The organism is Salinisphaera sp. T5B8 (genome assembly GCF_040361255.1).
In the GTDB taxonomy this organism is placed as follows: Bacteria; Pseudomonadota; Gammaproteobacteria; order Nevskiales; family Salinisphaeraceae; genus Salinisphaera.
On the sequence record NZ_APNG01000018.1, the window covers coordinates 1 to 54948 of the forward strand.

Below are 54948 nucleotides of genomic sequence, written 5' to 3' on the forward strand. Positions count from 1 at the left end.
TCCGGTGGGTCAGATACTGACCCTGCTGAGTTTCGGGGCTAATCAAGTTCGCGTTTATTTGCGGACCGAAAAAAGCGATGTTCGTAAGACAAAAAAAAGGCCGACCCTCGGGCCGGCCCGCGTGGCACGGGGCATACCCCCGAAGCCACCCGATACTGGTTGTCGCCGCGATCAGCCGTGTTCGGCCTTGAGCGACTCGGCGGTCACCTGTTCGCGGTTTTTCCATTTCTCACGCATCGCCTCGAGCTCTTCGGGCGGCAGCGAAATCAGGCCCAGCGACTTGAGCGCGCCGCGATCGCTGGCCATCTGATCGGACAGGAACAGTTTGACGTAGTCGTCCATGCCGTCGATCCGCCCGACATGCGCGTTCTTGGCGTAGAAGAACAGCGAACGCGATACCGGATATTCGCCGGAAGAAATCAACTCGCGCTTGGGCTCGACGCCGTCGACCTTGGCGGCTTGAATCTTGCCGCGGTTCTCTTCCAGGAAGGAGTAGCCGAAGATGCCGACCGCATTGCCGTTCTGGGCGAGCTTTTGCACGATCAGATTATCGTTCTCGCCGGAGGGCACGAACTTGCCGTCCTGACGCACGGCGGGCTTGTTGCCGTCGTAGCCGTCGATGTTCTGGGCGCCGTGTTCCATCACCAACTCCTCGAAGGCATCACGCGTGCCCGAGGAGGTGGGCGGGCCGTAGATCAGAATTTCGTGGTCCGGCAGGCTCGGGTCGATATCGCTCCACTTGTTGTAGGGATTGTCGACCAGTTGGCCGTCCTGCGGCACCTTCGCGGCTACGGCCTTGGTGAGTTGTTCGCGCGACAGGTCGAGATCCGGCTCACCGGCTTTCTGGCCGATCACGATGCCGTCGTAACCGACCATGATCTGGGTGATATCGTCGACACCGTTGTCCTGGCACATCTTCAGCTCGGAGGCCTTCATCGGCCGCGAGGCATTGGTGAAGTCCGGCGTATCTTCGCTGGCGCCCTCGCAGAACAGCTTGAAACCGCCGCCCGAACCGGTGGATTCGACGACCGGCGTACGCAGGTCGGTGGTCGCACCGAGTTCCTCGGCCACATAGGACGAGAACGGATAGACCGTCGACGAGCCGACAATACGGATCTGGCTACGGTCGTATTTCTCGGCGCCCGCCTGAGCCTGCGAATCGCTGGCGCCTTGGCTGGCTTGATCGTCGTTGCTCTGCTCGCCCTGGCCGCAGGCAGTCAGCGCGAGCGCGGTAACCGCGATCGTCAAAAACGATTTGGGCGAGTTGGAAAATAGCGAGGTCCGCATTAAATGATCCTGGATTTGAGGGTCGATAGTCGACGCGTTTTGCGCAAGGCTGTCAGGCAATCATGACAGTTTTATGACGTCGCCGGCTGTGCGGCCGTGGCGCGTGCGTTCGCTGGCAGCCGGGTGACCGGAGCGAATTCCCCGACAAAGGAGATTTCCGGGGTCAGCCAGTAGCCGGTTTCGGCCTGTACGCAACGCTGCGCATGCATGATCAGCGCGCAGACATCGGCCGCGGTGGCGTGGCCGTGGTTGACAATGATGTTGGCGTGCCGCGGTGAAATCTGGGCATCGCCGCAGCGCAGCCCTTTGAGGCCGCATTCGTCGATGAGCCGGCCTGCGCCGATGCCCTCGATCTTGCGAAAGATCGAGCCGGCCGAGGGTTCGCTATCCAGCGGTGGGTGGCGCTCGGCACGCCAGCGCAAATTCTCCTGCATGATGCGGGTGAGCGTGGCCGCCGGCGCGGGCTCGAGCTCGAAGGTGGCCGAGAGCACGATATCGTCGCGCGAATGCAGCACCGACTGGTCGTAGCCGAATTCGAAGTAATCGACATCCACACGCTGGCGTCGGTTGTCGGCGGTGAGAATCTCGGCGGATTCGAGCACTTCGCCGATGAACATGGTGCGTTCACGCGCCGGCGCGGGCGAAAGAAAATGCAGGTTCTGCCAGAGCGCGCCGCCCACGGTGGAGGGAATGCCGACATAGTGTTCGAGCCCCGACAGACCCTGGGCGACGGCGGCATCGATCAGGTCGGGATAGACCAGGGCGCCACTGGCCGCGGTCACGCAGGTGCCATACACGTCGATCGCGCGGGCCTGATTGGCAATCACCAGCCCCGGATAGCCACGATCGCCGACCAGAATGTTGGCGCCGCGCCCGAGCAGGAAATAGTCGATATCGAAGCGCCGCGCCACGCGTACCGCGGTGGCCAGCGCTTGCGGGGTTTCGGCTTCCACATAGAAAGCGGCCGGTCCGCCGATACGAAAGCTCGTGCGCGGCGCGAGCGCGACATTGCGCTTGAGCGCTGCACCCAGATGCTGGGCCAGGGCGCGCTGCTGCGCGGCGGTGGGCGTACGGGGTTTACGCATGGCGGTAAACGGTCAGCATAAAACGCCAATGTTCGATGCCCGAGAGCGCGAATACAAGCACGCGCGCGTCACGGGATGTCGACGCCGGTCGTGTTTGACGTAAGCTGGCAGCAAATCAAATCGATAAAACGAGAACGCCTTGTCTGAGTCGCAGCGCATCGTCGTATTCGACCTCGATGTCACGCTTACCCGCTACGACACGTTTCTGCCCTTCGTGATCGGTTATCTGCGTTACCAGCGCAAACGGCGCAGCGTCGGTGCGAGTTGGCGCCTGCCCTGGAACCTGCTGCGGTTCTGGCGCTGGGGCGATCGCACCTGGGTGAAGACCCAGGTGCTGCGCTCGTTCGTGGGCGGGCAGCCGCGCGAGCGCGTCGAGGCCTGGGCCGATCGGTTTGTCGACGAGTTGCTCGAAGACGCCATGCGCGAGCAGGGAGTCGCCCAGCTGCGCCAGCATCAGGACGAAGGTGCGCGCGTGATTCTGGCGTCCGCGAGTTTCGATATCTATGTTGCGCGCCTGGCCGAAAAGCTGCACATCAACGAAGTCCTGGCCACCCGCGTGGCCTGGAATGCCCGCGACCGGCTGGTGGGCATGGACGGCGAGAACTGTCGCGATGACGAGAAACTGCGTCGTCTCAAGGCGCTCGACGGCATCCCGGCAGACGGCCGCGGGGTGACCGCCTATTCGGATTCGCATGCCGATCTGCCGCTGTTGTCCTGGGCTGAGAACGGCGTGGCAGTGTGTCCGTCCAAGCGCCTGTTCCATCAGGTCGGCGGCCTGGGGCTCGAAGTCGCGCGCTGGTGAGCGTTTCCCAGATCTTTCTGGTGCTCGCCGTGGGGCTGGCCAGCCTCGCCCAGATTTTGCTCAAGCACGGCATGATGCGCTGTGCAAACGCCCGCGCCGGCCATGTCTGGTTGCGCCCGCTACGCGAACCGCTGGTGCTCGCTGGCATGAGCGCCCAGGTCATCTTGACCTGCCTGTGGCTCGTGGTCCTGTCGCATATCGATGTCAGTCTGGCGTTTCCGGTACTCGCGCTGAGCTATGTCGTGGTGGTGGCTTATTCGGCAATTTCGATGGACGAAGTGGTCGGCAAGCGACGCTGGTGCGGTGTCGTGCTCATCGTGGCGGGCGTGGGCGTGCTGGCCTGGGCAGCCTGAATGCTGGGTGTCCGGCGCAAATCCTGGGTGAGTATCGGGCTGCTGCTGTTGTCGGTCTCGCTGATGGCCGCCGGGCAGCTATGCATGCGCCGCGGCATGCTCGACTTCGGGCCCATCGACTCGCCGGCCGCGTTCGCGAATCTGGTGTGGGGCGGCATCGTCGCGCCGTCGAGTATCGGCTTTGTCTGGCTGGGCATGATCGTCTATTCGATCGCGATTCTGGTCTGGCTGCAGGTGCTTTCGCGCATGGATCTGAGCATCGCTTTTCCGCTGATGAGCCTGAGCTATGTGCTGGTCTATCTGGGTGCGGCCCTGTGGCCGGCGCTCGAGGAGGCGATCACCATCGGCCGGCTGGCGGGCACGGCGTTGATCATGTGCGGCGTGGCGCTGGTGGCCGGTTCTCGTCGGCGTTAGCTGACCGGCGAAGCGCTAAAACCCGCAGTCCGTTGCCGAGGCACAGAACAGTACGGGCGTGCCCGGCTCCAGCTCGGTCAGGCTGAGCGAGGGCGCGGCCAGACTAACGCCCAGGCTATCGAGCAGCGGGTCGAGAATCGGCGCGAGGGTGGTGGCGGTGAGCACGGTCAGCGTATCGCCCAACCCGTCGATGGCCGTGGCAAGAACGGCGCGCGTCAATCCGGTGGCGATCTCGCCCAGCACGGGTGCTTCGGGGAGAATCACGTAGTCGAGCTGGATATTGTCGACCAGGGCTGCGATATCGGCACTGCGCAGGGTCGTGTCGCCGTCGTGGGTCAGCGGTAGACGCGCGAGATCGTCGATATCGTCGAACACCACGCGCTGGTTCGTACGCGCCAGTAGCGTCGAGCGCTGGTTGGCTCGATTAAAGATTTCGGCCACCGTGATGCCCGCAATGCGTATCGCCGCGCGCTCGCCGGTGGCGATATCGCCGGCCGGCGTCGGCGAGCCGATGGCGGCTTCGGCCGCAGCGCTGTCGGCGCTGACCGTTACGGTATAGAACGGCTGTTGTGCACTCGCGCAGTCGATACGCTCGAGACGCGCCTCGCCGGAGGCCACGCGCAGCGATACCGGCAAAACGACTTCCGCCAGTGCCACGCCGCCTACATCGAGCGCCAGCCGCAGATCGAGCCCGAGTGCGACCTGGGCCGATTCGACCCGCGTGTAGTAGCGCCCGCTCGCGTTGGTACCGGCCGGGCCGATGACCGTGCGCGCCGGTTCGAGCAGCGCAAGCGACACCGCGACCCCGCCGAGATTCACCGGCAGTGTGGGCAGGGCGAGATCGAGCGCGATCGGCGTGTCGCGATCGGCGGCGATCAACTGGGCCACGGTATTGATCAGGTTGCCCAGGCTGATCGAGGCATCCCGGCCCACCGGCCCAGCCAGGCTCAGCACGGCCGACAGGGGTTGGTCGCCGAGCTGATCGAGTACCGCCGCGATCACCCCGCGTCCGAGCCCGTCCAGGCGCGCCGAGACATTGCCCAGCGCCGTGGCAATACGCACGTCGAGCAGATCCTCGGGTTCGATCACCCCGAGATCGATGCCCAGCAGATCGCCGAGATTCACCCGCGTTTCGGCCAGGTCGCCGGCGCTGGCGAGCTCGATGTCGGTGCCCAGCAGATCGCCCAGCAGGGCAGGATCGATACGCGCCAGCGTGGTGCCATAGCGCAGTGCCGCGCGTGGCTGGCTGCGCGCACCCGCCGCGGCCGTGAGCGTGATATCGCCGTTGTCGAATAGGCCGAACAGCGGCTCATAGCCGCGATCGACCACCTGCAGCCGTACGCCATCGGGCCGACCGGTGCCGCGCGTGCTCAAGGTATACAGACCGAGGTCGTCGTCGACGTCGACAAAGCCTTCGTCGTAGCGCGTGACTACGGGGATGTCCTCGCCCGCGCGTTGCGCATAGTTGGCCGCCAGGCTGGCGCGCGCGGCCGCCGCGCCGTCGCTGCTGCCCAGATCGCGGCGACAGCCACTGGCCTGACGGGCGGCCTCGATCGCGGCGAGGTTGGCACTGGCGGCCAGCTTGCGCTGGGCGGCATACAGGCGCCCGGTATCGACGGCGAAGGTCAATAACGCTACCGCGGCGACGATGAATGCCGCCGTGAGAATCGCGATCGCGCCGCGCTGTCGCGAATGAAGGGCAGGCCGGCTCAAGCTGGAATGGTCTCCTGGGGGATACGCCCGCGACAATCGCTCGTCGCCCTGATCACGCTATCGGCGGCGCCCCCATCTGTGGTCTATTCATCGTACAGGCCGTCGTACAGGCCATTGTATGGGCAGCAGCCCGGCGAGGGCGTACACTTGCGCGCCTTCGAATCGAAGACCCGACGCATGCCAACGCTGGATTACATCGTAACGCCGGTCGCAGCGGGTGCCCATCGCCTGCGGGTGGTGCTGGAGACCGCGGTCGAAGCCGGCGCGCCTGTCGAGCTGGTGCTGCCCAGCTGGATTCCGGGCAGTTATGTCATTCGCGATTTCGCCCGGCATCTGTTGTCGATCGCGGCCGAAAGCGATGGCGAGCCCATCGACGTGGTATCGCTCGATCGCCAGCGCTGGGGCTGTACGCCCGGCGGCGAACGCTTGCGTGTGGTCTGCGAGTTCTATGCCCGCGACGAATCGGTACGCGCGGCCTTCCTCGACGATACCCGGGCGTTTTTCAACTTCACCTCGCTTGCGCTGCGCCCAGCGGGACGCGAGCGCGATGGTTGTCGTGTCACCCTCGAAGCGCCGGTCGGTATCGACGACTGGCAGGTGATCACCACGCTGGCCGGCGAAGACATCGACAGCCGTGGTTTCGGCGTCTATACGGCCGACGATTACTGGGCGCTGATCGATCAGCCCGTCGCCATGGGCACGGCGGTGGAATATGTGCGCTTCGCCGTACGCGGGGTGCCCCATGCCTTCGTGCTGCTGGGCAGCCATGATGCCGACACCCAGCGCCTGGCCGCCGATCTGGGCCAGGTCTGCGAGGCCCAGGCCGCGGTGTTCGATGAATTGCCGGCGCGCGAGTATCTGTTCTTCGCCCAGATCACGGCCAACGGCTTCGGCGGGCTCGAGCATCGCGAGTCCAGCGTATTGCAGGTCGCACGCAATGCCCTGCCGGCGCGTATCGAGCCGCAGCCTGGCCAGGCCACGCGCAGCAGCGCCTATGAAACGTTGCTGGGGTTGTGCAGCCACGAATATTTTCATTTGTGGAACGTCAAACGTATTCGTCCGGCGGCGGTGGCTGCCAGCGATCTGCAATCGGAAGCCTATTTTCGCGACCTATGGGCCTATGAAGGTGTGACCTCGTATTACGACGATCTGGGACTGGTGCGCGCGGGGCTCATTTCCGAGCAGGGCTATCTCGACCGGTTGGCGACACTGGCCACGCGTATCGACCGCACGCCGGGGCGTCATCGCCAGAGTCTCGCCCAGTCCAGCTTCGATGCCTGGCTGAAATTCTATCGCCCTGACGAGAACACGCCTAATGCGGTGGTCAGCTATTACGGCAAGGGCGCCCAGTTCGCGCTCGGCCTCGATCTGAAACTGCGGGTGGAAACCGACGGTGCGCTCGCGCTCGACGACGTGATGCGCGAACTCTGGCAACGCCATGGGCGCCACGACGCGCCGGTGCCCGAACACGGGCTGGCCACGCTGGCGGCCGAGCTGTCGGGGCTGGACCTGTCGGATTTTGTCGACGCCCATCTGGAAACCACGATCGATGCGCCCTGGGCCGACTGGCTGCGCTATTTCGGCATCGAGGCGCTGTTCGCGCCGGCCAGCGACGACGCCGCGCTCATCCAGGGGCGCCTGGGACTGCGTGTGGGCAGCGAAGCCCAGCCGCGGGTGGCGCATGTCTTCGACGCGGGCGTGGCCCAGGCCGCCGGTCTATCGCCGCAGGATCGGCTGGTCGCGCTCGATGGCGTGGAAGTCGTTGGCGCCACCCTGGCCGAACGTCTGCGCCGGTATCCGGCCGGGGCCGTGGTGCGTATGCATCTGCTGCGGGGCGACGAACTGTTGCTGCGCGAGGTCACCTTAGCCGCGGATGCGGCAGGAGAATGGAAGCTGCGTATCGATAGCCAAGCCGATCCGGACGCCCATGCGCGCCGTGCGAACTGGTTGCAAGGTGTCCACGCAGCGGCCTGAATCCTGGATCGGCGCCGCGGACGCAGACACGCTCTGCGATCTGTTCGCCGCCCGTGTCGCGCGTACGCCCGACGCGCTGGCCTATCGTTTCTACAGTCCCAAGCGGCATGAATGGATCAGCCTGACCTGGGCCCAGGCCTCGGCCCGGGTTCAGCGCTGGCAGGCGGTGTTGGCCGAGGCCGGCGTCAAACCGGGTGACCGGGTCGCGATCATGCTGCGCAACAGCCCCGAATGGCTGTGTGTCGATCAGGCCGTCATGGCGCTCGGCGCCGTGACCGTGGGGCTGTTCTGTGCGGATACGCCGGCCAGCAATGCGCATCTGATCGAAGACAGCGGCGCGCGTGTGCTGGTCGCGGTCAAGGCACGCTGGGTCGAGCGTATTCTCGAAGCCGATGATTGCCCGCAGCTGGAAACGGCGCTGGTATTCAACGGCGATATCCAGCCTGGCACGCGTATTCGCGGTGCGGAAACAGCGCTGGCCGAGGCCGCGGAAGCGCATCGTGCCGGCGTCGCCGTCGAGGCCGACGCGCTGGCGAGTCTGGTCTATACCTCGGGCTCGACCGGCCGTGCGCGCGGCGCGATGCTCACCCATGCCAATCTGGTGTTCAATGCCCAGGCCTGCGCGGATGCGCTGCCGGTGATCGAGCACGAGCATGCGTTGTCCTACGTGCCGTTGCCGCATTCCTACGAACGCGTGGTCAATGCCTATCGGGCAATGATCACCGGTGGCGTGATCACCTTCTGCCGGCATCCGCGTTTTCTCGGCCTGACCCTGGCACGCGCGCCGATCACCACGCTCATCGGCGTGCCGCGTGTCTACGAGCGTTTCTATATCGAGCTCAACCGCTGGCTGTCCCGGCGCCCGCAGTTCGTACGCCGCCTGGTGGCGTTCACCATCACCCTGGGCGAGTCGGTATTCGAGCGCGAACAAGGGCGCAGCCGTCGCCGGGCCCGGCATCTGCTCTGGCCATTGCTGCGCTATTTCGTGGCCCGGCGCTGTCTGCGTCTGTTCGGCGCCGACATGCAATACGCGGTCTCCGGCGCGGCGGCCCTGCCGTACCCGGTTGCACGTACGCTCGTGGGGCTGGGCGTGCCGGTGCTGCAGGGCTACGGGCTGACCGAGGCCGGGCCGGTGGTCAGCGTCAACCGGCTGCACGACAACGCCATCGACAGCGTGGGCATCGTGCTCGACGGTGTGGAAACCAAGGTCGGGCCCGACAACGAACTTTTGGTGCGCGGCGCGGGCGTGATGCGCGGCTACTGGCAGGACGACGAGGCCACGGCACGCACTATCTCGGCCGGCGGCTGGCTGCATACCGGCGACAAGGTCAGCCGGCTCGACAAGAACCGGCTGTATCTGACCGGGCGCATGAAAGAGGTGATCGTCATGACCACGGGCGAGAAAGCCTCGCCCGAGCCGCTGGAAGAAGCGCTGCGCCTGGACGAACTGGTCGAGCGGGCCGTGGTGGTCGGCGAAGCGCGTCCGGTACTCGCGGCGATCGTGAGCTGCCCGGCGGATACGTTGGTGCCGGTCATGCGTCGCCTGGGGCTGGATTCGAATATCCCGGCCAGTTTGAGCAGTGCGCGTCTGGAGAATTTCTTCATCGCACGTTTTGCCCGGCTACTGGCGGGCTATCCGGCCCATGCCCAGATCCGGCGGGTGGCGATCACCACCGATCGCTGGAGCCAGGCCAACGATCTGGTGACGGCTACCGACAAGACCCGCCGTCGGCGTGTGGCACGCTGCTATGCTCGCGATATCGCGCGTCTGTATGGCCGGCGGGCACCGGGCGAAAAAGCGGACGTGTCGCAGAACACGAACCTGGGGTAACGATGAGTTTGAGCACCGTTTTGATCGGCGTCGTGGCACTGGCGCTGGCGTATCTGATCGGCTCGCTATCGGGCAGCCTGCTGCTCGCGCGCGCCTTCGGCCGGCCCGATCCTCGCACCAGCGGCAGCGGCAATGCCGGGGCGACCAACGCCCTGCGTACCGGCGGGCGCGGCTACGGCGCCGCCGTGCTGGTGTTCGATCTGGTCAAGGGCGTGATTGCGGCGCTGGCGGTGCCGGCGATCTGTGGCCTGGGGTTCGCCATGGCGCTGGCCTGCGGTGCGGCCGCGGTGATCGGGCATGTGTATCCGGTGTTCTTCGGCTTTCGCGGCGGCAAGGGCGCGGCCACGCTTATCGGCGTACTGCTGGCGTTGCTGCCCGGCGCGTTGTTGCTGGGTCTGGCGGTCTGGATCGCCACGCTCGTGGCCAGCGGCTATGTGGGCCTGGCCACGCTGCTGGGCATGGTGGGTGTGGCGCTTGCCACGCTGTTCGCCCCCAGCGCGGGGCTGGCCGCCAAGGTGTTCGTCATCGCGATGACCGTGCTGATTTTCTATACCCACCGCGAGAACATCCAGCGTCTGCGTGAAGGGCGCGAGAACCGCTTCGAGCGGGTGATGTGGCGCCGGCGTTGAGCAGCGCCACGCTCATCGAACGGCTGGCCGACGGTGCCTGGCATCGCGGCCCGGCGCTGGCCGAGGCGCTGGGCGTATCGCGGGCCGCGATCTCGGCGCGGGTGGCCGAACTGCGCGAATTGGGTCTGGTCGTGCATTCGGTGGCCGGGCGCGGCTATCGGCTGGCGGAACCCATCGAACTGCTGGCTGAAGACGCCGTGCGTGACGCGCTCGGCGATGCGGGCGAGCGCCTGGATGGGCTGAGTATTCACGAGCGTATCGATTCCACCAATGCCGAACTCGCCCGCCGCGGCGGGCCGGGCATGCAGGCTTGTCTGGCCGAGTATCAATCGCAGGGCCGTGGCCGGGCCAGCCGGCCCTGGGCCTCGCCGTTCGGGGCCAATCTGTATGTGTCGCTGGCGGCCGATGTCGCCAGTACGCGGGCCCCGCTGGGCGCGCTGAGTCTGGCCGTTGGCGTGTGCGTGGTCGAGGCGTTACGCGATCTGGGCGCACAGGATCTGGCCTTGAAGTGGCCCAACGATATCTGGGCGGGGGGCGACAAGCTCGGCGGCATTCTCATCGAGCATCGCGGCGAGCTGGGCGCGCGGGCGCGTCTGATTGTGGGGCTGGGGCTGAATGTCGCCATGAATCGGAGCCAGGCAGAAAGCATTGATCAGCCCTGGACCCGGCTGGCCGATCACATGCCGAGCCTGCCATCGCGCAATCGTCTGGCTGCGGCCATGCTCGCGGCGCTGATTCGGGCGCTCGACGGCTTCGAAGCGCAGGGCTTCGAGATGTTTCGGGCGCGCTGGCAGGCGTTCGACGGCGTGCGCGACAAGCCGGTACGCGTGATCGAAAGCCAGGGCGAGCGTGTGGGCATCGCCCGCGGTATCGCCGCCGACGGCGCGCTGCAGGTCGAATTCGAAAACGGTATACAGCCGGTCTATTCCGGCGATGTGAGCCTGCGGCTGGCGCCATGATCCTGGTCGTGGATATCGGCAATACGCGCTGCAAGTGGGCCTTGGCGCAGGGCACCGCGCTTGCCCAGACCGGCGTGGTCGCGCGTGGCGATCACGCGGACTGGATCGAGCTGCTGCCGGCCGCCCCGGTCGAGGCCGTGCATGTATCGAGTGTCGCCCAGCCCGAGGCACTGGCTCGGCTGCGTGCCTTTGCCGACGCGCGCGGCATCGCTGTACATGTGGCCGTGAGTACGACCCAGGCGCACGATCTGACCAATGCCTACGCTGAACCGCAACGCCTGGGCGTGGATCGCTGGATGGCCTGTATCGCCGCCCGCGCCAGCGGCGACGGTTCCGTACTGATCGCCGATGCCGGCACCGCGCTCACCCTGGATTTCGTCGATGCCGAGGGCGCGCATCGTGGCGGTCTGATCGCGCCGGGCGTGGCCACGATGCGCGGCGCGCTACGTCGTCAGACCCAGCTGCGCCCGGCCAGTGAAGACGCCGCGCCGGTATGGCTGGCCCGCGATACCGATACCGCCATCGCAGCCGGCACGCTGCGCAGCGCGATCAGTCTGCTCGACAATGCGGCTGCGGAACTGGCCCCCGACCGGCTGCTGCTGACCGGCGGCGGCGCCGCGCAACTCGCCGAGCACCTGGCGCAACGATGGTCCCTGCGCCCACATCTCGTGCTCGAAGGCCTGGCGATACAGGCGCATCGTTCGCAACCCTAGCCAGCAGGCCGCGTACACGGCAGAATGAGCGCCAGCGCGGCCCGGCTGGCTGCGCTGTCTGCCCGAGGCCGGCGTAGCTCAGTTGGCAGAGCAGCTGTTTTGTAAACAGCAGGTCATCGGTTCGAACCCGGTCGCCGGCTCCATCTTCCTGTTTCGATTATTGCCCATTGCGGCTGCGCGTTACGCGCCGGCTGCCGTACGTTCGTGCGGGGCCTTGCGACTTTTGTCGTATAACGGCGATTCGCCATGCGCCGTGCTCGGCCCCTGCGCCGATTGCCGCGGTGCGCGGTTGCGGCGGTTCATCCCTTGGCTGGCTTGTGTTGCCGTGGCGCGTCCCGTGCAGGGCGTATACGTGTTGCCTTGCACCATAGTTGACATCGATTAAGCCATCGAGCGCGCCGATTTGACAGCGATTCGGGTAGGTGTATTGCTAATCGTCAAAGCGTTGCCAAGCAGCGCAAAAGAAAAGCAAAGCACCGAGAAAAGGTTGAGGCGATGACGAGGAGTAACGGCAAGGCCGACCCGGCAGTGGTCGCGATCTGTGCGCGTCACCAGGCCAGCGATGGGCCGCTGCTGCCGATTCTGCACGACGTGCAGGCGCAGTATGGATATGTCAGCGACGAGGCGATTGCCCAGATTGCCGATGTGCTGAATCTCTCCCGCGCCGAGGTGTTCGGCGTGGTCACCTTCTATCACGATTTTCATCGCGAGCCGCAGCGTCGCCATACCCTGAAAGTCTGTCGGGCCGAGGCCTGTCAGTCGGTAGGCGGACGCGATGTATGGGCCGCCGCCAGCGCGGCTGCCGAAACCGAGCCCGCGGATGTGCAGCTCGAGGCGGTGTATTGCCTGGGTAACTGTGCCTGTGCGCCGTCGGTGCAGTTCGACGGGCGCACGATCGGGCGTATGAACGCAGAGCGGGTGGGCGCGCTGTTCGCACCGGCCGACGTGCAGGTGTCGTCATGAAGCTCTTTATTCCGGCCGATAGCGCGGCGGTTTCCATCGGCGCCAACGAAACCGCGGCAGCATTCGAACACGCGCTGGCCGATGCCCAGATCATTCGCACTGGTTCACGTGGGCTGTACTGGCTGGAACCGTTGGTCGAGATCGAGCAGGCCGGCCGGCGGATCGGGTTCGGGCCCATCGAGGCGAGCGACGTGCCCGTGCTCGCCGAACAGCTGGCCCGCGGCGATTACGAATCGCATCCGGCCTATGTCGGTGATATCGACCATCTGCTGCATGAACAGGGCCAGCGGCGTTTCACCTTTGCGCGTTGCGGGGTGATCGAGCCGACCGACTGGCCGGCGTTCGTGGTCCACGGCGGCAGTGCGGGTCTGCGCGCGGCACTGGATAACAGCGGCCAGGCGATCGTCGATGCGGTCAAGCAATCCGGCCTGCGCGGGCGCGGTGGGGCTGGTTTTCCGACCGGTATCAAATGGCAGACCGTGCACGATACGGCGGCCGCGACGAAATATGTGGTCTGCAATGCCGATGAAGGCGACTCCGGTACCTATGCCGATCGCATGCTCATGGAAGGCGACCCGTTCACGCTGTTCGAAGGCATGGCGATCGCCGGCGTAGCCGTGGGCGCCGAACACGGCCTGATCTATCTGCGCTCCGAATATCCGGACGCGGCGCGCGTGCTTCGACAAGCACTCGAGGTCGCGCGTGCCCAAGGCATGCTCGGCGACGATATGCTGGGCTCGGGCAAGGCGTTCGATATCGACCTGCGGATCGGCGCAGGCGCCTATATCTGCGGCGAGGAAACCTCGCTGCTCGAAAGTCTGGAAGGCAAGCGCGGGCTGGTGCGCTTCAAGCCGCCGCTACCGGCCGTACAGGGCTTCATGGGCAAGCCCACGATCATCAACAACGTGATTACGCTGGCGAGCATACCGGCGATCATGGCCCATGGCGCGGCCAACTACCACGATCTGGGCGTGAACAAATCACGCGGCACCCTCACCATTCAGCTGTGCGGCAATGTCGCCCGTCCCGGGCTCTACGAAATGCCGTTCGGGGTAACGCTCGATCACCTGATCAACGAACTGGGCGGCGGTTCGGCCAGCGGTCGGCCCGTGCGTACGGCCCAGGTGGGTGGCCCGCTCGGCGCCTATGTGCCGGCGGCGCATTTCGCCACGCCGCTGGGCTACGAGGAAATGGCCGAAAAGAAGGCGATGATCGGCCACGGCGGCGTGGTGGTCTTCGACGACAGCGTGGACATGGCCCAGCAGGCCCGTTTCGCGATGGAGTTCTGCGATCTGGAGTCCTGCGGCAAGTGCACGCCGTGTCGCGTGGGGTCGGTGCGTGCGCAGGAGGTTATCGATCGTATTCGCGCCGATGACGAACGCGAAGCCAATATCGCGCTGCTGCGCGAACTCTGCGACACGATGATCAACGGCTCGCTATGCGCCCATGGCGGCATGGCGCCGTTTCCGGTGCTCTCGGCCCTGAATCATTTTTCCGAGGATTTCGGCGTCCGCGAGGCCGCGGCCGTCGCCCGCTAGCGCATCACGCTGGCCAAAAATATAACGAGAGGAGGTTGCCATGGCATCTCTGAACCCCGTCGACTACGGCACGCCCAAGCGCACGTCCGATACCCAGGTTACGCTCGAGATCGACGGCCAGCCGGTGACCGTGCCGCAGGGCACATCCGTGATGCGTGCGGCGATCGAGTCCGGCATCGATGTGCCCAAGCTGTGTGCGTCGGACATGCTCGAACCGTTTGGTTCCTGTCGGCTGTGCCTGGTCGAAATCGAAGGGCGCAAGGGCTATCCGGCCTCGTGTACCACGGAAGTCGCGGAGGGCATGCAGGTCTCCACCCAGACCGACAAGCTCGATCAGATCCGGCGTGGCGTGGTTGAGCTGTATCTATCCGACCACCCCGGCGAGAGCCTGACCCCGGACGGTCACGGCGACGACGAGCTGCTCGAACTCGCCGACCGGCTGGGCGTGACCGAGGTGCGCTATGCCAAGGGGCGTAACCACCAGCTCACGACGGTGGATGAGTCCAACCCCTATTTCGACTTCGATGCCTCACGCTGCATCGTGTGTTCGCGCTGCGTACGGGCCTGCAACGAAGTCCAGGGCACGTTCGCGCTCACCGTGGATGGGCGCGGCTTTGCTTCCATGATCAGCGCGGGTACGGACGACGACAATTTCCTGTCGTCGGAATGCGTGTCCTGCGGGGCCTGTATCCAGGCCTGTCCGACCGAAGCCCTGATCGAACGGGACGTCATCGAAATGGGCATGCCCGAGCGCTCGGTCACCACGACCTGTGCCTATTGCGGCGTGGGTTGTTCGTTCAATGCCGAACTCAAGGGCGATGAGGTCGTACGCATGGTCCCGGCCAAACAGGGCAAGGCCAATCAGGGCCATTCCTGTGTGAAAGGGCGCTTTGCCTGGGGCTATACCAATCACCCCGATCGCATCACCAAGCCCATGGTGCGCGACAAGATCACCGACCCCTGGCGCGAGGTCAGTTGGGACGAGGCCATTGCCTTTTCGGTGGACCGGATCAACGCCATCCGCAACGAATACGGCAGCGGCGCACTGGGCGCGATCACCTCGTCGCGCTGTACCAACGAGGAAACCTTTCTCGTGCAGAAGCTCGCACGGGCGGTGTTCAACACCAATAACGTCGATACCTGTGCGCGGGTATGCCACTCGCCGACCGGCTACGGTCTGAACTCCACCTTCGGTACATCGGCCGGCACCCAGGACTTCGTTTCCATCGAGCAATGCGATGTAATTCTGGTGATCGGCGCCAACCCCACCGATGCCCATCCGGTGTTCGGCTCGCAGATGAAGCGGCGCCTGCGCCAGGGCGCGCGCCTGATCGTATGCGATCCACGGGCGATCGATCTGGTGCGCTCGCCGCATGTACAGGCGGACTATCACCTGCAGCTCAAACCCGGCACCAACGTCGCGCTGGTCAATGCGATGGCGCATACGATCTTGAGCGAGGGGCTGGAAAACCGCGTGTTCGTCGAGCAGCGCTGCGACATGGACGAATACGACGGTTGGCGTGAATTCATCCTGCGCGCGGAAAACAGCCCGGAAAACACCGAGCAGTACACGGGCGTGCCGGCAGCGATGGTGCGCGAGGCGGCACGGCTCTATGCCACCGGCGGCAACGGCGCGATCTATTACGGGCTCGGGGTGACCGAGCACAGCCAGGGCTCGACCATGGTCATGGGCATGGCCAATCTCGCCATGGCCACCGGCAATATCGGCCGGCCGGGCATGGGCGTGAACCCGCTACGCGGCCAGAACAATGTCCAGGGCTCCTGCGATATGGGCTCGTTCCCGCACGAGTTGCCGGGCTATCGGCATGTATCCGACGCCAACGTGCGCGCGATCTTCGAACAGGAATGGGGCGTCACCCTGGGCGCGGAGCCGGGCCTGCGTATCCCCAACATGATCGACGCGGCGACAGCCGGCACCTTCAAGGGGCTGTATATCCAGGGCGAGGATATTCTCCAGTCCGACCCCAACATCAAGCACATCGCCGCCGGTCTGGCGGCCATGGAATGCGTGATCATTCAGGACATCTTCCTGAACGAAACCGCCAGCTATGCGCATGTGTTTCTGCCCGGTTCGACCTTTCTGGAGAAGGACGGCACCTTCACCAACGCCGAGCGGCGCATCAACCGCGTACGCAAGATCCAGACCGCGCCGGCCGGCTATGCCGACTGGGAAATCACCCAGATGCTGGCGCAGGCGCTGGGCTACCCGATGCATTACCGCCATCCGTCCGAGATCATGGACGAGATCGCGCGTACCACGCCCACCTTCAAGGGGGTGAGCTTCGACAAGATCGACGCGCTGGGCAGCGTGCAGTGGCCCTGCAACGACGAAAAGCCGGAAGGCACGCCGGTCATGCATGTCGACAACTTCGTGCGTGGCAAGGGCAAGTTCATGCTCACGCCCTTCGTGCCCACCGAGGAACGCGCGAACCGCCGGTTCCCGCTGCTGCTCACGACCGGCCGTATTCTGTCGCAGTACAACGTGGGCGCGCAGACGCGGCGCACCGCCAATCGACTATGGCATGCCGAGGACTGGCTGGAAGTCCATCCCTCGGATGCCGAGCTGCGCGGTATCGAGGACGGCACGCTCGTGGCCGTGGCCTCGCGCATGGGCGAAACCACCCTGCGTGCCAAGGTCAGCGAGCGCATGACCCCCGGCGTGGTCTATACCACCTTCCACTTTCCGGAAACGGCGGCGAACGTGGTGACCACCGAGTTCTCCGACTGGGCCACCGAATGCCCCGAGTACAAGGTCACGGCGGTGGAAGTGCGGCCCTGTAACACCCTGTCCGAATGGCAGCGCCGCTATATCGATATGCGCGAGCGACAGCAGCAGATCGACGGTGAGCAACCGGTACGTCATCCCGACTCCGTGGCAGCCGGCTTTGATGCGGGCGATACGGAATGGGAGCCGGCCGAGTAGCCGGCGGCACGCACAACGAGGAGACTTGCGATGAACAACGACAAGATGGTGCGCCAGGCCAATCAGATCGCCCAGTATTTCAGCGCGTATCCCCAGGCGCGGGCCGAGGAGGGCGTGCTCGGCCATATTCGCAAGTTCTGGGAGCCGCGGCTGCGCCGCCAGCTGGTCGCCTATGTCGCCGACGGCGGCAACGGCCTGCATGCGCTCGTGCACAGCGCGGTGAACGCACTGCGCGACGAAACCGTGAGCACGGCGGCCGCCGGCGAGCCGGCCGCGAGCCAGGAGATCGGGCGTCGCGCGACCTGAACACGGGGTGCCTGATGGGAGCAAGGCTCAGAAATCGTGTACGAAGCGCTGGCGTTCGTGCTTCGAACGATCTGCCTGTTCGCCTTGTTTGCGTGTCTTCGTGTTCATTCGCGCACGATAGGGCGGATTGAACGCAAGCAGGCGCTGCCGGTGTGATCAAGCCGTTGTCAGTCGCGACTGTCGGCCAGCGGAAACAACGCGCCTTCGCGGCAGGTTTCGAACAGGGCCGCCACCATCGGTGAGAGCGGGTCGCGTTCCAGCGTCACCAGTCCCACCCGGTGGGTACTGTCGATATCATCGAGCGCGATCGAGCGGATCGACGTATCCGGGGCAAGCAGCTCGCTGAAATATTCCGGCAGAATTCCGCTCAGGCCCGCGAATTTGATATGCGCCCAGACATTGACGATCGAATCGGTTTCGACCGGCGCGACCGGCGTCTTGTGCGTGCGCGCAAAGATCTCATCGATGATGCGCCGGTTCTGCATATTCGGCGTGAGCAGACACAGCGGCTCCTCTGCGGCTTCGCGCCAGGTCACGCTGCGCCGGTTCGTCCATGGATGGTCATGGGCCACGAACAACCGGTAGCGTTCGGCATAGAGGTCGAGCGTGGTCATATGCTCGACGGGTTCGTTGTCGAGATAGGTAATCCCGGCATCGAGGCGAAAGTCCTGGATATCGCGTAGCAGCTCGTCGGAGGTGCGCGAATAGATCGCGAATGCCACTTTCGGGTAGCGGCGGCGCATGGACTGCGTGAGTGCCACCACCATCGGCAACGCCGAAGGCACCACGCCCAGCGACAGCCGGCCCGCCAGGCCGCCCTTGAGTACGGTCAGCTCTTCATTCATGGCCGCACAGTCGCGCAGGATTGCCTGCGCCCACTGCAAAACGCGCCGGCCTTCCGGTGTCAGGTCGTGATAGCGCTGGCCGCGTTCGACAATCGGCACGCCCAGTTCCTGTTCGAGTTGCCGGATGCGCCCGGACAGGGTCGGCTGGGTGACATGACAGCGTTCCGCGGCGCGCGTGAAGTGGCGTTCCTCGGCCAGCGCGACCAGATATTGCAGCTGTTTTATATCCATACGCCCGCTCTCGTCGCCTGTTGTGACTGCCGACTCGCGTATGATGATCATCATACGTGCTGGAATGCGGCAAACGATTGCTTTTTTGCGGTTGACAATCAGGTTTCGATTGCGAACAATGCGCGGCTCGTTTGTGGAGGGATACCCAAGCGGTCAAAGGGAACAGACTGTAAATCTGTCGGCTCAGCCTTCGGAGGTTCGAATCCTCCTCCCTCCACCACTTGAACAATAGAGGTAAGTAGCAATAACTGGTGGTTGCGGCGAACACAAAGCCGGACCGAGGAAGGGTTCGAACCGTTAGAGGTTCGACGAGGGCGCGAAGCGACCGAGAACGGTCGCGGCACGCGACCGGCCCGTAGGGTGAGCGCCGCAGGCGCGACTAATCCTCCTCCCTCCACCATAAAATCTGAAGCTCGCAAGATTCGGTCGGCTTGATAGGCGGTTAGGAATAGGTAAGGGTCGTAGGCGGTTTTCGGGCCGATAGCGGTTCGACGAGTGGCGGCGCCGCCGAGAGCGGTCGCATAGCGCTGAATAGCCTGCCTCCTTGAAGCGTTCTCATGATCGACTATGGTTGTCCGGTTTTTGCGGGTACGTCGGCACCCCAGGCAGCGCCCTTGCAGGAAGCGCCGGGATTGGCGACAGTCGGGTGGTTGGCAGCGCGGGCGTAGTTCAATGGTAGAACCTCAGCCTTCCAAGCTGATGATGCCGGTTCGATCCCGGTCGCCCGCTCCAGTTTGAGATTCGCTTGGCGAATCGACAATTTGTGGCCCATGTAGCTCAGCGGTAGAGCACTTCCTTGGTAAGGAAGAGGTCACCGGTTCAAGTCCGGTCATGGGCTCCAGTATTGCCGGCGATGCAATGGCGTGGTCGGCGCGCGATGCGTTTTGGCGTCGCGGCTACGGCGAGTTGAACTCACGGCAACAACGACGAAAGGCGAGTAATGTCCAAATCAAAATTCGAGCGTAACAAGCCGCACGTAAACGTCGGCACGATTGGTCACGTGGACCATGGCAAGACCACGTTGACGGCGGCGCTGACGGTGGTATCGAACCGTTTGTTCGGATCGCAGCTGTCGGCGTTTGACATGATCGACAAGGCGCCGGAAGAGAAGGCGCGTGGTATCACGATCTCGACCTCGCACGTTGAATACGAAAGCGAAGCGCGTCACTACGCGCACGTGGACTGCCCGGGTCACGCCGACTACGTCAAGAACATGATCACCGGTGCCGCCCAGATGGACGGCGCGATTCTGGTGGTATCCGCTGCGGACGGCCCGATGCCGCAGACGCGTGAGCACATTCTGCTGTCGCGCCAGGTTGGCGTGCCGCACATCGTCGTGTTCCTGAACAAGGCCGACATGGTCGACGACGAAGAGCTGCTTGAGCTCGTCGAAATGGAAGTGCGCGAACTGCTCGACGCCTACGACTTCCCGGGCGACGACACCCCGGTGATCGTCGGCTCCGCGCTGAAGGCGCTGGAAGGCGACGAAGGCGAATTCGGCATCGAAGCCATCGCCAAGCTGGTTCGTGCCATGGACGACTTCATCCCCGAGCCGGAACGTGCCGTGGACGGCGCCTTCCTGATGCCGGTTGAAGACGTCTTCTCGATCTCCGGTCGCGGCACCGTCGCCACCGGTCGTGTCGAGCGCGGCATCGTCAACGTCGGCGACGATATCGAAATCGTCGGCATCAACCCCACGACCAAGACCACGGTCACGGGTGTTGAAATGTTCCGTCGTCTGCTCGACCAGGGTCAGGCTGGCGACAACATTGGCGTGCTGCTGCGTGGCACCAAGCGTGAAGACATCGAGCGCGGCCAGGTGCTGGCCAAGCCCGGTTCGATCACGCCGCACACCAAGTTCGAATGCGAAGTGTACGTGCTGAAGAAAGAAGAAGGCGGTCGTCACACGCCGTTCTTCAAGGGCTACCGCCCGCAGTTCTACTTCCGCACGACCGACGTGACGGGCGCGTGTGAACTGCCGGCCGACACCGAGATGGTGATGCCGGGCGACAACGTCACGATGAACGTCGAACTGATCCACCCGATCGCGATGGAAGAAGGCCTGCGCTTCGCCATTCGTGAAGGCGGCCGCACCGTGGGTGCCGGCGTCGTGACCAAGATTACGGAATAGTGGAATAACGCGATTGCGGCGTGCGCACGGTCGGTCTGAAACCGAATCGCGCGTAACGCCGCTTTCGTGTTTGTAGTCGCGAAAACGGCGGGGCAGTTGCCAAAGCTGGAAACTGTGCTAACATCCGCCGTCTTTTTCGCGGGCAATGAGTTTACGCGCATAGGCCAGTAGCTCAATTGGCAGAGCAGCGGTCTCCAAAACCGCAGGTTGGGGGTTCGAGTCCCTCCTGGCCTGCCACGTAGGCAGGCATTTCCACTTTTTGGTCGAGTCGTCGATGGCAACCCAAGAAAAACGTACGAGCTCCCTGCTCGACACAGCGCTGCTATGGCTAGCCATTGGCGTGCTGCTGGCGAGCATGGTCGGCTACTACTATTTCACGGCGCATACCGACCTCGTGCGCGTGCTTGGCCTGTTGGGCGGCACCGCGGTTGCAATCGCCATAGCGCTGCAGACCGCGATCGGCAAAACCGCCTGGGCTTATATCCAGGGGTCGCGCACCGAGTTGCGGCGCATGGTGTGGCCGACGCGCCGTGAAACGGTCCAGACCACGCTGATGGTTGTGGTTGTCGTTCTTATTCTGGCCGTGTTCATCTGGGCGCTGGATATCGTGCTCGCTTGGGCTGTTCAACTTCTGACCGGCCGTTAGGCGCAAGGCGAATTCTTATGGCCAAGCATTGGTACGTGGTTCATGCCTTCTCGCAGTACGAGAAGAAAGTGCGCGACTCTCTCAAGGAGTACGCGGCACGCCACGGCATGGAAGATTACTTCGGCGACATTCTTGTGCCGACCGAAGAGGTGGTCGAGATCAAGGATGGCCAGCGCCGTACGACCGAGCGCAAGTTCTTTCCGGGTTATGTGCTCGTTCATATGGAAATGAACGACGACACATGGCACTTGGTCAAGAGTGTGCCGCGGGTGCTCGGCTTTATTGGCGGAACGGCCGATCGGCCGGCGCCGATCACCGACGCGGAGGCGGATCAGATTCTTAATCGCGTCGAAGAGTCGGTTGAGAAGCCGCGTCCGAAGACGGTTTTCGAGCCGGGTCAGGAGGTTCGTGTGATCGACGGGCCGTTCGCTGATTTCAATGGCGTGGTCGAGGAAGTCAATTACGAAAAGAACCGCCTGCGTGTGGCGGTGACGATCTTCGGGCGTTCAACGCCGGTCGATCTGGAATTCGATCAGGTCGAAAAGAGCTGATCCATCATCGCGACGCACGGTGCGTCGCATTCTTTGTCACAGGGAGTCCGGGTCAGGCCCGTGACGCATGCACCTGAAGGAGTAGTTCAATGGCCAAGAAGATTAGCGGCTATATCAAGCTGCAGATCCCGGCCGGCAAGGCCAATCCGAGTCCCCCGGTGGGTCCGGCTCTGGGTCAGCACGGCGTGAACATCATGGAGTTCTGCAAAGCGTTCAACGCTGAAACGCAGGATATCGAGCCGGGTCTGCCGATTCCGGTCGTGATTACGGTGTTCTCGGATCGCAGTTTCTCATTCGTCAAGAAGACGCCGCCGGCGGCAATTCTGTTGAAGAAGGCTGCCAAGATCACCAGTGGTGCGGCCGATCCGCTGCGCAACAAGGTCGGTACGGTTACTCGTGCGCAGGTCGAAGAGATTGCGCAAACCAAATGGGCAGACCTCAACGCTGCCGATATGGATGCTGCGGTTCGCATCATTTCAGGTAGTGCCCGTTCGATGGGCATCAAGGTGGAGGGCTAAGCCATGGCTAAGATTTCCAAGCGCAAGGCCGTCATCCGCGATCAGGTCGATCCGGTCAAGGTCTATCCGGTAGACGAAGCCCTCGATCTGCTCAAGAAGCTGTCCAGTGCCAGGTTCACCGAGTCGGTTGAAGTGGCCGTGAATCTCGGCGTGAATGCGCGCAAGTCGGATCAGAACGTGCGTGGCTCTACTGTCATGCCGAACGGCACCGGCAAGAGCGTTCGCGTGGCTGTGTTCACCCAGGGTGAGAACGCCGAAAAAGCCAAGGCTGCCGGCGCCGACATCGTGGGGTTCAATGATTTGGCCGAGCAGGTTCAGGCAGGCGAAATCAATTTCGACATGGTCGTCGCGACGCCGGATGCGATGCCGGTCGTGGGTCGTCTGGGTCAGATTCTGGGCCCGAAAGGTCTGATGCCGAACCCGAAGACCGGCACGGTGACCACCGACGTCGAAACCGCGGTCAAGAACGCCAAGGCCGGTCAGGTGCAATATCGTACTGACAAGGCGGGCATTATTCACTGCGCGATTGGCAAGGTGGATTTTGAAAACACCGCGCTGAAGGAAAATCTGGCCGCGCTGATCGCAGATCTTCGCAAAGCCAAGCCGGCGAACGCGAAAGGCGTGTATTTCAAGAAAGTGTCGCTGTCGACGACGATGGGTCCCGGCCTTGCCGTGGATGCAGCGAGTTCGAGCGCGGCATAGGTAGATGTTCGGCGGCGTGGCCTTGGTGGTCGTGTCGTCGGTGAAGAAGTTCTTTGTAGCGCAGCCCGCTCTTTGGATGGCTGCGTCGTCAAAGACCGTTAGGCGAGCCGAAGGTCTCGGTTCTTAAAGGCGACGACGCCAGCCTACGCAGATGACGTGTGTCGTGTGGTGTTAGTTCGCCGGCGGCAGTCGTCGACGGTTATATCTTCGGGTATAGCCGGTCAATCATCCGGCGGCATGTGTCGTCGGTTTGCTCAAGGAGTGATGACTATGGCCATGAGTTTTGAAGCCAAGCAGGCCATGGTGGCAGAAGTCAGCGACGTGGCGAATCGCGCGCATTCCGCAGTGCTTGCGGAATACCGCGGTCTCACGGCTGGCCAGATGGACGCGCTTCGCGTGAACGCCCGAGAGGGTGGTGCGTATTTGAAAGTCGTCAAGAACAATCTGGCCAAGCTGGCCCTGAAGGGTACCGAGTACGAATGCATGAGCGATGCGTTCGTCGGTCCGGTCATTCTGGGGTTCTCCCTGGAAGATCCGGGTTCGGCGGCACGCGTCGTCAGTGATTTTCGTAAGGATCACGACGCCCTGAAGGTAACGGCGATTTCGTTCAACGGGCAGTTGCTGCCTGGCGAACAGCTCGATCGTCTGGCCAAGCTGCCGACCCGTGACGAGGCCCTGTCCCAGCTGATGCGTGTCATGACGGCACCTGTCGAGAAGCTGGCCCGGGTTACGCGCGAGCCGGTTGCTCAGCTGTCCCGCACCGTGGCTGCAGTCCGCGATCAGAAGCAGGCTGCTTGAATCAATTGAAACGGGCCGTTCGGCCCCAAACGTATTAGGAGCGAATAATGGCTGCTACGAAGGAAGAAGTACTCGAAGCGATCTCCGAAATGTCCGTCATGGACGTTGTCGAGCTCGTCGAGATGATGGAAGAGAAATTCGGCGTCTCTGCAGCTGCCCCGGTGGCAATGGCTGCAGCCGGCGGCGGCGGCGGCGAAGCCGCAGCGGCCGAAGAGCAGACCGAGTTCGATGTGGTCTTGGCCAGCTTCGGCGACAACAAGGTTGGCGCTATTAAGGCTGTCCGTGCCATCACCGGCCTGGGTCTGAAAGAAGCCAAGGAAATGGTTGAATCCGCGCCCGCCACCCTGAAGGAAGGCGTTGCGAAGGAAGAAGCCGAGGAAATGAAGACCAAGCTTGAAGAAGCCGGCGCCAAGGTCGAGCTTAAGTAAGGCAGGACGCGTCAAAGGCATTGTTCGAAACGATAATTTGACGCAGTTCCGGAACTGGCTGGTAGCGGAAACGCTGCCGGCCTTTTCCCGTTGCCCCCGACCGAACGCGCGCGAAACCAGCTGCGAAATTCTCACGCTTTTGCAGCAAGTCCAACCAGAGGGTTGAGTGACATGGCCTACTCGTTTACCGAGAAAAAACGTATTCGCAAAGACTTTGCGAAACAGCCTTCAGTGCTGGAGATGCCGTTCCTGCTGGCGACCCAGCTGGATTCGTATCGACAGTTCCTGCAGAAGGATCTCGATCCCGAAAAGCGCGCTGGTATGGGTTTGCATGCCGCGTTCTCGTCGGTGTTTCCGATGTCCAGTCATTCGGGCAGTGCCGCGCTCGAATATGTCAGCTATCGGCTCGGTCAGCCCGTGTTCGACGAGAAAGAGTGTCGCGTACGCGGCATGATCTACTCGGCGCCGCTGCGCGTGACCGTGCGTCTGATCATTTACGATAAAGACAGCAAGGCGAACCCGAAGCCGGTCAAGGACATCAAGGAGCAGGAAGTCTACATGGGCGAGTTGCCGCTCATGACCGACACCGGCACCTTCATCATCAACGGCACCGAGCGGGTTATCGTCAACCAGCTCCACCGTAGTCCCGGTGTGTTCTTCGACCACGATCGTGGCAAGACGCATTCCTCGGGCAAATATCTGTATTCCGCGCGCGTGATTCCGTACCGCGGTTCGTGGCTCGATTTCGAGTTCGATCCGAAGGACAACGTCTACGTGCGTATCGATCGTCGCCGCAAGCTGCCGGCGACGGTGCTCCTGCGCGCGCTCGGCTACGACACCGAGCAGATGCTGGAGATCTTCCACGAGACCAACATGTTCCACCTGTCCGACAAGGGCGTGGAAATGGAGCTCGTGCCCGAACGTCTGCGCGGCGAAACCGCGACGTTCGATATCAAGGCCGGTTCCGACGTCATCGTCGAGGAAGGCCGTCGTATTACCGTGCGCCATATCCGCAAGCTCGAAGAAGCGGGTGTGGATCGCCTCGAAGTGCCGGAAAGCTATCTCGTGGGCAAGGTGCTCGCGCGCGGCATCATCGATACCGATACCGGTGAAGAGCTGGCGCCGGCCAACACCGAGCTCACTGAAGAGCTGGTCGAGGCCCTGCGTATGGCCGGCATTCAGGACGTGCCCACGCTGTACGTGAACGACCTGGATCATGGCCCGTACATGTCCAACACGCTGATGGTCGATCCGAGCACCACGCAGCTGGAAGCGCTGGTCGAGATTTACCGCATGATGCGTCCCGGCGAGCCGCCGACCAAGGACGCGGCCGAAAACCTGTTCGGCAACCTGTTCTTCAACGAAGACCGTTACGACCTGTCGGCCGTCGGCCGCATGAAGTTCAACCGTCGCCTGGGCCGCGAAGACGCGACCGGCGAATCGGTGCTGTCCAATGACGACATCATCGATGTATTGAAGGAGCTGGTGTCGATTCGTAACGGCATCGGCCAGACCGACGATATCGACCATCTCGGCAACCGGCGTGTGCGCTCGGTCGGCGAAATGGCCGAAAACGCCTTCCGTACCGGTTTGGTACGTGTCGAGCGCGCGGTGCGCGAGCGCCTGTCGATCGCCGAATCCGAAGGCCTGATGCCCCAGGATCTGATCAACGCCAAGCCGGTGGCTGCCGCGGTCAAGGAATTCTTCGGCTCCTCGCAGCTGTCGCAGTTCATGGACCAGAACAACCCGCTGTCGGAGGTCACGCATAAGCGTCGTGTATCCGCCCTCGGGCCGGGTGGTCTGACCCGTGAGCGCGCCGGCTTCGAAGTGCGCGACGTGCACCCGACCCATTACGGCCGTATCTGTCCGATCGAAACGCCGGAAGGCCCGAACATCGGTCTGATCAACTCGTTGTCGGTCTACTCGCGTACCAACGACTACGGCTTCCTGGAAACGCCGTATCGCAAGGTCGAGAACGGCCGCGCGACCGAAGAGGTCGAGTATCTGTCGGCGATCGAGGAAGGCCGCTACGTCATCGCACAGGCGAATGCCCGTGTGGACGACAACGGCGATCTGGTCGACGAGCTGGTTTCCTGCCGTCATCAGAACGAGTTCACCATGGCCTCGCCGGATCGCGTCCAGTACATGGACGTGTCGCCGAAGCAAATCATGTCCGTGGCCGCCTCGCTGGTGCCGTTCCTCGAGCATGACGACGCCAACCGCGCGCTCATGGGCTCGAACATGCAGCGTCAGGCCGTGCCCTGTCTGCGTGCCGACAAGCCGCTGGTCGGTACCGGTATCGAACGCAAGGTCGCGATCGACTCCGGCAACGCCGTGACCGCGCGTCGTGGCGGTGTGGTCGACAAGGTCGACGCCTCGCGTGTCGTGGTTCGTGTCTATGACGACGAAACCTCGGCCGACGAAGCGGGCGTGGATATCTACAACATGGTCAAGTACACGCGTTCGAACCAGAACACGTGTCTCAACCAGAAGCCGCTGGTCGCCCCGGGCGATCGTATCGAGCGCGGCGACGTGCTGGCGGACGGCCCGTCCACCGACATGGGCGAGCTGGCGCTGGGTCAGAACCTGCTGGTGGCCTTCATGCCCTGGCATGGTTACAACTTCGAGGACTCGATCCTGATCTCCGAGCGCGTGGTCGAAGAAGACCGCTTCACCTCGGTGCATATCGAAGAACTGACCTGTGTCGCGCGTGAGACCAAGCTCGGGCCGGAGGAAATCACCTCGGATATTCCGAACGTGAATGAATCCGCGCTGCAGAAGCTGGACGAATCCGGTATTGCCTATATCGGCGCCGAAGTGAAGGCCGGCGATATTCTGGTGGGCAAGGTCACGCCCAAGGGCGAAACCCAGCTCACCCCGGAAGAAAAGCTCCTGCGGGCCATCTTTGGCGAGAAGGCATCCGATGTGAAGGATTCTTCGCAGCGGGTGCCGCCGGGCATGGACGGCACCGTGATCGACGTGCGCGTATTCACGCGTGACGGCGTCGAGAAGGACGCCCGTGCGCTGTCGATCGAGGAAGACGAACTGGCCGAGGTGCGCAAGGACCTCAACGACCAGCAGCGTATCTTCGAAGACGATCTGTTCGATCGCCTGCGCAGCATGCTGCTGGGCAAGGTCGCCGATGGCGGGCCGAACAAGCTCAAGGCCGATGCCAAGATCACCGCCGACTATCTCGACGGTCTGGATCGCGGCAAGTGGTTCGATATTCGTCTGCAGGACGAAAGCGCGCAGTCGCAGCTCGAATCCATCGCCCAGCGCCTGAAGGATCAGAAAGCCGACTTCGAGCGCCGTTTTACCTCGAAGAAGGAAAAGATCACCCAGGGCGACGAGCTTGCTCCGGGCGTGCTCAAGATGGTCAAGGTCTATCTGGCCGTTAAGCGTCGTGTGCAGCCGGGCGACAAGATGGCCGGCCGTCACGGTAACAAGGGCGTGATCTCGCAGATCGTGCCGGTCGAGGACATGCCGTATCTGGAAGACGGTACCCCGGCCGATATCGTGCTCAACCCGCTGGGCGTGCCCTCGCGCATGAACATCGGTCAGGTGCTGGAAACGCATCTGGGCTGGGCAGCACGTGGCATTGGTCTGCGCGTGGGCGAAATGCTCGAGCAGCAGCAGGCCGTCGGCGAGATTCGGGAATTCCTGAAGAAGGCCTACTACACCGAAGGCGGTACCCAGGAAGACATCGACAGTCTCACCGACGAAGAGATGATGACGATGGCCGGTAACCTCGTGGGCGGCATGCCCACGGCCACGCCGGTGTTCGACGGTGCCGATGAAGACGAGATTCGTCGTCTGCTCAAGCTCGCCGGGCTGCCGGAATCGGGCCAGGCCACGCTCATCGACGGCCGCACCGGCGAGACCTTCTCGCGCCCGGTGACCGTCGGCTATATGTACATGCTCAAGCTCAACCATCTGGTCGACGACAAGATGCATGCCCGTTCGACTGGCCCGTACTCGCTGGTCACCCAGCAGCCGCTGGGCGGCAAGGCGCAGTTCGGCGGTCAGCGCTTCGGCGAAATGGAAGTCTGGGCGCTGCAGGCCTACGGCGCGGCGTACACGCTGCAGGAAATGCTCACGGTGAAATCCGACGACGTGACGGGTCGTACCCGCATGTACAAGAACATCGTCGACGGCGATCACCAGATGCATGCCGGCATGCCCGAATCGTTCAACGTGTTGACCAAGGAAATCCGTTCGCTGGGTCTCAACATCGAACTCGAGGAAGATGATTAGTGAGGTACGCGGTGGCGGCCGGCAAGCCCGGCCGCCAGCGGCGGATTAACCCACCGCCGCGCGTTGTGTCCACGCCCCTCACGATCTGGAGTACCCCATGAAAGATCTGCTGAATCTGTTCAAGAGCGCCGACGACGTCGAAGAATTCGACGCCATCAAGATCGGCCTCGCGTCGCCGGAAACGATCCGTTCGTGGTCGTTCGGCGAGGTGAAAAAGCCGGAAACCATCAACTACCGTACGTTCAAGCCGGAACGTGACGGGCTGTTCTGTGCGCGTATCTTTGGCCCGGTCAAGGATTACGAATGCCTGTGCGGCAAGTACAAGCGCATGAAGCACCGCGGTGTGATCTGCGAAAAATGCGGCGTCGAGGTCACCCAGACCAAGGTGCGTCGTGAGCGCATGGGTCATATCGACCTGGCCTCGCCGGTCGCCCATATCTGGTTCCTCAAGAGCCTGCCGTCCCGTATCGGCCTGCTGCTCGACATGCCGCTGCGCGCGATCGAGCGCGTGCTGTATTTCGAAGCCTATGTGGTCACCGATCCGGGCATGACCCCGCTCGAGCCGTACTCGCTGCTCACCGAAGAGGAATACCTCGATACGGTCGAACAGTACGGCGACGAATTCGCGGCCAAGATGGGCGCGGAAGCGGTGCTCGATATCCTTCGCAACATGGACATGGGCGCAGAAGCCCAGCGCATGCGCGAAGAACTCAATGCCACCGGTTCGGCCACCAAGATCAAGCGTCTCGGCAAGCGCCTGAAGCTGCTGGAGTACTTCCAGCAGTCGGGCAACAAGGCCGAGTGGATGATTATGCGCGTACTGCCGGTGCTGCCGCCGGATCTGCGTCCGCTGGTGCCGCTGGACGGCGGTCGGTTCGCGACCTCGGATCTCAACGATCTGTATCGTCGCGTGATCAACCGCAACAACCGTCTGCGTCGCCTGCTCGAACTCAACGCCCCGGACATCATCGTGCGCAACGAAAAGCGCATGCTGCAGGAGTCCGTGGACGCGCTGATCGACAACGGCCGTCGCGGTCGCGCGATCACCGGCTCCAACCGTCGCCCGCTCAAGTCGCTGGCCGACATGATCAAGGGCAAGCAGGGCCGTTTCCGTCAGAACCTGCTGGGCAAGCGTGTCGACTACTCGGGCCGTTCGGTCATCGTGGTCGGCCCGACGCTCAAGCTGCACCAGTGCGGTCTGCCCAAGAAGATGGCGCTGGAGCTGTTCAAGCCGTTCATCTATTCGCGCCTGCAGCGTCTGGAGCTGGCCTCCACGATCAAGGCTGCCAAGAAGATGGTCGAGCGCGAAGAGCCGGAAGTCTGGGATATGCTCGAGGAAGTCATCCGCGAGCACCCGGTCATGCTCAACCGTGCGCCGACCCTGCATCGTCTGGGTATCCAGGCGTTCGAGCCGGTGCTCATCGAAGGCAAGGCGATCCAGCTGCATCCGCTGGTCTGCACCGCCTTCAACGCCGACTTTGACGGCGACCAGATGGCCGTCCACGTGCCGCTGTCCATCGAAGCGCAGCTGGAAGCGCGCGTGCTGATGATGGCGTCGAACAACATCCTGTCGCCGGCCTCCGGTGCGCCGATCATCGTACCGACCCAGGACGTCGTGCTCGGCCTGTACTGGATGACGCGTTCGCGCGTGAATCAGCTCGGCGAGGGCATGACCTTCGCGGACGTCTCCGAGGTCTATCGTGCCTATGATGCCCAGCAGGTCGATCTGCAGGCGCATATCAAGGTGCGTATCAACGACGTCGACGTGGACGAGGACAATAACCAGACGCCGGTGACCCGGATCGTGGAAACCACGGTCGGCCGTGCGATGCTGTCCGAAATCCTGCCCAAGGGCCTGCCCTTCAAGCTCATCAACCGTGAGCTGGACAAGAAGGCGGTCGGCGATGTCATCAACTCCAGCTATCGCGATGTCGGTCTCAAGGACACGGTCGTGTTCGCTGACCAGCTGATGTACACGGGTTTTCGCATGTCCACCAAGGCGGGTATTTCCATCGCCGTGGGCGACATGGTGATCCCGGAAGAAAAGACCACCGTGCTGGCGCGTGCCGAGGACGAGGTCAAGGAGATCGAGGAGCAGTACACCTCCGGTCTCGTGACCCAGGGCGAGCGCTACAACAAGGTCATCGATATCTGGTCGCGTGCCAACGAGCAGATCGCGGGCGCGATGATGGACAAACTCGGTCTCGACGAAGTGGTCGACTCCGAAGGCAATGCCATCGACCAGACGTCGTTCAACTCGATCTTCATGATGGCGGATTCCGGCGCGCGTGGTAGTGCGGCCCAGATTCGTCAGCTGGCCGGTATGCGTGGCCTGATGGCCAAGCCGGATGGCTCGATCATCGAGACGCCCATTACCGCGAACTTCCGTGAAGGTCTGAACGTACTCCAGTACTTCATCTCCACACATGGTGCGCGTAAGGGTCTGGCCGATACCGCGCTCAAGACCGCGAACTCGGGTTATCTGACCCGCCGTCTCGTGGACGTGTCCCAGGACGTGGTCATTACCGATCACGACTGCGGGACCGACCAGGGAATCAAGATGTATCCCATCGTCGAAGGCGGCGATGTGGTCGAACCCCTGCGCGAGCGCGTGCTCGGTCGTGTGTTGGCCTCCGACGTTGTCGATCCGGCCACCAACCACACCCTGCTCAACGCCGGTCAGCTGCTCTCCGAAAAGGAAGTGGATCTGCTCGAGGTCAACTCGATCGACGAGGTCCACGTGCGCAGCCCGATCACCTGCGAAGCGCCGTTCGGTGTCTGTGCGCAGTGCTACGGCCGCGATCTGGCCCGGGGCGAGCAGGTATCCATCGGTGAATCGGTGGGCGTGATCGCTGCGCAGTCGATCGGCGAGCCGGGTACCCAGCTGACCATGCGTACCTTCCACGTGGGTGGTGCCGCATCGCGTGCGGTCTCGGCCGACGGGGTCGAGGTCAAGTCCGCCGGTACCGTCAAACTGCACAACATCAAGACGGTCGAACATGCCGAGGGCGGTCACCTGGTGGCCGTGTCGCGTTCCGGCGAAATTGGCGTCATGGACGACAATTATCGCGAGAAGGAACGCTACAAGATCCCCTACGGTGCACGTCTGCATGTGGGCGAGGGCGATGTGGTCGAGGCCGGCGCCCGTCTGGCCGACTGGGACCCGCATACCCACCCGATCATCTCGGAAGTCGCCGGCAAGGTGAAATTCGAGGAGTTCATCGAGGGTGTGACCGTCCAGCGCGAAATCGACGAGATCACCGGTGTATCCACGCTGGTGGTTACCGAGCCGAAATCGCGTGGCCAGGGCAATCGCGACCTGCGTCCGGTGATCAAGCTGCTGGATAACGACGGCAACGAGCTCAACTTCCCGGGCACCGAAATCCCGGCGGCCTACAGTCTGCCGCCCAAGGCCATCGTGGTGGTCGAGGACGGCCAGAGCGTGGTCGTGGGTGACGTCACCGCACGTATTCCGCAGGAATCGTCCAAGACGCGTGATATCACCGGTGGTCTGCCGCGTGTGGCCGATCTGTTCGAGGCGCGCAAGCCCAAGGTTCCGGCGATTCTTGCCGAGGCCGCGGGTACGATTCGCTTCGGCGAGGCGACCAAGGGCAAGCAGCGCCTCAAGATCGTGGACTCGGAAGGCTACGAGAACGAGATCCTCATTCCCAAGTGGCGCCAGATCAACGTGTTCGAAGGCGAGCACGTCGAGAAGGGCGAGATCATCTCGGATGGCGAGCCCATGCCGCACGATATCCTGCGCCTGCAGGGTATTCCCAAGCTGGCGGACTATCTGGTCAAGGAAATCCAGGACGTCTACCGCTTGCAGGGCGTGCGCATCAACGACAAGCACATCGAGGTGATCGTGCGTCAGATGCTGCGCCGGGTGGAAATCGTCGATGCCGGCGATACATCCTTCCTGCAGGGCGAACAGGCGGAATACCAGGCGGTACTCAACGAAAACCGCCGGGTCGAGGCCAAGGGCGAGCAGCCGGCCACATTCGACCGCCTGCTGCTGGGCATCACCAAGGCCAGTCTGTCGACGGAGTCGTTCATCTCGGCGGCATCGTTCCAGGAGACTACGCGCGTGCTCACCGAGGCCGCCGTACGCGGCGCCCGCGACGACCTGCGTGGCCTCAAGGAGAACGTCATCGTCGGTCGTCTGATTCCGGCCGGTACCGGTCTTGCGTACCACGAGCAGCGCCGCCGCGAGCGTCTCGGGCCGCTGGATCTGGAAGGCGCGCTGCCGCGCGACGAACAGATCCCCGGCGCCAGCGACGAGGCCGAAGCCGAGGAATCCACCAACGAAGACTCGGCCTGAGGTGATATGGCGCGCCGTGCTTGACAGCGCGGCGCGCCACTATTAGTATCCGCCGTCCTTTAACGGCAGCACGACGTCGGGTCGCGCTGCCTTAATATTTTTAATCGATCGAGTAGGGTGACGACGTGTCTACGGTCAACCAACTGGTCCGCAAGGGCCGCAAAGACAAGCGCCAGAAGAACGACGTACCCGCGCTGCAGGGCTGTCCGCAGCGCCGTGGTGTGTGCACGCGTGTCTATACCACCACGCCGAAGAAGCCGAACTCCGCGCTGCGTAAGGTTGCACGTGTTCGTCTGACCAACGGTTTCGAAGTCGCCAGCTATATCGGCGGCGAAGGGCATAACCTGCAGGAACACTCGGTCGTGCTCATTCGTGGCGGTCGTGTAAAGGATTTGCCCGGTGTGCGTTATCACACGGTGCGCGGTGCGCTGGACGCCTCGGGCGTCGAGGCACGCCGCCAGGGCCGTTCCAAGTACGGCGCCAAGAAGCCGAAGTCCTAGTCCGAACGCACTAGTTCACCGAATTACCTAAAGGTTCACTATGTCCCGTCGTGCATGCGCGCCGCGTCGCGAAATTCTGCCCGATCCGCGCTATCACAGCGAGCTGCTGGCCAAGTTCATGAACATGATCATGGAAGATGGCAAAAAGTCGAAGGCCGAGGCCATCGTCTATGGCGCGCTGACCCAGATCGGTACCAAGAAAGGCACCGACGAGCCCCTCGAGATTCTCGAGGAAGCGCTGGACAACATCCGTCCGGCGGTCGAGGTCAAGTCCCGCCGTGTCGGTGGTGCGACCTATCAGGTCCCGGTCGAAGTGCGTGCCGTACGCCGTACTACGCTGGCCATGCGCTGGGTGATCGACGCAGCGCGCAAGCGTGGCGAGCATTCCATGGCCCAGCGTCTGGCTGGCGAGTTGCTGGATGCCTCCGAGCATCGTGGCGCCGCGGTTAAAAAGCGCGAAGACACGCACCGGATGGCCGACGCCAACAAGGCGTTCTCGCACTTCCGCTGGTAAGACGCGCGGTTTTCGCGCGCTCCATTTTCGCAAGATTCAAGAGACTTTCATGGCCCGCAAGCATCCTCTCGAGCGCTATCGCAACATCGGCATCATGGCGCATATCGATGCCGGCAAGACCACGACCACCGAGCGTGTGCTCTACTACACCGGCATCTCTCACAAGATGGGCGAAGTGCATGACGGCGCAGCCGTGATGGACTGGATGGCGCAGGAGCAGGAGCGCGGCATCACCATCACCTCGGCTGCGACCACCTGTTTCTGGCAGGGCATGGAGCAGCAGTTCCCCGAGCAGTACCGCATCAACATCATCGACACGCCCGGTCACGTTGACTTCACCATCGAAGTCGAGCGTTCGCTGCGTGTGCTCGACGGCGCGGTATGTGTGCTCGACGCCAACGCCGGTGTCGAGCCGCAGACGGAAACGGTATGGCGCCAGGCCAACAAGTACCACGTGCCGCGGCTGGTGTTCGTCAACAAGATGGACAAGCTGGGTGCGGACTACTATCGCTGCGTGCAGATGATGCGCGATCGTCTGGCCACCCATCCGGTGTCCATCCAGCTGCCGATCGGCGCGGAAGACGATTTCGAAGGCGTGGTCGATCTGCTGCGCATGCAGGCGATCTACTGGAACGAAGAAGACGCAGGTCGTACGTTCGAAGCGCGCGAAATCCCCGATCATCTCAAGGCCGATGCAGAGAAGTATCGCGAAGAGATGGTCGAGGCGGCCGCCGAAGCCAACGAAGCGTTGATGGACAAGTACCTCGAAGACGGTGAGCTGTCCAACGACGACATCAAGGCCGGTCTGCGCACGCGCACCATCAACAACGAAATCTGCCTGTGCCTGTGTGGTACCGCGTTCAAGAACAAGGGCGTGCAGGCGATGCTCGACGCGGTCGTCGACTACCTGCCGGCGCCGACCGAAGTGCCGCCGATCAAGGGCCAGGACGCGAACGATCCCGAAGTCAAGATCGAGCGTCGTGCCAGTGACGAAGAGCCGTTCTCCGCGCTCGTATTCAAGATCGCGACCGACCCGTTCGTCGGTTCGCTGGCCTTTATTCGTGTCTACTCGGGTGTGCTCTCCTCCGGCGACTCGGTCTACAACCCGATCGAGAACAAGAAAGAGCGCGTCGGCCGTATCCTGCAAATGCACTCCAACTCCCGTGAAGAGATCAAGGAAGTGCGTGCGGGTGATATTGCCGCTGTGGTCGGCCTGAAGAATGTCACCACGGGTTATACGCTGTGTGCGCCGGACTCGCAGGTCATTCTCGAGCGCATGGAGTTCCCCGACCCGGTTATCGCGGTGGCCGTCGAGCCGAAATCGCGTGCCGATCAGGAAAAGATGGGCGTGGCCCTGTCGAAGCTGGCCCAGGAGGATCCGTCCTTCCAGGTGCGTACCGACGAGGAAACCGCGCAGACCATCATTTCGGGCATGGGCGAGCTGCACCTGGAAATCATCGTCGATCGCATGAAGCGCGAATTCGGCGTGGAAGCCAACGTCGGCGCACCGCAGGTGGCCTACCGCGAAACGATCCGCAAGGAAGTGGAGCAGGAAGGCAAGTTCGTTCGTCAGTCCGGCGGCCGCGGTCAGTACGGTCACGTCTATCTGCGGCTCGAGCCGCAGGAAGAAGCGGGCATGGGCTACGAGTTCATCAATGCCATTACCGGCGGTGTGGTTCCCAAGGAATACATCAACTCGGTGGACAAGGGTGTGCAGGAGGCCATGACCAACGGTGTGGTCGCCGGCTACCCGATGGTCGATCTCAAGGTCACGCTCTACGACGGCTCCTACCATGACGTTGACTCCAGCGAGGCCGCCTTTAAAATAGCCGGCTCGATGGCGTTCAAGGATGGTGCGCGCAAGGCGTCGCCGGTTCTGCTTGAGCCGATGATGGACGTCGAAGTCGTCACGCCCGAAGAATACATGGGTGATGTGATGGGCGATCTGAATCGCCGTCGCGGCACCGTCAAGGGTATGGAAGACATTCCCACCGGCAAGCAGCTGTCTGCTGAAGTGCCGCTGTCGGAAATGTTTGGTTATTCGACCGATCTGCGCTCCATGAGCCAGGGTCGTGCCACCTATACCATGCAGTTCGAGAAATATTCGGAAGCACCTTCGCATGTAATTGAAGGGCTCACCCGCAACCAGTCGCAAAAGGCATAAGAGGTAGTCGCCGTGTCCAAATCAAAATTCGAGCGTAACAAGCCGCACGTAAACGTCGGCACGATTGGTCACGTGGACCATGGCAACACCACGTTGACGGCGGCGCTGACGGGGGTATCGAACCGTTTGTTCGGATCGCAGCTGTCGGCGTTTGACATGATCGACAAGGCGCCGGAAGAGAAGGCGCGTGGTATCACGATCTCGACCTCGCACGTCGAATACGAAAGTGAAGCGCGTCACTACGCCCACGTCGACTGCCCGGGTCATGCCGACTACGTCAAGAACATGATCACCGGTGCCGCCCAGATGGACGGCGCGATTCTGGTGGTTTCGGCTGCTGACGGCCCCATGCCGCAGACGCGTGAGCACATCCTGCTGTCGCGTCAGGTCGGCGTGCCGCATATCGTCGTGTTCCTCAACAAGGCCGACATGGTCGACGACGAAGAGCTGCTCGAGCTCGTCGAAATGGAAGTGCGCGAACTGCTCGACGCCTACGACTTCCCCGGTGACGACACCCCGGTGATCGTCGGCTCCGCGCTCAAGGCGCTGGAAGGCGACGAAGGCGAATACGGCATCGAAGCCATCGCCAAGCTCGTGCGCGCCATGGACGACTTCATTCCCGAGCCGGAACGTGCCGTGGACGGCGCCTTCCTCATGCCGGTCGAAGACGTCTTCTCGATCTCCGGTCGTGGCACCGTCGCCACCGGTCGTGTCGAGCGTGGCATCGTCAATGTCGGCGACGACATCGAAATCGTGGGCATCAACCCCACCACCAAGACCACCGTCACCGGTGTCGAAATGTTCCGTCGTCTGCTCGACCAGGGCCAGGCCGGCGACAACATCGGCGTACTGCTGCGTGGCACCAAGCGTGAAGACATCGAGCGCGGCCAGGTGCTGGCCAAGCCCGGTTCGATCACGCCGCACACCAAGTTCGAATGCGAAGTGTACGTGCTCAAGAAAGAAGAAGGCGGTCGTCATACCCCGTTCTTCAAGGGCTATCGTCCGCAGTTCTACTTCCGCACGACCGACGTGACGGGTGCGTGTGAACTGCCGGCCGACACCGAGATGGTGATGCCGGGCGACAACGTCACGATGAACGTCGAACTGATCCACCCGATCGCGATGGAAGAAGGCCTGCGCTTCGCCATTCGTGAAGGCGGCCGCACCGTGGGTGCCGGCGTCGTGACCAAGATTACGGAATAAACATGGCCGCAAGTCAGAACATTCGTATTCGCCTCAAGGCTTTCGATCATCGCCTGATCGACAAGTCGGCGCGTGAGATCGTGGAAACCGCCAAGCGCACGGGTGCGCAGGTGCATGGCCCGATCCCGCTGCCGACGCGCAAGGAGCGCTACACGATCCTCATTTCGCCGCATGTGAACAAGGATGCGCGCGATCAGTACGAAATCCGCACGCACAAGCGGATGATGGATATCGTGGAGCCCACGGAGAAGACCGTGGACGCGCTCATGAAGCTGGATCTTGCTGCGGGCGTCGACGTCCAAATTAAATTGCAGTAAGAACGAGACAAAACGGTTGCGGTCTGGTATAGTCCGCGGCCCTGGCGAACGAAGCCCGCTGCACGCGGGCTTCGTTCACTGGATGCAACCAAACTTGAACTGTCGCCCCCTCTAGCGAGTGGCGATAAGCGAGAAGGTACTTAACACATGGCTATTGGATTGGTAGGTCGCAAGCGCGGCATGTCTCGCGTTTTCGACGAAAATGGCGTGTCCGTTCCGGTAACGGTCGTCGAAGTCGAGCCCAATCGCGTCGTTCAGATGAAGGACAGCGACAGTGACGGCTATCGCGCGATTCAGGTAACCACGGGCGAACGTCGTGCAAGTCGCGTGACCAAGGCCGCCGCCGGGCACTTCAAGAAGGCTGGCGTCGAAGCGGGTCGCGGCTTGTGGGAGTTCCGGGTCGAAGGCGAATGGCCGACGGTTCCGGTTGCTGCTCCGCAGTCGACCGAGGAAGGCGAAGAGCCGGCCGAAGCCGAACAGGTCGAGTTGGCCGTCGGTGGCGAGCTGACCGTGTCGCTGTTCTCGGAAGGGCAGATCGTGGACGTGGTCGGGCGCTCGATCGGTAAAGGTTATGGCGGCGTCATCAAGCGCCATAACTTCCGCTCGCAGCGCATGACGCATGGTAACTCCAAGGCGCACCGTGCGCCGGGTTCCATCGGCCAGAACCAGTCGCCCGGCCATGTGTTCAAGGGCAAGAAGATGTCCGGTCAGTTGGGCAATGCGCGCACCACCGTTCAGAACCTGCGGGTCGTACGTGTGGATGCAGAGCGCAACCTGATTCTGATCCAGGGCGGCGTTCCGGGCGCGAAGGGTGGTGACGTGGTCATCAGCCCCGCGGTCAAGAAGGCCGGCTAGGCCCGACTTTTACGACAGGCATAAGTCATGGAACTCAATTTGGCAACAGGCGGCAAGACGGTTTCGGTTTCCGATGCGATCTTTGCTCGTCCGTTCAACAAGGATCTGGTTCATCAGATCGTCACGGCGTATCTGGCTGGCGCTCGTGCGGGCACCAAGGCGCAGAAGAATCGTGCCGAAGTGCGCGGCGGTGGCAAGAAGCCGTGGCGCCAGAAGGGCACCGGTCGTGCCCGTGCCGGCACCATTCGCAGTCCGATCTGGACCGGCGGTGGTGTGACCTTTGCGGCGAGCCCGCGCGATTACGCGCAGAAGGTCAACCGCAAGATGTATCGCGCCGGCATGAGTGCGATCGTCTCGGAGCTGCTGCGCCAGGAGCGTTTGACGGTCATCGAGGCGCCCGCGCTGGAAGCGCGCAGCACCAAGGGTCTGCTCAAGGCGCTGTCCGATCAGAACTGCGAGGCCCGCGGCCTGATCGTGGTCTCCGAAGTCGATGACAAGCTTGGCTATTCGGCCAATAACGTTGTCGGCCTGGACGTGGTCGCCGTGAACGCGCTGGATCCGGTCGTGCTGGTCGGTGCCGAGAATGTGCTCATTACGGAAGACGCGCTGCGCGCGCTCGAAGGTTGGCTGCAATGAATCAGGAACGCATCTTTCAGATTCTGCGCGCGCCCCACATCTCTGAAAAGAGCACCGTGGTGGCCGACGCGAACAATCAGGTCGTCTTCGAAGTTGCGAATACGGCGAGCAAGGCCGAGATCAAGGCGGCGGTGGCCGCGCTTTTCGACGTCAAGGTCGAGGGCGTGAATACGGTTAACGTCAAGCCCAAGCTCAAGCGGTTCCGTGGTCGCCCGGGTGTGCGTAGTGGCTGGAAGAAGGCCTACGTCACGTTGGCCCAGGGCGAGGAAATCGATTTCCTCGACGGCGCCACCCAGTAAGCGCTCGTAGCAAGCGCCAAAAGGTAAGAAACTATGGCACTCAAGAAAGCCAAGCCGACATCCGCGGGTCGTCGCTTCGTCGTCAGCGTCAAGGATGGATCGCTGCATAACGGCAAGCCGGAATCCTCGCTGGTCGTCAAGAAGCACAAGCAGGGTGGTCGCAACAACAACGGTCGCATTACGGTGCGTCACCGTGGCGGCGGCCATCGTCAGCATTACCGCCTGGTGGATTTCAAGCGGGACAAGGATGGTGTGCCGGCCAAGGTCGAGCGCCTTGAATACGATCCGAATCGTAGCGCCAACATCGCCTTGCTGTGCTACGCCGATGGCGAGCGTCGTTACATCATCGCGCCGCGCGGGGTGACCGTTGACACGAAGATCGTGTCCGGTCCGCAGGCGCCGATTCGCCCCGGCAACGCGTTGCCGCTGGCCAGTATTCCCGTAGGCACGACCGTGCATTGCGTGGAAATGCGGCCCGGCAAGGGCGCGCAGCTGGGCCGTAGTGCCGGTGCTGCAATCCAGGTTGCGGCGCGTGCGGGCGAATATGCGGTGATCCGGCTGAAGTCCGGTGAAACGCGGCGCGTACATATCAACTGCCGTGCGACGGTAGGCGAAGTCGGCAATTACGAGCATAGCCTGCGTCAGCTCGGCAAGGCCGGCGCGAAGCGTTGGCGTGGTCGTCGCCCGACCGTTCGCGGCGTGGCGATGAACCCGGTCGATCACCCCCATGGTGGTGGTGAAGGCCGGACCAGTGGCGGTCGGCATCCGACCAGTCCCTGGGGTTGGAAGACCAAGGGTTTCAAGACGCGTGCTAACAAGCGCACCGACGGCATGATTGTTCGTCGCAGCGTCAAGCGTAAGAAGCGGTAAGCCGCGTTTTATAAAGGCACAGGAATAGCTATGCCCCGTTCAATCAAGAAAGGCCCGTTCGTCGATCTGCATCTCGCCGCCAAGGTGGAAGCAGCCGCGAACAGCAGCACCAAGCGTCCGATCAAGACGTGGTCGCGTCGCTCGATGGTGACGCCGGACATGATCGGCCTGACGATCGCCGTGCATAACGGCCGTCAGCACGTGCCGGTGTTCGTGTCGGAAAACATGGTCGGGCACAAGCTCGGCGAGTTTTCGCCGACGCGCACCTTCAAGGGCCATCTGGGCGACCGCAAGGGTTAAGGCGAGGACTTATCAATATGGAATCGTTCGCCAAACTTCGTTTCGCGCGTATCTCGCCGCAGAAAGCCCGTCTCGTCGCCGACGAGGTTCGGGGTATGCCGGTCGAGCGCGCCTTGGAGACGCTGCAGTTCTCCACCAAGAAGGCCGCACATATCGTGCGCAAGGTGCTCGAGTCGGCGGTGGCCAACGCCGAGCACAATGAAGGCGCGGATATCGACGAGCTCAAGGTCGCGACGATCATGGTCGACGAAGGTCCGACCATGAAGCGCATGAAGCCCCGTGCTCGTGGTCGTGCCGATCGGATTTTCAAGCGTACGAGTCACGTGACGATTCGCGTCGCAGACAAGTAATCGGATAAAGATATGGGTCATAAAGTACATCCTGTCGGTTTCCGTCTCGGTATCACGTCCGAGTGGAGCTCGCGCTGGTATGCCGAGAACGCCGGCTATCGCGACGCGTTGAATACGGATCTCGAGATCCGTGATTTCATTCGCGAAAAGCTGGCGCATGCCTCGGTCAGCCGTATCCAGATCGATCGTCCGGCGCGTAGCGCCCGGATCACGATTCATACGGCGCGTCCGGGCATCGTCATCGGCAAGAAGGGCGAGGATATCGACAAGCTGCGCGCGGAAGTCTCCGAGCGTATGGGCGTGCCGGTTCATCTGTCGGTCGAAGAGATTCGCCGTCCGGAACTCGATGCCCTGCTTGTGGCCCAGAACATCGCGCAGCAGCTGGAGCGTCGCATCATGTTCCGGCGCGCGATGAAACGCGCGGTCGGCAATGCGATGCGCCTCGGCGCCGGTGGTATTCGTGTCAACGTCGCCGGTCGCTTGAATGGTGCCGAAATCGCGCGTACCGAGTGGTATCGCGACGGTCGCGTGCCGCTGCATACGCTGCGTGCCGACATCGATTACGGCCTGGCTGAAGCCAAGACCACCTACGGCGTGCTCGGCGTCAAGGTCTGGATCTTCAAGGGCGAAGTGTTCGATACCGATCCCAAGATCGAAGAAAAGCCCGCCGATACCGGCGCGGCCGCGGGGTAAACAGCGATGTTGCAACCGAAACGAGTCAAATTCCGCAAGGTCCAGAAAGGCCGTAACCGCGGTCTGGCCCAGCGTGGTAACGCGGTCAGCTTTGGCGAGTATGGCCTGAAGGCGGTCGAGCGGGGTCGTCTGACCGCGCGTCAGATCGAGGCTGCTCGTCGTGCCATGACGCGTCATATCAAGCGTGGCGGCAAGACCTGGATCCGTGTGTTCCCGGACAAGCCGGTCACCAAGAAGCCCATCGAAGTTCGTATGGGTAAGGGCAAGGGCAACGTCGAGTTCTGGGTCGCCAAGGTGCAGCCCGGCTCCATGCTCTATGAAATGGAAGGCGTCAGCCGCGAAGTTGCCCAGGAGGCATTTCGTCTGGCGGCCTCGAAGCTGCCGGTGAAGACGGCCTTTGTCGAACGCAAGATTCTGTAGAGGCGAAGATGAAAGCGAAAGAATTGCGCGAGAAATCGGCCGAAGAACTGGAGAAAGAGCTGCTGTCGCTGCGTCGCGAACAGTTCAATCTGCGCATGCAGCAGGCCACGGGCCAGCTCGCGCAGACCCATCAGTTCGGCGTCATTCGTCGTGACATCGCGCGCATCAAGACTGTGCTGCGCGAAGCCGGCAAATAGGAACAGTTGAGCCATGAGCGAAACGAACGAAACCAACAATACCGCCGCCGAGCAGGAAAAGCGTCAGCGCGTACTGGCCGGCAAGGTCGTGAGTAACGCGATGGACAAGACCATCGTGGTGCTTATCGAGCGGCGCACGCAGCATCCGCTGTACGGCAAGTACATGCGTCGCAGCACGCGTTTGAAGGCGCACGATCCCGAAAACACCTGTCAGGTGGGTGATTTCGTGGAAATCGCAGAAGGCCGCCCGGTGTCGCGCCGCAAGGCGTGGTCGCTGCGGCGCGTGGTCGAGAAGGCCGGCGAATTCGATACCGCAGGATAAACGACAGCCATGATCCAGACAGAATCGGTACTCAATGCAGCCGATAACAGCGGCGCCCGCCGCGTCCAGTGCATCAAGGTGCTGGGCGGCTCGCATCGTCGTTACGCGCGCGTTGGCGACATCATCAAGGTCAGCGTCAAAGACGCGATCCCGCGTGGTCGCGTCAAGAAAGGCGAAGTGATGAATGCAGTCGTGGTGCGTACGCGTCACGGTGTTCGTCGCAACGACGGGTCGCTGATCCGTTTCGACAATAACGCTGCCGTGCTGCTCAACAACAACAATGAGCCGATCGGCACCCGTATCTTCGGGCCGGTCACGCGCGAGCTGCGTGAGAAGTTCATGCGCATCATCTCGCTTGCGCCGGAGGTTCTATGAGCTCCAGAAAGATTCGTAGTGGCGATGAAGTGATCGTCATTAGTGGCAAGGATCGCGGTCGTCGCGGCACGGTCAACCGTGTGCTGGGCGACAAGATCGTGATCGACGGCATCAACATCGCCAAAAAGCATGTGCGTCCGGATCCCAACCAGGGCATCCAGGGTGGCATTGAAGAACGCGAGATGCCGCTGCATATCTCGAACGTGATGCTGTACAACCCGGACACCCAGAAGGGTGAGCGGGTCGGTTTCAAGTGGCTGGGCGAAGGTGCGGACCGACGCAAGGTTCGTATCTACAAGTCGTCCGGCGAAGTGGTCGACGCGTAGGTGAATGACATGGAAAACGCCATGGAAAATACGAGTAAACATCCGGCGCGCTTGAAATCGGTGTACACCGATCAGATCGTCCCGAAGCTGATGGAACAGTTCGGCTTCACCAGCCCGATGGCTGCGCCGCGCGTGACCAAGATCACCCTTAACATGGGTGTCGGCGAGGCAGTGTCCGATCGCAAGGTGATCGAATCGGCGATTGCGGATATGGCCAAGATCGCCGGTCAGAAGCCGGTCATGACCCGCGCCCGCAAGTCGGTCGCAGGGTTCAAGATCCGTGAAGGCTGGCCGATCGGCTGCAAGGTCACGCTGCGTCGCCGTCAGATGTACGAATTTCTGGACCGTCTCGTGAACGTGTCCCTGCCGCGTATTCGCGATTTTCGCGGCCTGAACCCGCGTTCGTTCGACGGTCGCGGCAACTATAGCCTCGGTATTCGTGAACAGATCGTGTTCCCGGAAATCGATTACGACCGGGTCGATGCGCTGCGCGGTATGGATATCGTGATCTCGACCTCGGCCAAGAACGACGAAGAGGGGCGGGCGCTGCTGGACGGGTTCAACTTCCCGTTCCGCAAGTAAGCCGGCCCCGGAGACCCTATTATGGCAAAGAAAAGCATGATCGCCCGCGATCGCAAGCGCATGAAGCTGGTGGCGAAATACGCCGAAAAGCGCGCCGCGATCAAGGAACGTATCAACGACCCGGAGGCGACGCCGGAAGAGCGTTTCGCCGCTGCGCAGGAACTGCAGGCGCTGCCGCGCGATGCGAGCCCCACGCGGGTTACGCGTCGCTGTCAGGCGACCGGTCGTCCGCGCGGTGTTTACCGTAAGTTCGGGCTCTCGCGCAACAAATTGCGGGAAGCCGCAATGCGCGGTGAAGTGCCCGGTCTCGTTATGTCCTCCTGGTAGGCCACAGAAAAAGGTATCGGTACGCATGAGTATGACTGACCCTATTGCCGACATGCTGACCCGTATTCGTAACGGGCAGTCGGCAGACAAGGAAAGCGTCGAAATGCCCTCCTCCAAGCTGAAGCTGGCGATCGCCCAGGTTCTGCAGGACGAGGGGTATATCTCCGGATTCGAAACCATCGACCTGGATGGCAAGCCGCGTTTGCGCGTCGAGCTTAAGTATTTCCAGGGGCATGGCGTGATCGAGCACATCGAGCGCGTGTCCAAGCCCGGTCTTCGGATCTATCGCGGCAAGAAGGATGTCCCGTCGGTCGTCGGCGGCCTTGGCATCTCGATCGTGTCCACGTCGCAGGGCGTGATGACCGATCGCGCGGCCCGCGAAGCCGGTCACGGCGGCGAGATTCTCTGCTACGTGTCGTAAGACGCGTCGAGCAACGCACAGGAAGTTCGAATATGTCCAGAGTAGCTAAGGCCCCGGTCAGCCTGCCTAGCGGCGTGGAATGCAACGTCGCCGCGCGCGATGTGCGGGTCAAGGGCAAGAACGGCGAGCTCAGCTTTCGCCTGCCGGAAGGCGTCGATGTCGAGGTCGCCGACGGCCAGGCAACGGCCAAGCCCACCGGCCGCAAGCCGAATATGGCGATGGCGGGCACGGTGCGTGCCACCGTGGCCAACATGGTCAAAGGCGTAAGCGAAGGCTTCGAGCGCAAGCTCGAGCTGGTTGGCGTGGGTTATCGTGCCCAGGCTCAGGGCGACACGCTCAACCTGTCGCTCGGTCTGTCGCATCCGGTCGCCTACAAAATGCCCCAGGGCGTAACCGTGGCGACGCCGAGCAATACCGAGATCGTGCTGACCGGCGCGGACAAGCAGGTGGTCGGCCAGGCGGCTGCGGAAATCCGCAACTACCGCCCGCCGGAGCCATACAAGGGCAAGGGTATTCGCTACGCCGACGAGCGCGTGGTTCGCAAGGACGCGAAGAAGAAGTAATCAACGGCGCGTTTCATTTACCGCCAACAACAGATTCATTACGCCATGCACAAGAAATCGATTTCGCGACTGCGTCGTGCCCGTCGGGGCCGCATGCACATGCGCAACCTGGGCGCGCATCGTCTGTCCGTACACCGCACGCCGCAGCATATCTATGCCCAGATCGTGGCCCCCGACGGTTCGCGTACCATCGCGAGCGCGTCGACGGTCGAAAAGAGCCTGCGCGAGGAATGTGGCAAGACCGGCAATTGCGACGCCGCGCGCCTTATCGGGCGTACGATCGCCGACCGCGCCAAGGCCGCAGGTGTCGAGGCTGTCGCCTTCGATCGCTCGGGTTTCGCCTATCACGGTCGAGTCAAGGCACTCGCCGACGCCGCGCGTGAAAGCGGCCTGCAGTTCTAACGGGATTTTTCGCAATGGCAACACGTAACGAACAACGCACCGAAGGCGATCTGCTCGAAAAGCTGATCACCGTCAATCGCGTGGCCAAGGTCGTCAAGGGTGGCCGTCAGTTCGGCTTCACCGCACTGACCGTGGTCGGTGACGGCGAAGGCCGCGTCGGCTTTGGTTATGGCAAGGCGCGTGAAGTGCCGCTGGCCATCGCCAAGGCGATGGAAGCCGCGCGCAAGAGCATGATTCGAGTCCAGATCAAGGAAGGCTCGACCCTTCAGCACGCCATTATCGGCCGCCACGGCGCGACCAAGGTGATCATGCGTCCGGCCTCCGAAGGTACCGGCGTGATTGCGGGTGGCGGCATGCGTGCCGTATTCGAAGTCGCCGGCGTGAGCAACGTGCTCGCCAAGAGCTACGGTTCGCGTAACCCGATCAACCTCGTGCGCGCCACGATCAACGGGCTGCGTGAAATGCACGACCCCGAGTTCATCGCGGCCAAGCGCGGCAAGTCGGTCGAAGAAATCACCGCTTAACGGAGAGCGCGCGATGGCCAATCAAATCACGATCAAACTTATCAAGAGTCCGATTGGACGGGTCAAGCGTCATCGCGCCTGTGTGCGCGGGTTGGGCCTGCGTCGGATGCATCATCAGGTGACGGTGGCGGATACGCCGGAAAACCGGGGCATGATCAACAAGATCGTCGACATGCTCGCGATCCAGGAGTCGTAGGATGAAACTCAACGATCTTCAGCCGAGTGACGGCGCGCGCCAGCAGCGCAAGCGCGTCGGCCGGGGTCCGGGTTCGGATCTGGGCAAGACCGCGGGTCGCGGTCACAAGGGCCAGAAGTCGCGTAGCGGCGGTTACACCAAGGTGGGCTTCGAAGGCGGTCAGATGCCGCTGCAGCGTCGCGTGCCCAAGCGCGGTTTCCGCAGCCCGGTGGACGCGCCCGCCGAAGTGCGCCTGGACAATCTCAATCGTCTCGAAGGCGATGTGGATCTGGCCGCCCTGAAGGCCGCGGGTATCGTTTCGCGCGATGCGCGTCGTGCCAAGGTCATCGCCTCCGGCGAAGTGACCGTGGCCGTTAACCTCAAGGGCGTGGCCGCCACGGCCGGCGCGGCCAAGGCGATCGAAGCGGCTGGCGGCAGCGTCGCCGAGTAATCATGGCGAAGCGGCCCAACACTGCAGCGCCCGGCGGCTCCAACCCGAACTCGGGAAGCCTTACGGAAGTGCGTCAGCGCCTGCTGTTTCTGGTGGGCGCGCTGATCGTGTTCCGTATCGGCACCTTCATTCCGGTGCCCGGTATCGATCCGGCCCAGCTCGCGCGTCTGTTCGAGCAGCAGTCGGGCACGATTCTCGATGTCGGCGTCATGTTCACCGGCGGTGCGCTCAAGCGTCTGTCGATCTTTGCGCTCGGGGTGATGCCCTATATCTCGGCCTCGATCATCATGCAATTGATGACCGCGACCGTGCCGGCGCTCAAGGATCTCAAGAAGGAAGGCGAGGCGGGTCGCCGCAAGATTACCCAGTACACGCGTTACGGTACGGTGGCCTTGGCCTCGTTCCAGTCCATTGGTACCGGTATCGCGTTGTGGAATCAGGGGATCGCGCAGAGCGGCACGAGTGAATTCAGTTTCATCTTCACCACCGCGGTGTGTCTGACGACCGGCGCGATGTTTTTGATGTGGCTGGGTGAGCAGGTCACCGAGCGTGGTATCGGCAACGGTATTTCGATGCTGATCTTCGCCGCGATCGTCGCCGGGCTGCCGTCGGCGATTGGCGGCACGCTGGATCTGGTGCGTACGGGTGAACTGAGCATTTTCTTCGTGATCGCCCTGTTTGTGGGTGCGATGGCGGTGCTGGCGTTTGTCGTGTTCGTCGAACGCGGCCAGCGGCGTATTCCGGTTCATCATGCCCAGCGCCAGCGCGGGCGCAAGATGTATGCGGCTCAGACCCAGCATCTGCCGTTGAAGCTGAACATGGCCGGTGTGATCCCGCCGATCTTTGCGTCGAGCATCATTCTGTTCCCGGCCACGGTCGTACGCTTTCTTGGCGAAGGCGGTTCGGTGGCCAACTGGGTGTCGAACGCAATCGCGCCGGGGCAGCCGCTGTATGTGCTGTTCTATTCGCTGATGATCGTGTTCTTCTGCTTTTTCTATACCGCGCTCGTGTTCGATTCGCGGGAAACGGCAGAAAACCTGAAGAAGTCGGGCGCGTTCATTCCTGGTGTGCGTCCCGGTATCCAGACGGCGAATTACATCGATACGGTGCTCACACGGTTGACCGTGGCGGGCGCGGTATATGTGACCGCGGTCTGTCTGCTGCCCGAGCTGCTGATTCTTCAGTACAACGTGCCGTTCTATTTCGGCGGTACCTCGTTGCTGATCATCGTGGTCGTGGTCATGGATTTCATGGCCCAGCTACAGGCGCATCTGATGTCGCATCAGTACGAAGGGTTGATGAAGAAGAACAACCTGAAATCCCAGGGTCGTGGCGGCGCCGGCATGCTTCGCTAGTCACGGCCGGACAAGCGCACAACGGTTACACCACCGGCCATAAACGATGGCCGGCGAGATGTCAGAGGTAGGACATGAAAGTTAGAGCATCGGTTAAGAAAATTTGCCGCAACTGCAAAGTCATCCGGCGCAACGGTGCCGTGATGGTCATCTGCTCGACCGACCCGCGCCATAAGCAGCGCCAGGGTTAGTCGAAAAACCTTGTAATCACAGAACAGAAAGGCTATATTGGCGGGCTTTTCAACGGTTGAATATTCGCTTGGCGCGGCAGCGCCGGCGACAACCATTGCCCGATAGCTGGGAGATCAATCGAATGGCGCGAATCGCTGGAGTTAACCTCCCGATCAACAAGCATGCGGTGGTGGCGTTGACGTCGCTGTACGGCATCGGGTTTACGCGGGCTCGCGAAATCTGTGCCGCCTCGAATGTGGCGACCGATACCAAGATCAAGGATCTCACCGAGGGTGAGGTCGAAGCGCTGCGAGCGCAGGTTCAGCAGTACACGATCGAGGGCGATCTGCGTCGCGAAATCTCGATGAACATCAAGCGACTGATGGATCTGGGCTGCTATCGCGGTCTGCGTCATCGTCGTGGTCTTCCGGTGCGCGGACAGCGCACCAAAACCAATTCGCGCACGCGTAAGGGCCCGCGTCGGCCCATTCGCCGCTAGTTCGTTCTCGCACGAGAGTACAGGTAACGCTTTATGGCGACAGGCACGTCTTCCACAGCATCTCGCACGCGCAAGGCGCGTGCACGTCGTAACGTCACGGACGGTATCGCGTTCGTGTATGCGACTTTCAACAACACGATCATCACGATCTCTGACCGTCAGGGCAATGTGTTGTCGTGGTGCACCTCGGGCAGCTGTGGCTTCAAGGGTTCGCGCAAGAGCACGCCGTTTGCGGCTCAGGTCGCGGCCGAACGCGCAGGTGAAGGCGCGGCGCAGTATGGCGTGAAGAATCTCGAGGTACGGGTCAAGGGCCCCGGCCCGGGCCGTGAAGCGGCGGTACGTTCGCTCAATGGCGCTGGCTTCAAGGTGACCGGCATCATCGACGTGACGCCGATCCCGCACAATGGCTGTCGTCCGCCCAAGAAGCGCCGCGTCTAGCGCGCTCGGGCGATCGAACCGGAACAGGTAGAGAACAATGGCTAAGTACACAGGACCGAAATGCAAGCTTTCGCGCCGGGCAGGCACTGACCTGTTCCTCAAGGGGCGCGGTCGCTCGCTGGAAGGCAAGTGCAAGATCGATACGCCGCCGGGCGCCCAGGGCACCCAGCGCCGTCAGCGACTGTCGGACTACGCCCTGCAGCTGCGCGAGAAGCAGAAGCTGCGGCATATGTACGGCGTGCTGGAAAAGCAGTTCCGCAACTACTACAAGAAGGCCGCGCAGAACAAGGGCGCGACCGGCGTAGTGCTGTTGCAGCAGCTGGAAACGCGGCTCGACAACGTCGTCTATCGCATGGGTTTTGCGTCCACGCGTGCCGAGGCTCGTCAGCTGGTCAACCACAAGGCCGTGGCGGTCAACGATTACCCGGTGAATATCCCGTCCTATGAAGTCAAGGTCGGCGATACGGTGGCGATTCGTAATCGCGCCAAGCACCAGCCCCGGATCATCGAGTCGTTGCAGGTTGCTTCGCAGCTTGGCCTGAGCGAGTGGGTCGAAGTCGATGAAAAGGCGCTCAAGGGCACGTTCAAGGCGGTCCCCGATCGCGATCAGGTTTTGCCGGATATCAACGAGAATCTGGTCGTCGAGCTTTACTCGAAGTAATAGGCGCTGTCTTAGACAGCAAGAGGTATTTGCATTATGCAGTCCAGTGAATTGCTGAAACCGCGCCTGGTCGAGGTGGAACGGGCGAACGAGCGGCGTGCCAAGATCGCACTTGAGCCGCTCGAGCGGGGCTACGGCCATACGCTCGGCAACGCGATTCGGCGGATTCTGCTGTCCTCGATTCCCGGGGCGGCGATCACCGAAGTCAAGATCGATGGCGTGCTGCACGAGTACACCACAGTCGAAGGTATGCAGGAAGACGTCATCGACGTCCTGCTCAACCTAAAGAACGTCGCGGTGCGTATGCATTCGCGTGACGAAGCCGAGCTGCACCTGCACAAAAGCGGTGAAGGCCCGGTCACGGCGGGCGATATCACGACCGATCACGATGTCGAAATCGTGAATCCGGATCTCGTGATCGCCCATCTGACCAGTGGCGAGCTGCGCATGAGCATGAAGGTCGAGCGCGGCCGTGGCTATCAGCCGGCGCAGAGCAAGTCGGAGCCCGGTGAAGAAGACACCGGCGCCAGCGAAATCGGCGCGCTGCGTCTTGATGCGAGCTTCAGCCCGATTCGTCGCGTGAGCTATGCGGTCGAGCGTGCGCGTGTTGAACAGCGCACCGACCTCGACAAGCTCGTGCTGGATATCGAGACCAATGGCAGTGTCGAGCCGGAAGACGCGGTACGTACCGCGGCGGCCACGCTTTACGACCAGCTGTCGGTGTTCGTCGATCTGGAAGCGCGCGAGGAGTCGACCCGCAAGGGCGAGACCGGCAAGACCGATCCGACCCTGCTCAAGCCGATCGAAGACCTCGAGCTGACGGTGCGCTCCACCAACTGCCTCAAGGCAGAAGACATCCACTACGTGGGCGATCTGGTTCAGCGTACCGAAACCGAGCTCATGCGCACGCCGAACCTCGGCAAGAAGTCGCTGACCGAAATCAGCGAAGTCTTGGCAGAGCACGGTCTCAAGCTCGGTATGACGGTCGAGAACTGGCCGCCGGCCGAACTCGAAAAAGCCTAGCGTTTTTTCGCGAATATAGACTAAGGACAGAGCTATGCGTCATCGCAAGAGCGGTACTAACCTGGGGCGCGAATCCTCCCATCGCGCGGCCATGATGAAGAACATGTCGGCGTCGCTGTTCAAGCACGAGCTGATCCGCACCACGCTGCCCAAGGCCAAGGAGCTGCGGCGCGTGGCGGAACCGCTGATCACGCTTGCCAAGACCGACAGCGTGGCCAACCGTCGCCTGGCGTTCGCGCGTCTGCGCGACAAGGAAGCGGTCGGCAAGCTGTTTGGTGAACTCGGCACCCGTTATGCGCAGCGCCCGGGTGGCTATCTGCGTATTCTCAAGTGCGGTTTCCGCCCTGGCGACAATGCGCCGATGGCGTATGTCGAACTCGTCGATCGTCCGATCGTCGAAGACGACGAGGACGAGACGCTGGAAGCCTCTGCCTGAGGCGGCCAACGCGTAATGCAAGAAAGCCGGCCTAAGCGCCGGCTTTTTTGTGGGTAGAATATGTGCGCTGCACCAATGCAGCGTTTGTCTTTTTGGGGGTAACGAATGATCTCGACTCGCGGTGTTCGCGTAGCCTGTGTGCTCGCGCTGGTATGGACTGCGCCGACGGTGCTGGCCGATACCGTCTATCTGCAGGATGGTAGTCAGCTCAATGGGCGCATCGTGTCGCTTTCGGCTGACGATGTGGTTATCGATACGCAGTTTGCCGATACGCTCACCATTGCCCGCGATCAGGTACAGGGTCTGGCGAGCGACGGCGCGCTGGCCGTACGGCTTGCCGATGGCCGCCAGACGCAGGCGCGGTTTGCCTACGGCGCCGACGCCGACGAGCAGCGCGTGCTTGTGCAGGACGAGGGCGCTGAGTCCGTATCCACATTGGCGGACGTGGCCGAGATCGCGCCGAAAGTGGTGGATGCCCAGCAGGAAGAAGACGACGGCTACGAGCTGCCCAATGCCGATAGTCTGCCGCCTGAAAATGGCGATTTCTGGTCCGGTAGCGTGGAGGTGGCGCTCAACGGCAAGTCCGGTAATACCGATACCAGTTCGCTGTTGACCAAGGTCGGCGCGTTGCGCGATACCGGCGATACGCGATTGTCGCTGGCAGCCTCTGCTGACCGTGAGGAAGAAGACGACCAAACCACGGCCGAGGAGTACCTCGGCAATGCGCGCTACGAAAGCGACCTAACGCCGCGGTTGTTCTGGTTCGCGCAACAGGAGCTGGAAAAGGACGAGTTCGAGGAGATCGACCTGCGCTCGCGCACGCTCGTTGGTCCGGGGTATTTCCTGGCCCGGCGCGATCGCCTGACCTTCAAGGTGCGCACCGGTGTGGGCTATCAGCATGAGAAATACACGACCGGCGGCGACAGCGGCGAAATGATCTTTTCTGCGGGCTGGGACTACGCCCAGCTGGTCGGCGACTGGCTCAAGCTGACCCACGACTTCACCATCTACCCGGAAATCACCAACAGCCCCAGCGATAACTTCATCTTCGAATCGGCACTGGGTGTCGAGGTGCCTATCGCCAACAGTGACGCGTGGCACCTGCGTGCCGGCCTCGATCACGAGTACAACAACAACCCGGAGCCGGGGGTCGAGGAACTCGATACCACCTACAACCTCGGCATAACCCGCAGTTTCTAGGGCGCGTCGGCCTCGACCTGAACAAGGTAGGGCGTCGCGCTGTCCAGGCGTAGCGCGCTGAGCTGGCCGCCCCAGGCCGCGCCGGTGTCGATGCCCCAGACGCGGTATTGCGGCCAGGCGACCTGTTCGAGGGCCGACCAGTGGCCGAACACGATACGTTCGTGCCCTGCCGCGCGGTTCGGCCAGGCGAACCAGGGCACGAGCGAGGACGGCGCGTCGGCCAGGGTTTTCTTGTAGTCCATGTCCAGCCCGCCATCGGGCGTGATGAAACGCTGGCGGGTCAGGGCGTTGGCGATATAGCGCAGGCGTTCGATGCCGCTGAGTTCCGGGGCCCAGTGGCTGGGTGTGTTGCCGTATAGCCCGGCGAGAAAGTCGCGATGATCGGGTCCGCGCAATGCCGCCTCCAGTTCCTGGGCACGGGCCTGGGCCTCGGCGACGGTCCAGCTCGGCGGGATGCCGGCATGCACCATGGTCCAGTCCAGCGCCGGATCGCGATGCAGCAGCGGGCGATGACGCAGCCAGGCGAGCAGGGCGTCGCCGTCGCACGCTTCGAGGACTTCGCGCAGTCCCGGCTTTGCTTTTTCAATGGCGTCGTTGCGCTGGGCAAGGGCGAGCAGGCTCAGATCGTGATTGCCCAGCACGGTAATCGCGCGCTCACCGAGTGCGCGCACGCGGCGCAGTACGCCCAGTGAATCGGGGCCGCGATTGACCAGGTCGCCCACGAACCAGAATGTCGGATCGTCGTATTCGGCGGACAGGCGATCAAGCAGGCGATCGAGCGCGTCGGCCGCGCCGTGAATGTCGCCGATACAGAATATTGCCACCGCTTGCTCCTCGTCCGAAGGCCTAGGCGCGTATTGTAGGCCGGTATGCGAAGCTGTCTAAATGCGCCGTGGGGCTGTGCGCTCGAATGCGTCGCGCACAGGCGAGCAGGGCCTGTTTCAGCTTGGATCACGATAGGCCGATAATCAGAGGATGCGCCCGGCTTGCCGGGCCTGCGATAGCGGGGCGAAGCCCGCGGGGTAAAACGATGAACAACGGTTTTTTTGCGCGCTATCAGCGCGGTGCCACCATGATCGAGTATGCCTTGATCGTTGCTGTGGTCAGCATCGCGATCGTCGTGGCGGCCAGTACCATTTTCGAAGACGGTATCCAGCAGGTCGGCACTCAGATCAGCAATGCGCTGTCCGGTGACAGCGGTACGGGCGCCGGCCCCTGACGGGTGGCCGCCGCCCCGGCGCGTTCAGGGTGGCGAGCGCTGATATGGGCGAACGAACAAAGCCTGCCGGGTTGAATGCCAGGCGCGCGTGCATCCCTGCGTTGCGCTGTCGCGGTGCGGCGATGATCGAATACGCCGCCATGTTGCCGTTGATGATCGTGATCACGGGCCTTGTGTTCAGCGCCGCGATTTATGCGGTAACCCAGTATGCGCTGGGCCAGGATGTGGCCCAGGCTGCGGGCCGGGCGGTCCAGGTGGCCGTGCGTACGCCGGGATCCCGGTATTGCCAGGCGGTCGAGGCGTTCGTGCGCGATGCGCTCGACGCGCAGGCGCCGTTCTATGCGTACTACGTACGCGATCTGCGCACCACGCAGGTATCGATTGGCTTGACCGATACCACGCCCGGCCAGCGCGTGTTGAGCGTGCGCCGCGAAGGCGATTTCGACCTGTTGAATAGTCGTGACCGGGGGCTGGCGCTGACGGTGGCCGGCCAGGCCAGTGTCGTGTTGCCGGGACCTGCGGCCGACAGCGCCTGTGGTGATACGCCATGAATGGCGACCAGCGCGGTGTGGCCGCCTTCGAGTTCGTGCTGTCGCTGCCGGTACTGATTCTGGGCCTGTTCGTGATGCTCTATTACGGCTATGCCTTCGTGCTTTATCGCATCGGTCTCGATGCTGCCTATATCGGGGCCCAGGCCGCGGCCACGCAGTCGCCGCTGGCGGGCACGCCGGGCAACGCCGCCCAGGCTGCAGCAACACGGGCGCTGGCCGGGTATGCTGAACAAAATACCAAGGGTGACGCACAGGACGAACGACGCTGCATGACTCCGGCGGCCACGGCGATTGCCGTGGGCGATGGCGAGTATCGCTACCGGGTCGCGATCGATTTTCAGGCCTGTCGCGTGCTCGACGCGCTGAGCGTGGAGTTGCCGTTTATCGGGCGTTTGCCGCCGGCACCGGGGCCGCTGTCCGTGACCGCCAATGTGCGCCTGTAAACATCGCGCCAGGCAAGGGGATAAAAAATCATGAGTTCATCGGCCTTGCGAACCTTCGCCGTCGCGCTGATTGCTCTGGCGTTGCTGTTCGCGGCGCTGGCCTATGTGATGAGCCGGCCAGCTCCGGATGCGCGTGATCAGACCGATGTCGTTGCCTCCGAACCCGAGCGGGTATTGGCCGTGGTCGCGGTGCGCACGCTTGATCCCTATCGCGCGATTACTGCCGAGGA

63 protein-coding genes, 5 tRNA genes and 1 other RNA gene (1 of these 69 only partly in view) are annotated in these 54948 nt (G+C 62.6%); 64 read left to right on the top strand and 5 right to left on the bottom strand.

Going from position 1 to position 54948, the window contains the following annotated elements; all coding sequences use genetic code 11:
* Positions 1-171: 171 nt before the first annotated feature.
* Both T5B8_RS15050 and murB read right to left on the bottom strand, forming a co-directional pair.
* A complete protein-coding gene (locus T5B8_RS15050) occupies positions 172-1287 on the bottom strand; it encodes a PstS family phosphate ABC transporter substrate-binding protein (RefSeq protein ID WP_353180071.1) in 1116 nt (371 codons plus the stop codon).
* Positions 1288-1358: 71 nt separating this feature from the next.
* On the bottom strand, positions 1359-2372 hold the full coding sequence (murB, locus tag T5B8_RS15055; RefSeq protein ID WP_353180072.1) for a UDP-N-acetylmuramate dehydrogenase: 1014 nt from the start codon (positions 2370-2372) through the stop codon (positions 1359-1361).
* A 139-nt stretch (positions 2373-2511) separates the two neighbouring features.
* On the opposite strand from murB, the gene T5B8_RS15060 reads away from it, so the two are divergent.
* The 3 genes from T5B8_RS15060 to T5B8_RS15070 are packed head-to-tail and all read left to right on the top strand — an operon-like array spanning position 2512 to position 3941.
* Complete coding sequence (locus T5B8_RS15060) at positions 2512-3174, top strand: HAD-IB family hydrolase (RefSeq protein WP_353180074.1); 663 nt, start codon at positions 2512-2514, stop codon at positions 3172-3174.
* Positions 3171-3527, top strand: a complete 357-nt coding sequence (locus T5B8_RS15065) for an EamA family transporter (RefSeq protein ID WP_353180076.1) — start codon at positions 3171-3173, stop codon at positions 3525-3527. Before T5B8_RS15060 ends, T5B8_RS15065 begins: the two co-directional genes overlap by 4 nt.
* Positions 3528-3941, top strand: a complete 414-nt coding sequence (locus T5B8_RS15070) for a DMT family transporter (protein WP_353180078.1) — start codon at positions 3528-3530, stop codon at positions 3939-3941.
* Between the two features lie 15 nt (positions 3942-3956).
* Here the strand turns inward: T5B8_RS15070 and T5B8_RS15075 are convergent, their stop codons facing one another.
* Positions 3957-5654 carry a pilus assembly protein TadG-related protein gene (locus tag T5B8_RS15075; RefSeq protein WP_353180080.1) on the bottom strand — a complete coding sequence of 566 codons (1698 nt, stop codon included), beginning with the start codon at positions 5652-5654 and terminating at the stop codon, positions 3957-3959.
* A gap of 177 nt (positions 5655-5831) precedes the next feature.
* On the opposite strand from T5B8_RS15075, the gene T5B8_RS15080 reads away from it, so the two are divergent.
* The 10 genes from T5B8_RS15080 (at position 5832) to T5B8_RS15125 (ending at position 17511) form a co-directional block, all read left to right on the top strand.
* Positions 5832-7628 carry a M61 family metallopeptidase gene (locus tag T5B8_RS15080; protein ID WP_353180082.1) on the top strand — a complete coding sequence of 599 codons (1797 nt, stop codon included), beginning with the start codon at positions 5832-5834 and terminating at the stop codon, positions 7626-7628.
* Complete coding sequence (locus tag T5B8_RS15085; protein ID WP_353180084.1) at positions 7609-9459, top strand: AMP-dependent synthetase/ligase; 1851 nt, start codon at positions 7609-7611, stop codon at positions 9457-9459. The genes T5B8_RS15080 and T5B8_RS15085 overlap by 20 nt, the downstream gene beginning before the upstream one ends.
* 2 nt (positions 9460-9461) lie before the next feature.
* A complete protein-coding gene (plsY, locus tag T5B8_RS15090; protein ID WP_353180086.1) occupies positions 9462-10088 on the top strand; it encodes a glycerol-3-phosphate 1-O-acyltransferase PlsY in 627 nt (208 codons plus the stop codon).
* Positions 10073-11047, top strand: coding sequence for a biotin--[acetyl-CoA-carboxylase] ligase (locus T5B8_RS15095; RefSeq protein ID WP_353180088.1), 975 nt, complete (start codon positions 10073-10075; stop codon positions 11045-11047). The genes plsY and T5B8_RS15095 overlap by 16 nt, the downstream gene beginning before the upstream one ends.
* Positions 11044-11760, top strand: coding sequence for a type III pantothenate kinase (locus T5B8_RS15100; protein WP_353180090.1), 717 nt, complete (start codon positions 11044-11046; stop codon positions 11758-11760). Before T5B8_RS15095 ends, T5B8_RS15100 begins: the two co-directional genes overlap by 4 nt.
* Before the next feature lie 67 nt (positions 11761-11827).
* Positions 11828-11903: transfer RNA gene (locus T5B8_RS15105), tRNA-Thr, on the top strand.
* A gap of 352 nt (positions 11904-12255) precedes the next feature.
* A complete protein-coding gene (locus tag T5B8_RS15110) occupies positions 12256-12723 on the top strand; it encodes an NAD(P)H-dependent oxidoreductase subunit E (RefSeq protein ID WP_353180092.1) in 468 nt (155 codons plus the stop codon).
* A complete protein-coding gene (locus tag T5B8_RS15115) occupies positions 12720-14261 on the top strand; it encodes an NADH-ubiquinone oxidoreductase-F iron-sulfur binding region domain-containing protein (RefSeq protein ID WP_353180094.1) in 1542 nt (513 codons plus the stop codon). Before T5B8_RS15110 ends, T5B8_RS15115 begins: the two co-directional genes overlap by 4 nt.
* A 40-nt stretch (positions 14262-14301) precedes the next feature.
* Positions 14302-17205, top strand: a complete 2904-nt coding sequence (gene fdhF, locus T5B8_RS15120) for a formate dehydrogenase subunit alpha (protein ID WP_353180096.1) — start codon at positions 14302-14304, stop codon at positions 17203-17205.
* 30 nt (positions 17206-17235) lie between these two features.
* Complete coding sequence (locus T5B8_RS15125; RefSeq protein ID WP_353180098.1) at positions 17236-17511, top strand: formate dehydrogenase subunit delta; 276 nt, start codon at positions 17236-17238, stop codon at positions 17509-17511.
* A gap of 167 nt (positions 17512-17678) precedes the next feature.
* Here the strand turns inward: T5B8_RS15125 and T5B8_RS15130 are convergent, their stop codons facing one another.
* Positions 17679-18587 carry a LysR family transcriptional regulator gene (locus T5B8_RS15130; RefSeq protein ID WP_353180099.1) on the bottom strand — a complete coding sequence of 303 codons (909 nt, stop codon included), beginning with the start codon at positions 18585-18587 and terminating at the stop codon, positions 17679-17681.
* Positions 18588-18722: 135 nt separating this feature from the next.
* On the opposite strand from T5B8_RS15130, the gene T5B8_RS15135 reads away from it, so the two are divergent.
* The 47 genes from T5B8_RS15135 (at position 18723) to T5B8_RS15365 (ending at position 52505) form a co-directional block, all read left to right on the top strand.
* A tRNA-Tyr gene (locus T5B8_RS15135) sits at positions 18723-18807 on the top strand.
* Between the two features lie 45 nt (positions 18808-18852).
* A non-coding RNA gene (locus T5B8_RS15140) (RtT sRNA) lies at positions 18853-18987 on the top strand.
* Positions 18988-19245: 258 nt separating this feature from the next.
* Positions 19246-19319: transfer RNA gene (locus T5B8_RS15145), tRNA-Gly, on the top strand.
* A 34-nt stretch (positions 19320-19353) separates the two neighbouring features.
* Positions 19354-19428: transfer RNA gene (locus T5B8_RS15150), tRNA-Thr, on the top strand.
* A 99-nt stretch (positions 19429-19527) separates the two neighbouring features.
* Positions 19528-20718, top strand: a complete 1191-nt coding sequence (tuf, locus tag T5B8_RS15155) for an elongation factor Tu (RefSeq protein WP_006913614.1) — start codon at positions 19528-19530, stop codon at positions 20716-20718.
* Positions 20719-20879: 161 nt separating this feature from the next.
* Positions 20880-20955, top strand: a tRNA-Trp gene (locus tag T5B8_RS15160).
* A gap of 37 nt (positions 20956-20992) precedes the next feature.
* Complete coding sequence (gene secE, locus T5B8_RS15165) at positions 20993-21364, top strand: preprotein translocase subunit SecE (protein ID WP_006913615.1); 372 nt, start codon at positions 20993-20995, stop codon at positions 21362-21364.
* Between the two features lie 17 nt (positions 21365-21381).
* Entirely contained in the window at positions 21382-21915 is a 534-nt protein-coding gene (gene nusG, locus T5B8_RS15170; RefSeq protein WP_006913616.1) for a transcription termination/antitermination protein NusG, read from the top strand.
* Positions 21916-22004: 89 nt separating this feature from the next.
* Positions 22005-22433: a 50S ribosomal protein L11 gene (gene rplK, locus T5B8_RS15175; RefSeq protein WP_353180100.1), complete on the top strand. Its 429-nt coding sequence runs from the start codon at positions 22005-22007 to the stop codon at positions 22431-22433.
* A gap of 3 nt (positions 22434-22436) precedes the next feature.
* Positions 22437-23135 (top strand): 50S ribosomal protein L1, encoded by a 699-nt coding sequence (rplA, locus tag T5B8_RS15180; protein WP_353180102.1) that lies wholly within the window; start codon positions 22437-22439, stop codon positions 23133-23135.
* Positions 23136-23411: 276 nt separating this feature from the next.
* Positions 23412-23933: a 50S ribosomal protein L10 gene (gene rplJ / locus T5B8_RS15185; RefSeq protein WP_353180197.1), complete on the top strand. Its 522-nt coding sequence runs from the start codon at positions 23412-23414 to the stop codon at positions 23931-23933.
* A 47-nt stretch (positions 23934-23980) separates the two neighbouring features.
* The gene (gene rplL / locus T5B8_RS15190) at positions 23981-24361 is read left to right on the top strand and encodes a 50S ribosomal protein L7/L12 (RefSeq protein WP_353180103.1); all 381 of its coding nucleotides are present in this window, start codon (positions 23981-23983) and stop codon (positions 24359-24361) included.
* Positions 24362-24532: 171 nt separating this feature from the next.
* Positions 24533-28615 (top strand): DNA-directed RNA polymerase subunit beta, encoded by a 4083-nt coding sequence (rpoB, locus tag T5B8_RS15195; protein WP_353180104.1) that lies wholly within the window; start codon positions 24533-24535, stop codon positions 28613-28615.
* Positions 28616-28712: 97 nt separating this feature from the next.
* A complete protein-coding gene (gene rpoC, locus T5B8_RS15200; RefSeq protein WP_006913623.1) occupies positions 28713-32936 on the top strand; it encodes a DNA-directed RNA polymerase subunit beta' in 4224 nt (1407 codons plus the stop codon).
* Between the two features lie 125 nt (positions 32937-33061).
* The gene (gene rpsL / locus T5B8_RS15205) at positions 33062-33436 is read left to right on the top strand and encodes a 30S ribosomal protein S12 (RefSeq protein WP_006913624.1); all 375 of its coding nucleotides are present in this window, start codon (positions 33062-33064) and stop codon (positions 33434-33436) included.
* A gap of 40 nt (positions 33437-33476) precedes the next feature.
* Entirely contained in the window at positions 33477-33950 is a 474-nt protein-coding gene (gene rpsG, locus T5B8_RS15210; RefSeq protein ID WP_353180106.1) for a 30S ribosomal protein S7, read from the top strand.
* Between the two features lie 49 nt (positions 33951-33999).
* The gene (gene fusA, locus T5B8_RS15215) at positions 34000-36114 is read left to right on the top strand and encodes an elongation factor G (RefSeq protein WP_353180108.1); all 2115 of its coding nucleotides are present in this window, start codon (positions 34000-34002) and stop codon (positions 36112-36114) included.
* A 12-nt stretch (positions 36115-36126) separates the two neighbouring features.
* Entirely contained in the window at positions 36127-37317 is a 1191-nt protein-coding gene (gene tuf, locus T5B8_RS15220; protein ID WP_353180110.1) for an elongation factor Tu, read from the top strand.
* A gap of 2 nt (positions 37318-37319) precedes the next feature.
* Positions 37320-37634, top strand: coding sequence for a 30S ribosomal protein S10 (gene rpsJ, locus T5B8_RS15225; protein ID WP_006913628.1), 315 nt, complete (start codon positions 37320-37322; stop codon positions 37632-37634).
* A 147-nt stretch (positions 37635-37781) separates the two neighbouring features.
* Complete coding sequence (gene rplC / locus T5B8_RS15230; RefSeq protein ID WP_353180112.1) at positions 37782-38489, top strand: 50S ribosomal protein L3; 708 nt, start codon at positions 37782-37784, stop codon at positions 38487-38489.
* Between the two features lie 27 nt (positions 38490-38516).
* Entirely contained in the window at positions 38517-39125 is a 609-nt protein-coding gene (rplD, locus tag T5B8_RS15235) for a 50S ribosomal protein L4 (RefSeq protein ID WP_006913630.1), read from the top strand.
* Positions 39122-39424: a 50S ribosomal protein L23 gene (gene rplW / locus T5B8_RS15240; protein ID WP_353180113.1), complete on the top strand. Its 303-nt coding sequence runs from the start codon at positions 39122-39124 to the stop codon at positions 39422-39424. Before rplD ends, rplW begins: the two co-directional genes overlap by 4 nt.
* Positions 39425-39457: 33 nt before the next feature.
* Positions 39458-40294, top strand: a complete 837-nt coding sequence (rplB, locus tag T5B8_RS15245; RefSeq protein ID WP_353180115.1) for a 50S ribosomal protein L2 — start codon at positions 39458-39460, stop codon at positions 40292-40294.
* Positions 40295-40324: 30 nt separating this feature from the next.
* Positions 40325-40594: a 30S ribosomal protein S19 gene (gene rpsS / locus T5B8_RS15250; protein ID WP_006913633.1), complete on the top strand. Its 270-nt coding sequence runs from the start codon at positions 40325-40327 to the stop codon at positions 40592-40594.
* 17 nt (positions 40595-40611) lie between these two features.
* The gene (gene rplV, locus T5B8_RS15255) at positions 40612-40944 is read left to right on the top strand and encodes a 50S ribosomal protein L22 (protein ID WP_353180117.1); all 333 of its coding nucleotides are present in this window, start codon (positions 40612-40614) and stop codon (positions 40942-40944) included.
* 12 nt (positions 40945-40956) lie between these two features.
* The gene (gene rpsC, locus T5B8_RS15260; RefSeq protein ID WP_006913635.1) at positions 40957-41637 is read left to right on the top strand and encodes a 30S ribosomal protein S3; all 681 of its coding nucleotides are present in this window, start codon (positions 40957-40959) and stop codon (positions 41635-41637) included.
* 6 nt (positions 41638-41643) lie between these two features.
* Positions 41644-42057, top strand: a complete 414-nt coding sequence (gene rplP, locus T5B8_RS15265) for a 50S ribosomal protein L16 (RefSeq protein WP_006913636.1) — start codon at positions 41644-41646, stop codon at positions 42055-42057.
* Between the two features lie 8 nt (positions 42058-42065).
* Positions 42066-42254: a 50S ribosomal protein L29 gene (rpmC, locus tag T5B8_RS15270; protein ID WP_006913637.1), complete on the top strand. Its 189-nt coding sequence runs from the start codon at positions 42066-42068 to the stop codon at positions 42252-42254.
* Positions 42255-42267: 13 nt separating this feature from the next.
* Positions 42268-42576, top strand: coding sequence for a 30S ribosomal protein S17 (gene rpsQ / locus T5B8_RS15275; RefSeq protein ID WP_353180119.1), 309 nt, complete (start codon positions 42268-42270; stop codon positions 42574-42576).
* 9 nt (positions 42577-42585) lie between these two features.
* Positions 42586-42951 (top strand): 50S ribosomal protein L14, encoded by a 366-nt coding sequence (gene rplN, locus T5B8_RS15280; RefSeq protein WP_006913639.1) that lies wholly within the window; start codon positions 42586-42588, stop codon positions 42949-42951.
* Positions 42948-43277 (top strand): 50S ribosomal protein L24, encoded by a 330-nt coding sequence (rplX, locus tag T5B8_RS15285; RefSeq protein ID WP_006913640.1) that lies wholly within the window; start codon positions 42948-42950, stop codon positions 43275-43277. Before rplN ends, rplX begins: the two co-directional genes overlap by 4 nt.
* Before the next feature lie 21 nt (positions 43278-43298).
* Complete coding sequence (rplE, locus tag T5B8_RS15290) at positions 43299-43859, top strand: 50S ribosomal protein L5 (RefSeq protein WP_040608321.1); 561 nt, start codon at positions 43299-43301, stop codon at positions 43857-43859.
* A 21-nt stretch (positions 43860-43880) separates the two neighbouring features.
* Positions 43881-44186 carry a 30S ribosomal protein S14 gene (gene rpsN / locus T5B8_RS15295; RefSeq protein ID WP_006913642.1) on the top strand — a complete coding sequence of 102 codons (306 nt, stop codon included), beginning with the start codon at positions 43881-43883 and terminating at the stop codon, positions 44184-44186.
* 25 nt (positions 44187-44211) lie between these two features.
* Positions 44212-44607 (top strand): 30S ribosomal protein S8, encoded by a 396-nt coding sequence (gene rpsH / locus T5B8_RS15300; protein ID WP_353180122.1) that lies wholly within the window; start codon positions 44212-44214, stop codon positions 44605-44607.
* Positions 44608-44639: 32 nt separating this feature from the next.
* Positions 44640-45170 carry a 50S ribosomal protein L6 gene (rplF, locus tag T5B8_RS15305; protein WP_353180124.1) on the top strand — a complete coding sequence of 177 codons (531 nt, stop codon included), beginning with the start codon at positions 44640-44642 and terminating at the stop codon, positions 45168-45170.
* Between the two features lie 45 nt (positions 45171-45215).
* A complete protein-coding gene (gene rplR, locus T5B8_RS15310; RefSeq protein WP_353180125.1) occupies positions 45216-45572 on the top strand; it encodes a 50S ribosomal protein L18 in 357 nt (118 codons plus the stop codon).
* A gap of 14 nt (positions 45573-45586) precedes the next feature.
* Positions 45587-46096: a 30S ribosomal protein S5 gene (gene rpsE / locus T5B8_RS15315; protein ID WP_353180126.1), complete on the top strand. Its 510-nt coding sequence runs from the start codon at positions 45587-45589 to the stop codon at positions 46094-46096.
* 13 nt (positions 46097-46109) lie between these two features.
* Positions 46110-46292 carry a 50S ribosomal protein L30 gene (gene rpmD / locus T5B8_RS15320; RefSeq protein ID WP_353180128.1) on the top strand — a complete coding sequence of 61 codons (183 nt, stop codon included), beginning with the start codon at positions 46110-46112 and terminating at the stop codon, positions 46290-46292.
* Position 46293: 1 nt separating this feature from the next.
* On the top strand, positions 46294-46722 hold the full coding sequence (rplO, locus tag T5B8_RS15325; protein WP_353180130.1) for a 50S ribosomal protein L15: 429 nt from the start codon (positions 46294-46296) through the stop codon (positions 46720-46722).
* A 2-nt stretch (positions 46723-46724) separates the two neighbouring features.
* The gene (secY, locus tag T5B8_RS15330) at positions 46725-48077 is read left to right on the top strand and encodes a preprotein translocase subunit SecY (RefSeq protein WP_353180132.1); all 1353 of its coding nucleotides are present in this window, start codon (positions 46725-46727) and stop codon (positions 48075-48077) included.
* 74 nt (positions 48078-48151) lie between these two features.
* Positions 48152-48268 carry a 50S ribosomal protein L36 gene (gene rpmJ / locus T5B8_RS15335; RefSeq protein ID WP_006913650.1) on the top strand — a complete coding sequence of 39 codons (117 nt, stop codon included), beginning with the start codon at positions 48152-48154 and terminating at the stop codon, positions 48266-48268.
* 122 nt (positions 48269-48390) lie between these two features.
* Positions 48391-48747 carry a 30S ribosomal protein S13 gene (gene rpsM / locus T5B8_RS15340; protein ID WP_353180133.1) on the top strand — a complete coding sequence of 119 codons (357 nt, stop codon included), beginning with the start codon at positions 48391-48393 and terminating at the stop codon, positions 48745-48747.
* A 33-nt stretch (positions 48748-48780) separates the two neighbouring features.
* Entirely contained in the window at positions 48781-49185 is a 405-nt protein-coding gene (gene rpsK, locus T5B8_RS15345) for a 30S ribosomal protein S11 (protein WP_006913652.1), read from the top strand.
* 37 nt (positions 49186-49222) lie between these two features.
* Positions 49223-49846, top strand: coding sequence for a 30S ribosomal protein S4 (rpsD, locus tag T5B8_RS15350; protein ID WP_353180135.1), 624 nt, complete (start codon positions 49223-49225; stop codon positions 49844-49846).
* A 36-nt stretch (positions 49847-49882) separates the two neighbouring features.
* Entirely contained in the window at positions 49883-50869 is a 987-nt protein-coding gene (locus tag T5B8_RS15355) for a DNA-directed RNA polymerase subunit alpha (RefSeq protein ID WP_353180136.1), read from the top strand.
* Between the two features lie 34 nt (positions 50870-50903).
* Complete coding sequence (rplQ, locus tag T5B8_RS15360) at positions 50904-51305, top strand: 50S ribosomal protein L17 (RefSeq protein WP_353180138.1); 402 nt, start codon at positions 50904-50906, stop codon at positions 51303-51305.
* A gap of 105 nt (positions 51306-51410) precedes the next feature.
* A complete protein-coding gene (locus T5B8_RS15365) occupies positions 51411-52505 on the top strand; it encodes a DUF481 domain-containing protein (RefSeq protein WP_353180140.1) in 1095 nt (364 codons plus the stop codon).
* On the opposite strand, the gene T5B8_RS15370 is transcribed toward T5B8_RS15365, so the two are convergent.
* Positions 52502-53329: a symmetrical bis(5'-nucleosyl)-tetraphosphatase gene (locus tag T5B8_RS15370; protein WP_353180142.1), complete on the bottom strand. Its 828-nt coding sequence runs from the start codon at positions 53327-53329 to the stop codon at positions 52502-52504. The two genes, T5B8_RS15365 and T5B8_RS15370, sit on opposite strands and share 4 nt — an antisense overlap.
* Before the next feature lie 206 nt (positions 53330-53535).
* Between T5B8_RS15370 and T5B8_RS15375 the strand changes: the two genes are divergently transcribed.
* The 4 genes from T5B8_RS15375 to cpaB all read left to right on the top strand — a co-directional run.
* Positions 53536-53724 (top strand): Flp family type IVb pilin, encoded by a 189-nt coding sequence (locus tag T5B8_RS15375; RefSeq protein ID WP_353180144.1) that lies wholly within the window; start codon positions 53536-53538, stop codon positions 53722-53724.
* A 122-nt stretch (positions 53725-53846) separates the two neighbouring features.
* Positions 53847-54275, top strand: a complete 429-nt coding sequence (locus T5B8_RS15380; RefSeq protein WP_353180145.1) for a hypothetical protein — start codon at positions 53847-53849, stop codon at positions 54273-54275.
* Complete coding sequence (locus T5B8_RS15385; RefSeq protein WP_353180146.1) at positions 54272-54718, top strand: TadE/TadG family type IV pilus assembly protein; 447 nt, start codon at positions 54272-54274, stop codon at positions 54716-54718. Before T5B8_RS15380 ends, T5B8_RS15385 begins: the two co-directional genes overlap by 4 nt.
* Before the next feature lie 30 nt (positions 54719-54748).
* On the top strand, positions 54749-54948 hold the 5' portion of the coding sequence (gene cpaB / locus T5B8_RS15390; protein ID WP_353180148.1) for a Flp pilus assembly protein CpaB. 697 nt of this gene lie beyond the right edge of the window; only the first 200 of its 897 coding nucleotides appear in the window; its start codon is at positions 54749-54751; its stop codon lies off the right edge, out of view.

Coding starts and splice junctions, on each gene's coding strand:
- secY (WP_353180132.1), top strand. CDS start 46,725: ATGGCGAAGCGGCCCAACACTGCAGCGCCCGGCGGCTCCAACCCGAAC.
- rpmD (WP_353180128.1), top strand. CDS start 46,110: ATGGCCAATCAAATCACGATCAAACTTATCAAGAGTCCGATTGGACGG.
- rpsQ (WP_353180119.1), top strand. CDS start 42,268: ATGAGCGAAACGAACGAAACCAACAATACCGCCGCCGAGCAGGAAAAG.
- rplA (WP_353180102.1), top strand. CDS start 22,437: ATGGCTAAGATTTCCAAGCGCAAGGCCGTCATCCGCGATCAGGTCGAT.
- rplV (WP_353180117.1), top strand. CDS start 40,612: ATGGAATCGTTCGCCAAACTTCGTTTCGCGCGTATCTCGCCGCAGAAA.
- rpsN (WP_006913642.1), top strand. CDS start 43,881: ATGGCAAAGAAAAGCATGATCGCCCGCGATCGCAAGCGCATGAAGCTG.
- rplF (WP_353180124.1), top strand. CDS start 44,640: ATGTCCAGAGTAGCTAAGGCCCCGGTCAGCCTGCCTAGCGGCGTGGAA.
- rpoC (WP_006913623.1), top strand. CDS start 28,713: ATGAAAGATCTGCTGAATCTGTTCAAGAGCGCCGACGACGTCGAAGAA.
- nusG (WP_006913616.1), top strand. CDS start 21,382: ATGGCCAAGCATTGGTACGTGGTTCATGCCTTCTCGCAGTACGAGAAG.
- rplJ (WP_353180197.1), top strand. CDS start 23,412: ATGAGTTTTGAAGCCAAGCAGGCCATGGTGGCAGAAGTCAGCGACGTG.
- rpmC (WP_006913637.1), top strand. CDS start 42,066: ATGAAAGCGAAAGAATTGCGCGAGAAATCGGCCGAAGAACTGGAGAAA.
- plsY (WP_353180086.1), top strand. CDS start 9,462: ATGAGTTTGAGCACCGTTTTGATCGGCGTCGTGGCACTGGCGCTGGCG.
- rplD (WP_006913630.1), top strand. CDS start 38,517: ATGGAACTCAATTTGGCAACAGGCGGCAAGACGGTTTCGGTTTCCGAT.
- rplW (WP_353180113.1), top strand. CDS start 39,122: ATGAATCAGGAACGCATCTTTCAGATTCTGCGCGCGCCCCACATCTCT.
- T5B8_RS15385 (WP_353180146.1), top strand. CDS start 54,272: ATGAATGGCGACCAGCGCGGTGTGGCCGCCTTCGAGTTCGTGCTGTCG.
- rplR (WP_353180125.1), top strand. CDS start 45,216: ATGCACAAGAAATCGATTTCGCGACTGCGTCGTGCCCGTCGGGGCCGC.
- rpsH (WP_353180122.1), top strand. CDS start 44,212: ATGAGTATGACTGACCCTATTGCCGACATGCTGACCCGTATTCGTAAC.
- rpsD (WP_353180135.1), top strand. CDS start 49,223: ATGGCTAAGTACACAGGACCGAAATGCAAGCTTTCGCGCCGGGCAGGC.
- rplO (WP_353180130.1), top strand. CDS start 46,294: ATGAAACTCAACGATCTTCAGCCGAGTGACGGCGCGCGCCAGCAGCGC.
- T5B8_RS15365 (WP_353180140.1), top strand. CDS start 51,411: ATGATCTCGACTCGCGGTGTTCGCGTAGCCTGTGTGCTCGCGCTGGTA.
- rpsS (WP_006913633.1), top strand. CDS start 40,325: ATGCCCCGTTCAATCAAGAAAGGCCCGTTCGTCGATCTGCATCTCGCC.
- fusA (WP_353180108.1), top strand. CDS start 34,000: ATGGCCCGCAAGCATCCTCTCGAGCGCTATCGCAACATCGGCATCATG.
- rpsM (WP_353180133.1), top strand. CDS start 48,391: ATGGCGCGAATCGCTGGAGTTAACCTCCCGATCAACAAGCATGCGGTG.
- T5B8_RS15050 (WP_353180071.1), bottom strand. CDS start 1,287: ATGCGGACCTCGCTATTTTCCAACTCGCCCAAATCGTTTTTGACGATC.
- T5B8_RS15110 (WP_353180092.1), top strand. CDS start 12,256: ATGACGAGGAGTAACGGCAAGGCCGACCCGGCAGTGGTCGCGATCTGT.
- T5B8_RS15375 (WP_353180144.1), top strand. CDS start 53,536: ATGAACAACGGTTTTTTTGCGCGCTATCAGCGCGGTGCCACCATGATC.
- T5B8_RS15130 (WP_353180099.1), bottom strand. CDS start 18,587: ATGGATATAAAACAGCTGCAATATCTGGTCGCGCTGGCCGAGGAACGC.
- rplB (WP_353180115.1), top strand. CDS start 39,458: ATGGCACTCAAGAAAGCCAAGCCGACATCCGCGGGTCGTCGCTTCGTC.
- rpsG (WP_353180106.1), top strand. CDS start 33,477: ATGTCCCGTCGTGCATGCGCGCCGCGTCGCGAAATTCTGCCCGATCCG.
- rplC (WP_353180112.1), top strand. CDS start 37,782: ATGGCTATTGGATTGGTAGGTCGCAAGCGCGGCATGTCTCGCGTTTTC.
- T5B8_RS15380 (WP_353180145.1), top strand. CDS start 53,847: ATGATCGAATACGCCGCCATGTTGCCGTTGATGATCGTGATCACGGGC.
- rpsE (WP_353180126.1), top strand. CDS start 45,587: ATGGCAACACGTAACGAACAACGCACCGAAGGCGATCTGCTCGAAAAG.
- T5B8_RS15125 (WP_353180098.1), top strand. CDS start 17,236: ATGAACAACGACAAGATGGTGCGCCAGGCCAATCAGATCGCCCAGTAT.
- rpmJ (WP_006913650.1), top strand. CDS start 48,152: ATGAAAGTTAGAGCATCGGTTAAGAAAATTTGCCGCAACTGCAAAGTC.
- T5B8_RS15070 (WP_353180078.1), top strand. CDS start 3,528: ATGCTGGGTGTCCGGCGCAAATCCTGGGTGAGTATCGGGCTGCTGCTG.
- rpsK (WP_006913652.1), top strand. CDS start 48,781: ATGGCGACAGGCACGTCTTCCACAGCATCTCGCACGCGCAAGGCGCGT.
- rplK (WP_353180100.1), top strand. CDS start 22,005: ATGGCCAAGAAGATTAGCGGCTATATCAAGCTGCAGATCCCGGCCGGC.
- rplN (WP_006913639.1), top strand. CDS start 42,586: ATGATCCAGACAGAATCGGTACTCAATGCAGCCGATAACAGCGGCGCC.
- rplP (WP_006913636.1), top strand. CDS start 41,644: ATGTTGCAACCGAAACGAGTCAAATTCCGCAAGGTCCAGAAAGGCCGT.
- murB (WP_353180072.1), bottom strand. CDS start 2,372: ATGCGTAAACCCCGTACGCCCACCGCCGCGCAGCAGCGCGCCCTGGCC.
- rpsJ (WP_006913628.1), top strand. CDS start 37,320: ATGGCCGCAAGTCAGAACATTCGTATTCGCCTCAAGGCTTTCGATCAT.
- rplX (WP_006913640.1), top strand. CDS start 42,948: ATGAGCTCCAGAAAGATTCGTAGTGGCGATGAAGTGATCGTCATTAGT.
- T5B8_RS15080 (WP_353180082.1), top strand. CDS start 5,832: ATGCCAACGCTGGATTACATCGTAACGCCGGTCGCAGCGGGTGCCCAT.
- rpoB (WP_353180104.1), top strand. CDS start 24,533: ATGGCCTACTCGTTTACCGAGAAAAAACGTATTCGCAAAGACTTTGCG.
- T5B8_RS15100 (WP_353180090.1), top strand. CDS start 11,044: ATGATCCTGGTCGTGGATATCGGCAATACGCGCTGCAAGTGGGCCTTG.
- secE (WP_006913615.1), top strand. CDS start 20,993: ATGGCAACCCAAGAAAAACGTACGAGCTCCCTGCTCGACACAGCGCTG.
- T5B8_RS15355 (WP_353180136.1), top strand. CDS start 49,883: ATGCAGTCCAGTGAATTGCTGAAACCGCGCCTGGTCGAGGTGGAACGG.
- T5B8_RS15115 (WP_353180094.1), top strand. CDS start 12,720: ATGAAGCTCTTTATTCCGGCCGATAGCGCGGCGGTTTCCATCGGCGCC.
- rplQ (WP_353180138.1), top strand. CDS start 50,904: ATGCGTCATCGCAAGAGCGGTACTAACCTGGGGCGCGAATCCTCCCAT.
- fdhF (WP_353180096.1), top strand. CDS start 14,302: ATGGCATCTCTGAACCCCGTCGACTACGGCACGCCCAAGCGCACGTCC.
- rpsC (WP_006913635.1), top strand. CDS start 40,957: ATGGGTCATAAAGTACATCCTGTCGGTTTCCGTCTCGGTATCACGTCC.
- rplL (WP_353180103.1), top strand. CDS start 23,981: ATGGCTGCTACGAAGGAAGAAGTACTCGAAGCGATCTCCGAAATGTCC.
- rplE (WP_040608321.1), top strand. CDS start 43,299: ATGGAAAATACGAGTAAACATCCGGCGCGCTTGAAATCGGTGTACACC.
- tuf (WP_006913614.1), top strand. CDS start 19,528: ATGTCCAAATCAAAATTCGAGCGTAACAAGCCGCACGTAAACGTCGGC.